Source organism: Phytobacter sp. V91 (assembly GCF_965644225.1).
GTDB lineage: Bacteria > Pseudomonadota > Gammaproteobacteria > Enterobacterales > Enterobacteriaceae > CBFFRJ01.
Genome location: NZ_CBFFRJ010000036.1, coordinates 1 through 41084 on the forward strand (window position 1 = coordinate 1; position 41084 = coordinate 41084).

Annotated in this window: 35 protein-coding genes and 1 pseudogene; 13 read left to right on the forward strand and 23 right to left on the reverse strand. The window is 52.6% G+C overall.

The window, feature by feature from the left end:
• Window positions 1-155: 155 nt before the first annotated feature.
• The 5 genes from ACSZO4_RS09500 to licT all read right to left on the reverse strand — a co-directional run bounded on the left by ACSZO4_RS09500 (window position 156) and on the right by licT (window position 6917).
• Window positions 156-1115 carry an alpha/beta hydrolase gene (locus ACSZO4_RS09500; protein ID WP_437888680.1) on the reverse strand — a complete coding sequence of 320 codons (960 nt, stop codon included), beginning with the start codon at window positions 1113-1115 and terminating at the stop codon, window positions 156-158.
• 64 nt (window positions 1116-1179) lie between these two features.
• Window positions 1180-2571, reverse strand: coding sequence for a glycoside hydrolase family 1 protein (locus ACSZO4_RS09505; protein ID WP_437888681.1), 1392 nt, complete (start codon window positions 2569-2571; stop codon window positions 1180-1182).
• Window positions 2572-2580: 9 nt separating this feature from the next.
• Window positions 2581-4053 carry a glycoside hydrolase family 1 protein gene (locus ACSZO4_RS09510; RefSeq protein WP_437888682.1) on the reverse strand — a complete coding sequence of 491 codons (1473 nt, stop codon included), beginning with the start codon at window positions 4051-4053 and terminating at the stop codon, window positions 2581-2583.
• Window positions 4054-4064: 11 nt separating this feature from the next.
• The gene (locus tag ACSZO4_RS09515) at window positions 4065-5906 is read right to left on the reverse strand and encodes a beta-glucoside-specific PTS transporter subunit IIABC (RefSeq protein ID WP_437888683.1); all 1842 of its coding nucleotides are present in this window, start codon (window positions 5904-5906) and stop codon (window positions 4065-4067) included.
• Between the two features lie 156 nt (window positions 5907-6062).
• Complete coding sequence (gene licT / locus ACSZO4_RS09520) at window positions 6063-6917, reverse strand: BglG family transcription antiterminator LicT (protein ID WP_437888684.1); 855 nt, start codon at window positions 6915-6917, stop codon at window positions 6063-6065.
• A gap of 298 nt (window positions 6918-7215) precedes the next feature.
• Between licT and ACSZO4_RS09525 the strand changes: the two genes are divergently transcribed.
• The 5 genes from ACSZO4_RS09525 (at window position 7216) to ybiB (ending at window position 14269) form a co-directional block, all read left to right on the forward strand.
• Complete coding sequence (locus ACSZO4_RS09525; protein ID WP_437888685.1) at window positions 7216-7950, forward strand: GntR family transcriptional regulator; 735 nt, start codon at window positions 7216-7218, stop codon at window positions 7948-7950.
• 123 nt (window positions 7951-8073) lie between these two features.
• Window positions 8074-9681 (forward strand): PTS transporter subunit EIIC, encoded by a 1608-nt coding sequence (locus tag ACSZO4_RS09530; protein ID WP_437888686.1) that lies wholly within the window; start codon window positions 8074-8076, stop codon window positions 9679-9681.
• A gap of 13 nt (window positions 9682-9694) precedes the next feature.
• Window positions 9695-11017, forward strand: coding sequence for a 6-phospho-alpha-glucosidase (locus tag ACSZO4_RS09535; protein ID WP_437888687.1), 1323 nt, complete (start codon window positions 9695-9697; stop codon window positions 11015-11017).
• Between the two features lie 123 nt (window positions 11018-11140).
• Complete coding sequence (dinG, locus tag ACSZO4_RS09540; protein ID WP_437888688.1) at window positions 11141-13282, forward strand: ATP-dependent DNA helicase DinG; 2142 nt, start codon at window positions 11141-11143, stop codon at window positions 13280-13282.
• A gap of 24 nt (window positions 13283-13306) precedes the next feature.
• Window positions 13307-14269: a DNA-binding protein YbiB gene (gene ybiB / locus ACSZO4_RS09545; protein ID WP_437888689.1), complete on the forward strand. Its 963-nt coding sequence runs from the start codon at window positions 13307-13309 to the stop codon at window positions 14267-14269.
• Between the two features lie 120 nt (window positions 14270-14389).
• On the opposite strand, the gene ybiJ is transcribed toward ybiB, so the two are convergent.
• Window positions 14390-14650 (reverse strand): DUF1471 family protein YbiJ, encoded by a 261-nt coding sequence (gene ybiJ, locus ACSZO4_RS09550; RefSeq protein ID WP_437888690.1) that lies wholly within the window; start codon window positions 14648-14650, stop codon window positions 14390-14392.
• Window positions 14651-15073: 423 nt separating this feature from the next.
• Window positions 15074-15688 carry a flavin reductase family protein gene (locus ACSZO4_RS09555; RefSeq protein WP_437888691.1) on the reverse strand — a complete coding sequence of 205 codons (615 nt, stop codon included), beginning with the start codon at window positions 15686-15688 and terminating at the stop codon, window positions 15074-15076.
• 95 nt (window positions 15689-15783) lie between these two features.
• On the opposite strand from ACSZO4_RS09555, the gene rlmF reads away from it, so the two are divergent.
• Window positions 15784-16719, forward strand: a complete 936-nt coding sequence (rlmF, locus tag ACSZO4_RS09560; protein ID WP_437888692.1) for a 23S rRNA (adenine(1618)-N(6))-methyltransferase RlmF — start codon at window positions 15784-15786, stop codon at window positions 16717-16719.
• A 3-nt stretch (window positions 16720-16722) separates the two neighbouring features.
• On the opposite strand, the pseudogene ybiO reads toward rlmF, so the two are convergent.
• The 6 genes and pseudogenes from ybiO to rhtA form a co-directional block, all read right to left on the reverse strand.
• Window positions 16723-18953: pseudogene (gene ybiO, locus ACSZO4_RS09565) on the reverse strand (mechanosensitive channel protein).
• A 135-nt stretch (window positions 18954-19088) separates the two neighbouring features.
• Window positions 19089-19811: a glutamine ABC transporter ATP-binding protein GlnQ gene (glnQ, locus tag ACSZO4_RS09570; protein ID WP_437888693.1), complete on the reverse strand. Its 723-nt coding sequence runs from the start codon at window positions 19809-19811 to the stop codon at window positions 19089-19091.
• Window positions 19808-20467 (reverse strand): glutamine ABC transporter permease GlnP, encoded by a 660-nt coding sequence (gene glnP / locus ACSZO4_RS09575; protein ID WP_437888694.1) that lies wholly within the window; start codon window positions 20465-20467, stop codon window positions 19808-19810. Before glnP ends, glnQ begins: the two co-directional genes overlap by 4 nt.
• 137 nt (window positions 20468-20604) lie before the next feature.
• Window positions 20605-21348: a glutamine ABC transporter substrate-binding protein GlnH gene (glnH, locus tag ACSZO4_RS09580; RefSeq protein WP_437888695.1), complete on the reverse strand. Its 744-nt coding sequence runs from the start codon at window positions 21346-21348 to the stop codon at window positions 20605-20607.
• Window positions 21349-21712: 364 nt separating this feature from the next.
• Window positions 21713-22216, reverse strand: coding sequence for a DNA starvation/stationary phase protection protein Dps (gene dps / locus ACSZO4_RS09585; protein WP_437888696.1), 504 nt, complete (start codon window positions 22214-22216; stop codon window positions 21713-21715).
• A 299-nt stretch (window positions 22217-22515) separates the two neighbouring features.
• The gene (gene rhtA, locus ACSZO4_RS09590) at window positions 22516-23403 is read right to left on the reverse strand and encodes a threonine/homoserine exporter RhtA (protein WP_437888697.1); all 888 of its coding nucleotides are present in this window, start codon (window positions 23401-23403) and stop codon (window positions 22516-22518) included.
• A 355-nt stretch (window positions 23404-23758) separates the two neighbouring features.
• On the opposite strand from rhtA, the gene ompX reads away from it, so the two are divergent.
• Window positions 23759-24271 carry an outer membrane protein OmpX gene (gene ompX, locus ACSZO4_RS09595; protein ID WP_437888698.1) on the forward strand — a complete coding sequence of 171 codons (513 nt, stop codon included), beginning with the start codon at window positions 23759-23761 and terminating at the stop codon, window positions 24269-24271.
• 103 nt (window positions 24272-24374) lie between these two features.
• Here ompX and ACSZO4_RS09600 read toward each other — a convergent pair whose 3' ends face one another.
• From ACSZO4_RS09600 to mntS, 4 genes are all read right to left on the reverse strand, one after another.
• A complete protein-coding gene (locus ACSZO4_RS09600) occupies window positions 24375-24896 on the reverse strand; it encodes a GNAT family N-acetyltransferase (RefSeq protein ID WP_437888699.1) in 522 nt (173 codons plus the stop codon).
• Window positions 24897-24899: 3 nt separating this feature from the next.
• Entirely contained in the window at window positions 24900-25169 is a 270-nt protein-coding gene (locus ACSZO4_RS09605) for a DUF1778 domain-containing protein (RefSeq protein ID WP_437888700.1), read from the reverse strand.
• 146 nt (window positions 25170-25315) lie between these two features.
• Window positions 25316-26899, reverse strand: coding sequence for a phosphoethanolamine transferase (locus ACSZO4_RS09610; protein ID WP_437888701.1), 1584 nt, complete (start codon window positions 26897-26899; stop codon window positions 25316-25318).
• 276 nt (window positions 26900-27175) lie between these two features.
• Window positions 27176-27304, reverse strand: coding sequence for a manganase accumulation protein MntS (gene mntS / locus ACSZO4_RS09615; RefSeq protein ID WP_437888702.1), 129 nt, complete (start codon window positions 27302-27304; stop codon window positions 27176-27178).
• 192 nt (window positions 27305-27496) lie between these two features.
• Here mntS and mntR point away from each other — a divergent pair, with 192 nt between their 5' ends.
• The 5 genes from mntR to ACSZO4_RS09640 all read left to right on the forward strand — a co-directional run bounded on the left by mntR (window position 27497) and on the right by ACSZO4_RS09640 (window position 32743).
• Window positions 27497-27967 carry a manganese-binding transcriptional regulator MntR gene (gene mntR, locus ACSZO4_RS09620; RefSeq protein WP_437888703.1) on the forward strand — a complete coding sequence of 157 codons (471 nt, stop codon included), beginning with the start codon at window positions 27497-27499 and terminating at the stop codon, window positions 27965-27967.
• On the forward strand, window positions 27964-29076 hold the full coding sequence (locus tag ACSZO4_RS09625) for an anion transporter (RefSeq protein ID WP_437888704.1): 1113 nt from the start codon (window positions 27964-27966) through the stop codon (window positions 29074-29076). The genes mntR and ACSZO4_RS09625 overlap by 4 nt, the downstream gene beginning before the upstream one ends.
• Before the next feature lie 198 nt (window positions 29077-29274).
• On the forward strand, window positions 29275-30651 hold the full coding sequence (locus tag ACSZO4_RS09630; RefSeq protein WP_437888705.1) for a glycoside hydrolase family 1 protein: 1377 nt from the start codon (window positions 29275-29277) through the stop codon (window positions 30649-30651).
• 37 nt (window positions 30652-30688) lie between these two features.
• Entirely contained in the window at window positions 30689-32011 is a 1323-nt protein-coding gene (locus ACSZO4_RS09635; protein WP_437888706.1) for a PTS sugar transporter subunit IIC, read from the forward strand.
• Between the two features lie 15 nt (window positions 32012-32026).
• Window positions 32027-32743: a GntR family transcriptional regulator gene (locus ACSZO4_RS09640; protein WP_437888707.1), complete on the forward strand. Its 717-nt coding sequence runs from the start codon at window positions 32027-32029 to the stop codon at window positions 32741-32743.
• 44 nt (window positions 32744-32787) lie between these two features.
• Here ACSZO4_RS09640 and ACSZO4_RS09645 read toward each other — a convergent pair whose 3' ends face one another.
• The 6 genes from ACSZO4_RS09645 to ACSZO4_RS09670 all read right to left on the reverse strand — a co-directional run bounded on the left by ACSZO4_RS09645 (window position 32788) and on the right by ACSZO4_RS09670 (window position 39062).
• Entirely contained in the window at window positions 32788-33744 is a 957-nt protein-coding gene (locus tag ACSZO4_RS09645) for a glycyl-radical enzyme activating protein (RefSeq protein ID WP_437888708.1), read from the reverse strand.
• Window positions 33707-36097 (reverse strand): choline trimethylamine-lyase, encoded by a 2391-nt coding sequence (gene cutC, locus ACSZO4_RS09650; RefSeq protein WP_437888709.1) that lies wholly within the window; start codon window positions 36095-36097, stop codon window positions 33707-33709. The genes ACSZO4_RS09645 and cutC overlap by 38 nt, the downstream gene beginning before the upstream one ends.
• Window positions 36094-36423 carry a DMT family transporter gene (locus tag ACSZO4_RS09655; RefSeq protein WP_437888710.1) on the reverse strand — a complete coding sequence of 110 codons (330 nt, stop codon included), beginning with the start codon at window positions 36421-36423 and terminating at the stop codon, window positions 36094-36096. The genes cutC and ACSZO4_RS09655 overlap by 4 nt, the downstream gene beginning before the upstream one ends.
• Window positions 36420-36791, reverse strand: coding sequence for a DMT family transporter (locus ACSZO4_RS09660; RefSeq protein WP_437888711.1), 372 nt, complete (start codon window positions 36789-36791; stop codon window positions 36420-36422). Before ACSZO4_RS09660 ends, ACSZO4_RS09655 begins: the two co-directional genes overlap by 4 nt.
• Before the next feature lie 367 nt (window positions 36792-37158).
• A complete protein-coding gene (gene ldtB, locus ACSZO4_RS09665) occupies window positions 37159-38079 on the reverse strand; it encodes a L,D-transpeptidase (RefSeq protein WP_437888712.1) in 921 nt (306 codons plus the stop codon).
• A 200-nt stretch (window positions 38080-38279) separates the two neighbouring features.
• Complete coding sequence (locus tag ACSZO4_RS09670) at window positions 38280-39062, reverse strand: tyrosine-protein phosphatase (RefSeq protein WP_437888713.1); 783 nt, start codon at window positions 39060-39062, stop codon at window positions 38280-38282.
• Window positions 39063-39216: 154 nt separating this feature from the next.
• On the opposite strand from ACSZO4_RS09670, the gene ACSZO4_RS09675 reads away from it, so the two are divergent.
• The gene (locus tag ACSZO4_RS09675) at window positions 39217-40812 is read left to right on the forward strand and encodes an ABC-F family ATPase (protein WP_437888714.1); all 1596 of its coding nucleotides are present in this window, start codon (window positions 39217-39219) and stop codon (window positions 40810-40812) included.
• The last annotated feature ends 272 nt before the right edge of the window (window positions 40813-41084 follow it).

Below are 41084 nucleotides of genomic sequence, written 5' to 3' on the forward strand. Positions count from 1 at the left end.
ACGGCTCCCTGTTGTGGAAGCCGTTATAGTGCCGCAGATTAAGGATCGGTCAACCGATCCTTAACTGATCGGCATTATGCCATCGTGCAGGGCTTTTTGCTGTGCGGGTCAGCGTTGAGCGGTCTGTTCCTCTCTCTGAAGGTGAGGGGAAAATGCTAACCCTGATTCGGTCTGAACCGGGCAATCCACGCCTGTCGCTGCTCACGCGCCTGCTTCGCCACTCGGGCCTCGGGATCGGAGCTGAATCCGTGGTATTCCCCTGGCCAGATAGCCATCTCAACCGCCACGCCTGCGCGCATTAACTGCCGGGCAAAGCGCATATTCTCATCCACAAACAGATTCAGCGTACCTACACCCAGCCAGGTGGGCGGCAGGCCGTGCAGATCCGTTGCTCTTGCGGGGGCGGCATAGGGTGAAATATCTTCTGCGCCGGGTTCACGCCCCAGCAATGCGTGCCAGCCGAAGTGGTTGTATTCACGCGTCCACATAAATTCTCCGGTCACCGGGTTGGGATCGGTCTCGGTGACCGTCCTGTCGTCAAGCATCGGGAACATCAGATTCTGGAAGGCAAGTTGCGGGCCTGCGCGATCTCTGGCCAGTAGCGCCAGCGACGCCGCCAGTCCTGCCCCTGTGCTGTCACCCATCAGGCCAATATGTTCCGGATGAATTCCGAGTGTTGCCGCCTGCTCCTGCATCCACACCAGTGCGGCATAGCAATCTTCCAGCGACCCTGGAAAGACCGTTTCGGGAGCCAGACGATAATCGACGGAGACAATGACGCAGTCGTGTTGCAGCGCCGTGACGCTGGTCAGGGAGAGCGATTGCTCAGGGCTACCGAAAAGGTGGCCGCCGCCGTGGATATGCAAAATCCCCATCCGTGGTGCGGCGGGGGCCGCGGGGGAGATGACACAGACTCTGACAGGCGGGTGCTCCGCGCAAGAGACAACCTGTTCTTCTACTGTTAACCCGATATCCCGGAAGGCCTGCACATTTTCCAGGGCCGCCTGCTGCCGCTGCTGGCGCAGGGTCACCAGCGCGTCCTGGGTCAGTGTGAGAGGGGAGCTGTTGCTTAGCGCGGGGCGTAATTCGGGGTCGACCAGATTCCATGTGTTCATGCATGCAGCCTTTGATGTCTCGGTAAAAGTCACGGAGCGGGAAATGTCCCGCTCCGTCATTACCTTACAGCGTTTCGCCGTTGCTGGCGATAACCTGTTTATACCAGTCAAAGCTGCGTTTCTTACTGCGTTTAAGGGTACCGTTACCGTCGTTGTCTTTATCGACATAGATAAAGCCGTAGCGTTTTTTCATTTCGCCGGTTCCGGCGCTGACGATATCAATCGGCCCCCACCAGGTGTAGCCCATGATGTCGCAGCCATCGGCCACCGCCTCAGCCATCTCACGGATATGCTGGCGGCCATAGTCGATACGGGCCGTGTCGTTTATCACCCCGTTTTCATCCGGTTCATCGACGCCGCCGTAGCCGTTTTCGACAATAAACAGCGGCTTGCGATAGCGATCCGCCAGCTCGTTACAGACGATGCGAAAACCTTTGGCGTCAATCGGCCAGCCCCAGGCGGTTTTCTCCAGGTATGGATTGTCCTGCCCGACGGTGCCGCCGGTGTCGACGCGGAATTCTCCGCCAGCCTGATGCAGTACGCTGCGGTAGTAGCTAAAGCCAAGGTAATCGGACGGATAGCGGGCTATCAGCTCCAGGTCGCCATCCTCTATCGCCAGTTCAATGTTTTGTTCGCGGAACAGGCGCGGCGTCCAGGCCGGGTATGCTCCCAGCATCATCACGTCGGAGTAGAACAGCGAGCGGCGGCGCAACTGCATGGTCGAGAAGATATCTTCCGGGTTACAGGTCGCCGGATAGACGGTGCTCAGCGACAACATGCAGCCGATTTTCGCCGCCGGGATAATCTCATGGCACAGCTTGTTCGCCAGCGCGTTGGCGACAAACTGGTGGTGATTGGCCTGGTACAGCTCCTGAGGCGTTGAATCGGGGGCGACCGCGCCGGTGGCAAAGGGCATGCGGTTCATATTGTTCAGTTCGTTAAAGGTCATCCAGTATTTGACCTTCTCGCGGTAGCGGGTAAACACCACCTCGCAGTAACGGGTAAAGAACTCCACCAGCCTGCGGTTCTTCCAGCCGCCATACTCCTGATACAACGCCAGCGGCGTCTCGTAGTGGGAGAGGGTAATCACCGGCTCGATGCCGTGTTTCAGCAGCTCATCAAACAGGTCGTCGTAGAATTTTAAGCCCGCTTCGTTGGGCGTGGTTTCATCCCCGCGCGGGAAGATACGCGTCCAGGCGATAGAGGTGCGAAAACAGGTGAAGCCCATTTCGGCAAACAGCGCCACGTCTTCTTTGTAGTGGTGATAGAAATCGACCGCTTCATGGCTGGCGTAATATTTGTTCGGGTCGATCGCCGCATCGTGTTTGCCAGACGCAATACCGCCGCGCACCACGTCGGAGATAGACGGCCCTTTGCCATCCAGGTTCCATGCACCTTCCGCCTGGTTGGCGGCAATGGCGCCGCCCCATAAGAAATCTTTCGGGAAAACAGACATGTTTACTCCTTAATCCGTTAAATCGTTACCGTTAGAGGCAATCACTTTTTTGCACCAGTGGTAGCTTTTTTTCAGCGAACGTTTCTGGGTGCCGTTGCCCATATCGTCCTGATCGACATAGATAAATCCGTAGCGTTTGGATATTTGCGCCGTGCCTGCGCTCACCACGTCAATCGGCCCCCACCAGGTGTAACCGAACAGATCCACCCCGTCGGCCAGCGCTTCCTGCATCTGTTCGATATGAAGGCGCAGGTACTCAATGCGGTAGTCGTCATCGATGGAGCCATCCGGGTTAACGGTGTCCACCGCGCCGAGGCCGTTTTCAGCAATAAACAGCGGCTTCTGGTAGCGGTCATAAAGCTGGTTAAGGGCCAGGCGCAGCCCTTTAGGATCAATCTGCCAGCCCCACTGGCTGGTGGGCAGGTGCGGGTTGCGAATGCCGCCGGTGATCAGGTTGCCTTCCGCCCCTTGCAGTTTTTCCGGGTGGGCGCTGACGGTGCTGGACATGTAATAACTGAAGGAGACGAAATCCACCGGATGCTGGCGCAGGATCTCATCGTCCCCCACCACTTTTTGCAACTGGACGCCTTTTTCCGCCAGCATACGGTCGGTGTAAGCCGGGTAGTAGCCGTGGGCCTGCACATCGCTGAAGAACAGGGACACGCGCTGCATCTCCTCGCAGGCCTGCAAATCGTCCGGGTGACAGGTGTGGGGGTAAAGCATCTGGTAGCTGATCATGCAGCCGACTTTTGAGCCGGGAATGATCGCATGGCAGGCTTTGGTCGCCAGGGCGCTGGCCACAAACTGGTGGTGTGCGCCCTGGTATTTGTCCTGCTCCAGATGCGGATTGTCCTCTTCAATCACTCCGACGCTGACGTAGGGATGGTGCTTCACGCAGTTTATTTCGTTGAAGGTCATCCAGTACTTCACTTTTTTGCGATAGCGGGTAAAGCAGGTGGTGGCGAAGCGCACGTAAAAATCCACCACTTTGCGGTTTGGCCAGCCGTCGTAATCGGTCACCAGCGCCAGCGGCATCTCGTAGTGGGAGAGTGAAACTATCGGCTCGATGCCGTGCGCAAGCAACGCATCAAACACCTCGTCATAGAATCTGAGCCCGGCTTCGTTAGGTTCGCTTTCGTCACCGCGCGGGAAGATGCGTGTCCAGGCAATCGACATGCGAAAACATTTAAAGCCCATCCCGGCGAACAGCGCTATGTCCTCTTTGAAATGGTGATAGAAGTCGTTCCCTTTGCGTTTAGGGTAATATTTGGTGCTGTTTGGATCCTGTGCTTCACGCACCTGGGCGTGGGTCATTCCCAGCCACTGGTCGAGCCAGCGCTCTTTCGGGGTGTTGATGTCAAAAGTATAGACATCAGAAACGGACAGCCCTTTGCCGTCGACGTTCCACGCCCCTTCAAGCTGATTTGCTGCCGTTGCGCCACCCCATAAAAATCCATCCGGAAATGATGTCGAAAAAGTCATGCGCTTACTCCTCATGCCGCGGTTGCGGTCAGTGTCAGAAATTCGTCGCGGCTGGCGACGTCGCCAGTCTCTTTTACCGGGCTGATATCGCCGTAACATTCGCTATTGGTCACCACCAGGATGACGCTCGGATCAATGTTTTCAGCCTTCAGTGCGGCGAGGTCGAAGGTAACCAGCAGGTCGCCCACCTCAACAAACTGCCCGGCGGCGATATGGCTGGTGAAGTGTTTGCCGCCCAGTTTTACGGTATCAATTCCGATGTGGATCAGGAGCTCCGCCCCGGTATCGCTTTGCAGCGCCAGCGCGTGGTGGGTCTCAAACACCGATTCCACCTTGCCGTTGACCGGTGAACGAAGTTCGCCAGTGGTCGGGTAAATCGCCAGCCCTTTGCCAAAAATCTCGTCGGCAAATACCGGGTCGCTCAGGGTATTCAGCGCTTTTAGTTCACCGCTTACCGGGGCAAACAGTTTTTCGGCTGACTTACCGATGGGCACCGGGCTGACGCCTGCCACTACCGGTTGGGTCGACTCTTCAAAGCCTAGAATGACCGTGAGAGCCGCGGCACAGACAAAGGAGATGGCGATGCTCACCACCGCCCACAGGAAGGTGGGGCCGACCAGCGCCGGAATACCCGGCAGGCCGCTCAGGGCGAAGGCGTAGGTTTTTACCCCCATGGTCATGGCGAACGCGCCGCCGCAGGCCCCGCCGATAAGCGCTGCCGCGAACGGGCGTTTATAACGAATATTCACCCCGTACATTGCCGGTTCCGTGATCCCCATTGCCGCACTGAAACTGGTGCTCAGGGCCAGGGTTTTCAGTTTTTTATCACGGGCGCGCAGGAAGACCCCAAAAGCGGCGCCGGCTTGCCCAAGGTTAGCGATGTAAAAGAGGAACTTGATAGGGTCGAAGCCCATGGTGCTGATGTTGTTGATCATGATAGGCACAATCACATAGTGCATGCCGGTAATGATGATCAGCGACAGCGTTCCGCCTACCACCACCCCGGCCACGATCCCCATATTCTCCACCATCCAGATAATGCCGCCCGAGAGCGCGTTACCGGCATAAATCCCCACCGGACCGATGGCGATAAGAGTGATGGGCGTGACAATCAGCAGGCACAGCAACGGCACAAACATGGTCTTCAGCGGGCCGGGCATAAAGCGGTCAACGATGCGCTCAACGTGGCCTAACAACCACACCGCCAGCAGGACAGGGATCACCGTCGACGCGTAGTTCACGGTCGGAACCGGTAAGCCGATAAAACTGACCGGCCCGCCTGCCTTGAATAACGTCTGAATGGCCGGGTGGAACAGCACAGCGGTCAGCGCCACCGCCACATAGGGATTGGCGCCGAACTTTTTCGCCGCACTAAAGGCCAGGGCGAAGGGAAGGAAGTAGAACACACCATCGCTTATCGCCAGCAGGATCTGGTAGCTCTGGTGAGACGTTTCCACCCACTTCATTGCCACCATCAGCGCCAGCAGGCCTTTGAGAATACCAGCTCCGGCAATGGCAGGGATGATGGGGGAGAAGATGTTTGACAGTCCTTCAAGTATGACCGAGATCGGGTTGCGTCTTTGAGTCGGCCGGAAAGCGCTATCGATACCCGGAAGCTGGCTGAGAAGGGCATTGCAGAGGGGATCGACATCGTTGCCGATAATCAACTGGAACTGGTCGCCGGAGATATTGACGCCAAAAACGCCCTCCAGAGCCTCAAGTGCAGCACGATCCGCTTTGTCGTTATCCTTGAGCTGAAAGCGCAGACGGGTAATACAGTGAAACAGTGAGAGTATGTTATTTTTGCCGCCGATAAGGGTGATTATCTGGCGCGCAGTATCCTGATAATGCATAAGATTTCCTCCAGACTGAAGCCAAAAGCCGGCTTCATCCACAATGACCGGTGTTAACCGGAGCCTTGTTTCCTCTGGGGTTTGCCTGATCTAACAGTAACAAGCCTGGATGGAATTGCTGCACTTCTTAATACAGAGTGTCTGTATATTAACGCGTTAAACCTTCCCCGCGTCGGGGGCTGTTCGCTGCACAATATTCTCGATGTGCACCGTCAGGTAGAGCTTTTCCGAGTTGCTCATGGTGTGGTGATAATTCTTGCTGACAAATTCGTTCATCGCTTCGACGCATTTTAATGTGGCCTGGTAACGCCTTTGTACAAGGGCGAAGAATTCGTCATCGTCGTTATTTAACACCACCCCATCAATCACCCGCTGGGCGAAAAATTTTAAATGGGTAATAAATCGCTGATAATTAAGACTGTGTTCATCGAGTGGTATATTAAAGAAATACTTAACAATGTTCTGTAACTGATAAATAAGCCGGGTGATTTGCGTGGTTTTTCCCATGGTGTCATTAAGCCCGGCATTGACAATATGCAGGGCAATGCTACAGGCTTCACCATCAGGTAATAATTTACCGGTACGGGCAACAACCATCCCCAGCGCCTGGCGACCAATGGCATACTCTTTGGTGTAAAAATGGCGAACTTCCCACTCAAGTGGATTAGGTAAAAGTTCATTGTTTTGTTGCCGTTGCAGGGCAAAATGCAGATGGTCGGCGAGGGTAACGTACAGGCCTTCACTGAGTTTGTGGGGGAGTACGCTGCGGGCATGGCTGATGATATCGGCGGTGATTTGCAAAATATCAACCGGTACTTCACTGACCAGATCTTTAAAACGGGCAGAAACCTGCGAGTCCTGCAGGCGGAATATTTTATCGATGGCATTTTGGTCGATACTGGCGCCGCTGTGGGTATTAAACCCCAGCCCACGCCCGGTTAAAATGACCTCCAGGCCATTTTCATCAACTGCGCTGACAACATTATTATTTAATATTTGTTTGACCAGCATCGCCAACTCCTGAAAACAAAAACGGGCAAGACATAAATACAGATACAGGCGAATTATGCCCCTCAGTCTGCATTTAGGTTTTGCCCGATAGTCGGTAACAAGCGTAATGCAGTTAAAACCTAGCACCGCGAAAAAAAATATTCAATGCAACAAAAGGCGTTAACTAAATTCGAATGCCAAATTGTGATCCGGGCTGCGAAAACCCGTCGGTTGCCTGAAAAACGCCGCCAGAAGGGTAAACGTTGTCACTTTGCATCACTGTCGCTACCATACCGGGATGAGAGAGGGAGTTGCGCTAATGATCGACAAATATTCCACCGTGCCAGTCTATTTACAGCTTGAACAGTACCTTACCGGGCAGATTGCCGCCGGTTCGTTAAAGCCTGGCGACGTTATCCCTTCAGAAAATGAGCTCTGCCAGCAGTTTGCCATTTCCCGGATGACGGCGCGTAAGGCGGTGGATTATCTGGTACGTCAGGGAAAAGTGGAGCGCCGTCGCGGGCAGGGAACCTTTGTTGTTCAGTCGGGCAAACAGGTCCGTATCTCTCTGCCTCTTGACCGACACCTCTCCTCCAGCGAAGCGACGCTGGGGCTGGATGAACCGGTGGTTAATCGCCTGATTTGTCTGTTTCGACAGACTGCTTCGCCAGAGGTTGCCGAAAGATTGCGCCTGCCGCCGGACGGCGAAGTGTGGTTTATGCAGCGTCTGCGTCTGGTGGGCGATATTCCGTTTGTGTATGAACAGTCATGGATGATCGCGCAGCCCTTTGCGGATCTCAGCGAAGACGATCTTAACCGCTCCAAATATGCCTATGTCAGCCGCAAAGGTTTTACCGTTGAACGATCTGAAAAAGAGATCCGCGCCGAACTTCCGTCACAGAATGTCCGTGATATGCTGGGGATCAACCGCGATGAGCCGGTCCTGCATGCCACATCGATCGCTTTCCTGCGCGAAGATATTCCGTTTGAGATCTCCGAGATTTACTACAACCAGCAGCACTATCGTTTCACCCTGACAGCAGCACGTCCTTAAGCGATCCAAAGGCTAACTTTGTGATCTTCGCCGCGTTTTAAATTTAGTGGGCTAGACAACTATACATTCATTCTGGCTATACTCTGTCCTATGTTCAGCCAGTACCCTAAAAGGAAAATAACAATGAGTCGGACGGGTGAGTTTCTACAGGATTTAGGCAAGGCGTTGATGATGCCGATCTCTGTTATCGCGGCAGCGGGGATATTCCTCGGTCTCGCGGCGGCATTACAGAATCCGGCAATCGTCGGCGAAAGCGTGATTCATGCCGAAGTGATGCAGCAGATTATTGGTTTTATCCGCAAAGTCGCCGGGGCGCTGTTTGCTAATCTGCCGCTGCTGTTTGCTATTGCCGCCGCCATTGGTCTTGCGCGTGATGAAAAGCCCACCGCGGCGCTTGCGGCAGTGATTGGCTTTATCACTTTTCACGTTGGGGTCAATTACAGCCTGCTGGCACAAGGATTAACCCCACAAACCACTTCTGTCGCCGCGCTGATTGAAAAAGGCTACAGCCAGACCGATGCGGTGATGTATTCAGCAGAGTTTGCCAGCACCTTAGGCATATTTTCTTATCAGATGAGTGTCCTCGGCGGGGTTATTTCCGGTCTGGTTACTGTGGCGCTGCATAACCGTTTTTATACGATTAAACTCCCGGCGGCCATCGCCTATTTTGGTGGTCGCCGCTTTGTTCCTATTATTACCGTGATTGTTCTGCCGATTGTCGGCGTATTAATGTCATTAGTCTGGCCGGTTATTGCCAGCGCGATCATCTCCCTCGGTCAATTTATTGGTGAATCCGGTCCTTTTGGCACCTTTATTTATGCCTTTACCGAGCGGATTTTAATTCCGACCGGGCTGCACCATATTCTTAATGAAACCGTGCGTTTCACTCCCGTTGGCGGGATGGTGCATGTGGATAACGAAAGCGTGATTGGCGCGCTGTCGATCTTCAATTATGCCCTGGCGCATCCCGGCGCGCTGGCGGATGACGTGGTGCGCGAGGCAACCCGTTTTCTGGCGCAGGGGAAAATCCCGGTGATGATGTTTGGTCTGCCTGCCGCTGCGCTTGCGATTTACCGCTGCGCAAAGCCTGAGCATAAACAGCGGGTTAAGGCGCTAATGATGGCGGGCGCGCTGGCGTCGTTCACCACCGGAATAACCGAACCGCTGGAGTTCAGCTTTATCTTTGTCTCCCCGTTACTGTTCTTATTTCATGCCGTTATGACCGGTCTCTCTTTTGCCTGCGCGCAATTATTGCAGGTGATGATCGGTAATATTCAGGGTGGACTGATCGACTTTATTGTCTTCGGTGTGCTGGGCGGGGCGAAAACCCAGTGGTGGTTTAATTTGTTGCTCGGCTGTATCTGGGCGCCGGTTTATTACTTCGCGTTTAAATGGATCATTCTGCGCACCAATGCCAGAACCCCCGGCCGGGAAGACGACAAACAGGTCAGCCATGCGGGTGGACAAATAATGGAAGGCGATGCTGCCACGGCGCAAATTATTGCCGGACTCGGCGGTCGCGAGAATATCCAGAACGTGGACTGCTGCTTTACCCGTCTGCGGGTAAAAATCAGCGATATGCATAAAGTGGATGAGAACAAGCTCAAACAAAGTGGTGCCAGCGGCTTTGTTCGCGCCACTGAGAACGATATTCAGGTTATTTACGGCCCACAGGTTGAAAGTATTGCCAGTGCCGTAAAACAACATTTACTTGTTCAACAGCCGCAATAAGAGAACAGATGATATGAAAAAATTTAATATTGTATTAGTCGGTGGCGGTTCCACATGGACACCGGGATTATTAAAAGCACTCTGCAAACTCAAAGAGCGTCTGCCATTAAACAAACTGGTGATGTTTGATGTGAATGAAGAACGCCAGGCGGTGATTGGTGAATATGCCAAAGTGCTCTTCCGCGAAGAATATCCCGGGCTGGAATTTGTCTACACCGGCGATGAAGACATCGCATTCAGCGATATGGACTTCATCTTCTGCCAGATGCGTACCGGCGGCTATGCGATGCGCGAGAAAGATGAAAAAATTCCGCTTAGTCTTGGGGTCATTGGTCAGGAAACCTGCGGCGCAGGTGGCTTTGCCTACGGTATGCGATCTATTCGCGACATGATTGCGTTGGTGGAAAAAGTACGAGCACGTTCACCGCGCGCGTGGATCCTCAACTACACCAACCCGGCGGCCATCGTGGCCGATGCGCTGAATAAACGTTTCCCGGACGATGACCGTATCCTCAATATCTGCGATCAACCGGTGAATTTGCTGCGCTCGTATGGCCGGTTATTAAAACGCGATCCGGCAACCTTCGACCCGGTTTATTTCGGTCTTAACCACTTCGGCTGGTTTACCCATCTGTATGATGAAAATGGCCATGATTTAGCGCCTGAGCTGAAAGCGTACATTGCGAAAAATGGCTTTATACCGGCGGATGCCGAGCAGCGCGACCAGTCCTGGCTTGATACATACGCGGCGGTCGCGGATATGCTGCGCGACTTCCCGGACTATTTGCCCAACACCTATCTGCAATATTATCTCTATCCGGAGTATAAGTTTTCCAAACTGGATCCGAACTTTACCCGCGCCAACGAAGTCATCAATGGTCGCGAAAAGCGGGTGTTTGATGAATGTCGTACGGCGGTTGCTGAAGGCACAACGCGCAATGTACACGTGGTGCACAACGATGCCCATGGCGACATGATTGTCGAGCTGGCGGAAGCCATCGCCTTCAATCTGAAAATGAAATTTATCGTCATGGTGCCGAACAATGGGCTGGTGGAAAACCTCGATGACGATGTGATGGTGGAGCTAACGGCGGAAGTCGGCAGCAACGGCCCACGTCCTTATGGCGTCGGTAAAATTCCCACCTTCTACAAAGGGATGATCGAGCAGCAGTTTGCCTATGAACGCCTGACGGTGGAAGCCTGGTTTGAAGGCTCTTACACCAAAGCGTTACAGGCGCTGACGCTCAACCGCACCATTATTGATGCGAAAAAGGCCCGCCGGGTGCTGGATGCGTTGATTGAGGCCAATAAAGAGTACTGGCCGCAGCTGAAGTAAAATGACCGGGAGCCTGCGGGCTCCATTTTTACGCGCCGCTTTCCATAATGGGAAAAAGCATTACCCCTGAAACGTGAAAAATGCCACAATGGTGGCTGTTTATACAGTATTTCAGGTTTGCCGATGGCCCTCACCGCTGCGCTCAGAGCGCAAATTGCCGCCTGGTATAAGGCGTTGCAACAACAGATCCCGGATTTTATTCCCCGCGCACCGCAACGGCAGATGATTGCCGATGTGGCGAAAACCCTTGCCGGGGATGAAGGGCGGCATCTGGCGATTGAAGCGCCTACCGGGGTCGGCAAAACTCTCTCTTATTTGATCCCCGGCATTGCCATTGCCCGTGAAGAGCAAAAAACGCTGGTGGTCAGTACCGCCAACGTGGCGCTCCAGGATCAGATCTTCAGCAAAGACCTGCCGCTGCTGCGCAAAATTATCCCCGACCTGCGCTTTACTGCCGCGTTTGGCCGGGGGCGCTATGTCTGTCCGCGTAATCTGACGGCGCTGTCGAGCTCAGATCCCACGCAGCAGGATCTGCTGGCATTTCTGGAAGATGAACTGACGGCAAACAATCAGGAAGAGCAGGCGCTGTGCACAAAGCTTAAAGGCGAGCTTGATAGCTACCGCTGGGATGGCCTGCGCGATCATAACAGCCACGCAATCAGCGATGACCTCTGGCGTCGCCTGAGCACGGATAAAGCCAGCTGCCTCAACCGCAACTGCCACTATTACCGGGAATGCCCGTTTTTTGTTGCCCGTCGCGAGATCCAGGAAGTGGAGGTGGTGGTGGCGAACCATGCGCTGGTGATGGCCGCCCTGGAAAGCGAATCCGTGCTGCCGGATCCAAAAAACCTCCTGCTGGTGCTGGACGAAGGCCATCACCTGCCGGATGTCGCGCGGGATGCGCTGGAGATGAGCGCTGAAATCAGCGCGCCCTGGTTTCGCCTGCAACTTGATTTGTTCAGCAAGCTGGTGGCGACCTGCCTTGAGCAGTTCCGGCCGAAAACCACGCCTCCTCTGGCAACGCCGGAGCGGTTTAACGCCCACAGTGAAGAGCTGTACGAACTTATCGCCTCGCTGAATAACATTCTTAATCTCTATCTGCCTGCGGCCCAGGAGGCGGAACATCGCTTTACGATGGGCGAGCTTCCGCAGGAGGTGATGGAGATCTGCCAGCGGCTGGCAAAGCTTACCGAGATGTTCCGCGGGCTGGCAGAGCTGTTTCTCAACGATCTTAGCGAGAAAACCGGCAGCCACGATATTGTGCGTCTGCATCGGGTACTGTTGCAGATGAACCGGGCGCTGGGGATGTTTGAGTCTCAGAGTAAGCTCTGGCGACTCGCCTCCATGGCCCAGGCTTCAGGCGCTCCGGTATCAAAATGGGCAACCCGTGAGTTTCGTGACGGGCAGATGCAGCTGTTTTTCCATTGCGTGGGGATCCGCGTCAGCGATCAACTGGAAAAACTGCTATGGCGTAGCGTACCGCACATTGTGGTGACCTCTGCCACCTTACGTTCCCTCAACAGCTTTTCGCGCCTGCAGGAGATGAGCGGCCTGAAAGAAAAAGCGGGCGATCGCTTTGTGGCGCTGGATTCGCCCTTTAATCACGTCGAACAGGGCAGAATTGTGATCCCCAAAATGCGCCATGCGCCGCTTATCGATAATGAAGCCGCCCATCTGGCGGAAATGGCGGCGTATTTCCGTGAGCAGGTGGAGAGCAAGGCGCATCCGGGAATGCTGGTGCTGTTTGCCAGCCAGCGTGCGATGCAACTCTTTCTGACTTATGTGACGGATTTACGGCTGTTGCTGCTGGTGCAAGGGGATCAGCCCCGTTACCAGCTTGTGGAGCTGCACCGCAAGCGCATCGATGGCGGTGAGCGCAGCGTACTGGTCGGTTTGCAGTCCTTTGCGGAAGGGCTGGATCTGAAAGGCGACTATCTGACCCAGGTGCATATTCATAAAATCGCGTTTCCGCCGATCGACAGCCCGGTGGTGGTCACCGAAGGCGAATGGCTTAAAAGCCTCAACCGTTACCCCTTTGAAGTGCAAAGTTTACCCAGCGCCTCCTTTACCCTTATTCAGCAGGTCGGCCGCCTGATCCGCAGCCACAGCTGCCACGGCGAAGTCGTCATTTATGACAATCGCTTACTGAGTAAAAGCTACGGCAAAAGGCTGCTCAATGCGCTACCCGTGTTTCCTATTTCCCAACCCGATGTGCCAGACGTTATAGTGAAGAAACCGAAGCAAAGCCGCCGTAAGCGCAGCTGAAAAGTCAGTCAGTGAGGAGTGTTAATGGATTACCGCAAAATCATAAAAGAGATTGGCCGGGGAAAGAACCATGCCCGGGATCTGGATTTTGACACCGCCCGGGGCTTGTATTCCCGTATGCTCGCGGGTGATGTCCCGGATCTTGAACTGGGCGGCATTTTGCTGGCCCTGCGTATCAAGGGGGAGGGTGAAGCCGAGATGCTCGGCTTCTACGAGGCTATGCAGCAGCAGACCATGCGTCTGACGCCGCCAGTGGCAAAGCCCATGCCGATTGTTATTCCTACCTACAACGGGGCGCGTAAACAGGCAAACCTCACGCCGCTGCTGGCTATTCTGCTCAATAAACTGGGCTTTCCGGTGGTGGTGCACGGGGTGAGCGTCGATCCGACCAGGGTGGTCAGCGAAACCATTTTCACCCTGCTCGGCATTGAGGCCACGCATCATGCGGGCCAGGCTCAGGCAAAGCTTGAAGGTCATCAGCCGGTGTTTATTCCCGTCAGTGCGCTTTGCCCGCCGCTGGAAAAACAGCTTTCGCTACGTTGGGTGATGGGGGTACGCAACAGCGCCCATACTCTGGCGAAGCTGGCGACCCCTTTTGAACAAGGGGCGGCGTTGTGCCTCTCCAGTGTTTCCCATCCTGAGTACCTTAGCCGTGTCGGCAAGTTTTTTGCTGATATCGCGGGGCGTGGTCTGCTGATGCATGGCACCGAAGGGGAAGTGTATGCGAACCCGCAGCGCTGCCCGCAGATTAACCTGATTGATGCCGGTGGTTCCCGGGTGCTGGTTGAACGTCAGCCTGAGCTGGCGGAGAGCGTGCTGCCCGCCGGCAAAGATGCCGAAATTACCGCGCGCTGGATTGAACGCTGTCTGGGCGGCAGTGAGCCGGTGCCTGAGTCATTGAAAATCCAGATGGCGTGCTGTCTGGTGGCAACCGGTGAGTGTGAAACGCTGGACGAAGGGCTTGCGCGTGTCAGACAAAGTTTCTGAATAACAGGCAAAAAAAAGCCCGTCTCATCACTGGACGGGCCAAAAAGGGTAACAACAACAGTGTCAATGAGGGGTGGAGCATCCGTCAGAGGGTAAGTCTACGGGGTGAATCAGTGTGGGTTATTTATAGATAACCGCAGTGCCGCTCAGTTTGTTATTACTGTTAGCGGAGGTAATGCTGTAGCCGGTTGCGCCTGCTGCTGCCGCTTTGTCAGCCAGCTGTGCTTCCAGACCGTCCAGCGTTGTTGCGCCTTCAGCAGAAACCACACCCACTTTATTCATGCTCTGTGCCTGGGCCGGGTTAACGGCCTGTGCAGCGAAAGCGCCAAAGGACAGGGTGGACAGGGCAATAGCAGCTACAGCATATTTGATGGTTTTCATAGTTAATTTCTCGCAGGTTATTCTGTCAGGGAGACGATGTTCCGTCGATGTGATAAGTATCACTGTTTTTTGCGAGTGAGAAAATCTAAGAGAATTGACGACCTCGTTTAAAAAAATTGAACAATAAATAACTCAATGAAATTATTGATATTTATTGGCAGAAATCGCTGAAGTGACCCTCAGGTCAGTTGCGTACGTTTTGCTGGGCACAGATTGCTACTTTTTATTGCCATAATTGTGCGCTGAAACGAAACCGCTTACGCTGGATTTTAAGGTAAAGAACAGTCAGTGAAACTGGAATGTTTGCTAATTACTGACGTTATATCCTGATTTTGTATTTTTGTGTAAGTTTTTCTACTGTGGTTTGTGAAGATGAAAAAGCCCGCAACCAGTGCGGGCGGGTGACAGTGGTTGAGGCCGGGATTAGCGGTCATCCGGGCGGCGCAAATCGAAACGCTGCGCTTCGCTGATGGTGTAATAGGCGGTGGGGCCGCCGGCCCGGAGCACCGGTTGCGCTTTTGCCGTCTGATAAATCCCGTTTTCCAGCAGAGACTCATCAATATGAACGGCAACAACTTCTCCCAGCACCAGCCAGCTATTAAGCGCTTCACCCCCGGCGCTGGTCAGTTGAATACACTGAGACAGGCGACATTCGAAGTGCACCGGGCTTTCAGCTACCCGTGGAGCCTGAACGATGCGGCTGGCAAGCGGCGTCAGGCCGCCAAAGGCGAACTCATCCTCACCGGGCTCCAGTGACGCCGAAGTTTCATTCATCCGCTCAGCAAGCGTGCGGGTCGTCAGATTCCAGACAAACTCTTTGGTCTCACAAATATTACGCACGCTATCTTTCCAGCCGCTGCTGGCAAAGCCAATAATCGGCGGGCGGTAATTAAAGCAGTTAAAAAAGCTATAAGGGGCAAGATTTTGCTGACCGTTGCCGTTTAATGATGAAATCCAGCCGATGGGGCGAGGGCCGATAATCGCGTTGAGAGGGTCATGCGGCAGGCCATGACCCTGGGTCGGTTGGTAAAAATACATGACGAGTCCATGGGGGAAGTGAGTTTCTTTAGCCTCACTTATTTACCCTGCCGCCGTCAACGGGTATCTTACGCCGCTGCCAACAGGAGAATGCCATGAATGCCCAAAAGCCGGGGTTGCACCCACGCAACCGCCACCACAGCCGCTACGATCTCGACGCCCTGTGCGCCAAAACCCCCTCGTTGCGTGAATTTATCACTACCAACCCGGCGGGTGACGCCACGGTAAACTTTGCCGATCCGCGTGCGGTCAAAGTGCTGAATAAAGCGCTGCTGGCGCATTTTTACGGTGTTACTGAATGGGATATTCCCGAAGGTTTTCTCTGCCCGCCGGTGCCGGGGCGCGCGGATTACGTGCATCATCTGGCAGACTTGCTGGCAGAAAGTAATGAAGGCAGGGTGCCAACCCAGGCCAGCGTGCTGGACGTCGGAACCGGTGCGAACTGTATCTATCCGCTGATTGGCGTGCATGAGTACGGCTGGCGCTTTACCGGCAGCGAAGTGAACAATGACGCACTGGCCAGCGCACTGGCGATTGTTAATGCTAATCCAGGGCTGACCCGCGCCATTCGCCTGCGTCGCCAGAAAGATGCGTCGCTGATTCTGCCGGGCATTATTCATAAGAATGAATTTTTTGACGCGACCCTGTGTAACCCACCGTTCCACAGTAGCGCGGAATCGGCAGCAGAAGGCGGGGAACGTAAACGCCGCAATCTGGGGCTGGGGAAAGACAGCGAGGCCAACTTTGGTGGTCAGCAGCAGGAGCTGTGGTGCGAAGGGGGCGAAGTGGCGTTTATCAGCAAAATGATTGATGAAAGCAAACAGTTTGCCCGCCAGGTTCTGTGGTTCAGTTCGCTGGTTTCCCGTGGAGATAATCTGCCGTTGCTCTACCGGGCCTTAACCGAGGCAGGAGCGGTGAAAGTAGTCAAAAAAGAGATGGCGCAAGGCCAGAAACAGAGCCGCTTTATTGCCTGGACCTTTATGGATGAAGCCCAGCGTAAACGTTGGGCGAACACGCGTTTCAAAGGCTAAGTTTCAAAGCGTTGGCTCAGCCGGAGGCGGCGGTAATGTTGCCCTGGCTGGGGTCGCGGGTGTGGGCAAAATCTGCCAGGTCTGCACCGGTGGGCGAACATCCGCCAGATCAAAGTGTTTTTTCACCATGCTGTCGAGAGCAAAGCGGACTGTCCATTGCTTAAGCGGCAGCGTGGTGAAGGTCACCCGAATGGTAAAAGCCGTATTGGTTAGCCCAACTATCCCGGCGAACGTCGGCTCGCCAATGACCAGCCCGCGAATATCTTCCATTTCCATCAGTTCCGCTACCGCATCCTCCAGCGCTTTTTTGGCTTTATCCGCATCTTCATGACGATCGATATCGTAATTGGCGACCACCGAGCCTATACCCCGCACAAAGTTTGCGAAGGTGGTTATCGAAGACCAGGGAATGATGTGATACGCCCCGGTGTCCTGGCGTACGCCCACTGAACGAATCGACATCCGCTCAACGGTGCCGGTTAACGGGCCGATGGTGACCAGGTCGCCGGTATTCATCCCATTTTCAAACTGAATGAAAACACCGGTGATAATATCTTTGACCAGGGTTTGTGAACCAAAAGAGATAGCCAGCCCCAGCGCACCGGCCCCCGCCAGCAGAGGCGCAATATTGACGCCAATTTCCGACAGTACAATCATGATGGTGATGGTACTGATAATGACCGCCAGCGCGTTACGGAACAGCGTAAGCAACGTGCGGGTTCGCGCACTGGGCAGCGGACGACCGTGAATATCCAGCGCCAGCCGGTTTTCTATAATGCTTGCCAGCACCGTCCAGCCGACCGCAGAGAAGAAGAGGATAAGCGCAATGCGGATCAGTATATCCACCGCTTTTTCTCCCGCGCCGTAGGTTAACCAGTACCAGAAATCAAACAGCCCCCAGGCATTGAGCAGCAGTAGCACGGTAGTACACACCACCAGGATCCGCGCCACCTTCAGTGAGGTGGAGAGCCAGCCGTTTAGCCGTTTTTGCAGCTCCGGATAGTTGCGCTGGGTTTCAGGCGACAGGGTAATGGTTTTATTGATCCAGCGTGACAACATACCGGAGAGGAAAGCGGCAATGCTCAGGATAGCCAGGCTGCTTACTGAGGCACCCATCATAAATTTGAGGCTGTTGCCGGGATCAAACAGGGAAAAGAAGAACAGAACGATAAAATACGCGCTGGCCAGCCAGTGCCATACCAGAGCGAAGGCGCGAATAAAAAGACTAAAGAACGCCAGCGAACGATCGGCGAGGGTCGTCAGATTTTGCTGGATAACCTTCTTATTATGGAAGATCAGGTACAGCGCCCAGACGGTGATGCACAGCATAATGGCCACATTCGACAGCGCGCCAACCTGCACATTCACCTGGTTGGAAATAATCGGCACTGCGACCAGCAGCCCGTAGCCAATCAGGCTGCTTAACGCGCTCAGGCGCGTGTGCCAGTAACGGGCAGTGTCGTCCTGAATACGAAACGGACGCAAATCGGGGATGCGGGGGCAAAACACCAGCCGGAGGATAGCTTTGAAAATTCGATCAGGGCAAAGGCATTGAGAAACAGGCTTTGCTGAAAAGCGATGGTGCGATTCGAGGCGTTAAGATTCGCACTGAGTAGCTGGCCGACGAAGAGGGTCAGCGTAAGCAACAGCAGATCAATAATAAACGCGCCGATGATCATCGAGGGAAGCTGAAGCCAGTTGCTGCGATCGCGATTTTTATGCCGTCCCCAGTTCCCCATTTTCCGGTACAGCGGGAATACGCTCAGGCGAACCAGCATCCAGAATGCAAACACCAGCGCCGCCAGCAGTAAAAAGTACGTCGCCGCCGTGGAGAAGGTTTGTGGGTTAAAGGTCTTATGCGGCGAGCCGGTGATATTGCGATAAAGCTGAGCAAAGCGTGAGGAAAAGGCCTCGCCGTATCTGGCGCTGACTTCGGTGACGTTCTCCAGAACCGTTTTCTGTTCGACAATGGCAGGCGGGGTCAGTACCGGAGCGGGTTCCTGAGGAGGCGTGGTGGCCGCGCTTCGTAGCTGGTCAATCAGTTCCTGACGGGACTGCTCATTCTCAAGTACATCGGCCAGCGCCGCATAAGCCGCTTTCTTTTGCTCGACGTTCGGTTCAGGGGTGGCAGCGGGTGTTGTTGAACTCGCAGTACCCGTAGTCACACCCGGAATGGCGACAGCCTGTACGGGGGCGCAAAAGAGCGTAACAAGCAGCAGCAGGATCCACGGCACAGCGTCCTCCGATGAAAAACAGTAGCAAAATGATAAGTATAGATGGCAAGCGGAGGAGGGGAGAATTTGGGAACATTCTGGCGTAAGAAAGCCGGGCGGACCCGGCTTGCAGACTACTTTTCGCCATACTGAAAATCAGGAGACGTGTTGCAGGAACTCTTGCAGACGCTGGCTCGGCGGATTTTCAATCAGGGTTTGCGGATTGCCGTCTTCAGCAATGCGGCCTTTGTCGATAAAGATCAGACGGGAAGCGACCTTCTCGGCAAAACCAATTTCATGAGTAACGATGACCATGGTCATCCCTTCTTCGGCCAGATCCTGCATCACTTTCAGTACTTCATGGCGCAGTTCCGGGTCGAGCGCCGAGGTCGGCTCATCGAACAGCATCATTTTCGGCTTCACTGCCAGCGCACGGGCAATCGCCACGCGCTGTTGCTGTCCACCAGAGAGCTCCGACGGATAGTGGTGAGCACGTTCGGCAAGGCCGACTTTCGCCAGCAAATCTTTCGCCAGCTTCTCAGCCTCATTTTTCTTCGTTCCACGCACCCGCAGCGGGCCGAACATCACGTTCTCAAGGGCTGTCAGGTGTGGGAACAGATAGAATTGCTGGAACACCATACCGGCTTCCTGGCGGATAAGTCGCTCGTCTACCTTTGGATCGTTGACCTTCAGTCCATCAACGATAAGCTCGCCGCTGGTAATCTCTTCCAGCTTATTGATGCAGCGCAGCAATGTGGACTTACCGGAGCCAGAGGGGCCGATAATTACCACGACTTCACCCTGAGTAATGTTCAGGTCGATATTGTGCAGCACCTGGGTTTGCCCGAAGTGCTTGGAAACGTTTTTAAATTCAATCACAGGATTTTCATCCTTCTTTCAAGGCGGCGCAGAACAAAGCTCAGTACCAACGTAATGATCAGATAGACAACGGCGACGGCGCTCCAGATTTCCAGGGCGCGGAAGTTGCCTGCGATGATCTCCTGGCCCTGTCGGGTCAGTTCAGCCACGCCGATAACGATAAACAGTGAGGTGTCTTTGATGCTGATGATCCACTGATTTCCCAGTGGCGGCAGCATACGACGCAGCGCCAGCGGCAGGATCACGTGGCGAATGGTCTCGCCTTTTGACAGCCCCAGAGCAAGACCCGCTTCGCGGAAACCTTTGTGAATGGAGAGAACCGCACCGCGGGTAATTTCCGCGATATAGGCGCCGGAGTTGATCATAATCGTGACCACTGCGGCGCTAAAGGGATCGATACGTAAGTCGTTGAACGCCATCGGCAGGGCAAAGTAAATAAACATGACCTGCACAACAATCGGGGTACCGCGAATCACTTCGATAAAAACGAGCGCGATGTGGTTGGCGATCCAACCGCCAAAGGTGCGGGCGAAACCTGCCGCTAAACCAATAATCAGGCCGCCAATTAAGCCAAGGACCGAGATCCATAGCGTCATTTTGGCACCTTCAATCAGAAGCGGAATGGCGGGCCAGATGGCACTCCAGTCAAACTGCATGATGAATTCCTGTAAACCGTGGTGGAGATATACAAACACCCATAGTGCCGGATTCCCGGCCTACGGGTGATAAATCTGCTTATATCTGCCCGGTAAGCATAGCCTTGCCGGGCAAAAAAACAGCTAAGAAAATGTTCTTATTTAGGCTCGGTACCGAACCATTTTTTATAGATTTCGTTGTAAGTGCCGTTTTCACGCAGTGTTTTCAGCGCGCCGTTCACTTTATTACGCAGTTCATCGCTACCTTTCGGGAAAGCAATACCGTACTGCTGGGCTTCCAGAGACTCGCCAACAGCTTTGTACTGACCTTTACCCGCAGTCTGGATGAAATACAGGATGTTCGGGGTGTCATGGAGTACGGCGTCAGCACGGTTAGTGCCCAGTTCCATGTAAGCGTTGTCGATGTTCGGGAACTGACGCAGATCTTTGGTTTTGATATTGGCTTTCGCGTAATCAACAGAGCCAGTGCCGCTCTTCACTGCAACCACTTTACCGTCAAGATCTTTGACGCTTTTCACGTCGTTGTTGTTGGCTTTCACCATCACCAGCAGACCGCTTTTGTAGTAGCCATTAGAGAAGTCGATCGCTTTTTTGCGTTCGTCAGTAATGGTGATACCTGCTAAGGCCAGGTCAACGTTTTTGGTTTGCAGCGCCGGGATAATGCCGCTGAAATCCATCGGTTTCAGGTCATAATCCAGTTTCAGTTCTTTGGCTACCGCAGCCCACAGGTCAACGTCGAAACCGACGTACTTGTCGCCTTGTTTGAATTCGAAAGGAACGAATGCGGTGTCAGTCGCGACAACTAATTTTTCTGCGGCCTGGGAAGAAACAGCGAAAGCGAGAGCGAGTGTAGCCAGGGAAAGTTTGAATACAGACTTCATAGTTTTTCCTTTTATATCCACGGGGCAATCCCCTGCGAGAACGTACGCAGTATGAAAAAATCGTGCCAGGTTTACAACCCGTTGTTTTGTAAAGAGGTCAGTTTCTGGACTTGCACAATAATAGTAACTTATCTGCTGATCTGCACCAAAATGGGGCTTTGTGTTGGTGCGGATTGATTGATTGCACAGAATGACGGCAATTTAGCGCTGAAAATCACTATTTAACAATCTTTCTATAACAATTTTGTGAAGTGATTATAACATGAAGGGCAATTAATGCCGTATGGAAGAAAAACTACGCGCACCATAAAAGTGCAAACCCCTCTACGCAGAACGTAGAGGGGTCATTGTGACTGCTTATGGATTATTCGATGTTAGATTCAATGAACCACAGGAATTTATCCAGATCACGAGAGGCGGCGGTTAAAATATCCGCAGTATCCTCATCTTTGGCTTCGCCAATCGCTTTGCGCACATCGTTGGCGACAATCGCGTAACGGTCTGCCAGTTCTTTCAGATGGTCCTGCACGCTGTGAATGTCCAGCGGGTAGCTTTTCAGCGGTGTCTTGCTGTTGATGACCTGCGTTGTGCCCAGGGCCACGCCCCCAAGCTGAATGGCGCGCTCTGCCATGGTATCGAGGTGATCGACCAGCGCGGTACGGAACCCGTCAAGCATTTCGTGGACGGCGATGAAGTTAGCGCCGCGCATATTCCAGTGGGCCTGTTTAGTAATCAATGACAGATCAATGAACTGGACCACCTGGCGATTGAGCAACTCAATCGTTGCTTTTTTGTCGCTGTCCGATACATCGTTGCGGGTATACAGCAGATTAGACGCTTTCGTTTTAACCAGTTTAGCGGTACTCATAATCTCATATCCTCTTGATGTTTGTGTCCCAGGTAATGACTGAGACTAAGTATAGCAGCTGATATCTGAGTGATAATTTGAATATACCTATCAGTTCAATAGCAATGATATAACGGAAAAAGATCGTTACAGGAAATATTATTTATTAGCAACTGGAAGATTATCAATTAATTTAATAGTGAAGGTGTTCTTGTGACGGGGGAATTATGTAAAAGTGTACGTTTTTGTAATATTTAAGCGTATTATTGATATTGATTGTTATTCAGCATGGAGGAGGGTTCCATGCTGAATAATCAATATTATCCGATATCAACTTTGGCGATTTTACTCTCTTTACGTAATGTCATTGTTGAACCTATTGAAGCCACCACAATACACATCAGCGCAATAATTTGTTTAAAATTCAGAGTCTCACCGAGGAAAATCATCCCTGACATCGCCGCCAGCGCAGGCTCCATACTCATCAGGGTGCCAAAGGTACGTGTCGGGATACGGGTTAAGGCAATCATTTCCAGTGAATACGGCAGCGCAGTAGACAATATGGCAACAGCAAGACCTAAAGGCAGGATTGACCAGTGCCATAACAACTCTCCAGCCTGTAATGTTCCTAAAGGAACAAAAACAATGGCCGCAATTAACGACCCCATTGCCACTGTCGCGGGGCCATGTTCCTCTCCCGCTTTTTGCCCGCTAATAATATAAATCGCCCAGCATGCTCCCGCCGCTAATGCAAAGGCGGCACCGGTTAAATCAATATGGGAAACATTGTCCCCGAGTGGTAATAAATACCACAGGCCGATCACCGCCAGAATAACCCAGACAAAATCAATGGGCCGACGGGAGCCAAAAAGCGCGACGGATAAAGGGCCAACGAATTCCAGTGCCACCGCAATCCCCAGAGGAACGGTCTGAATAGAGAGATAAAACATGTAGTTCATCGCGCCCAGCGACAGGCCATACATTAGCAAGGGCAGGCGTTGTTCGGGGGTAAAGCGTAATCGCCAGGGTTTAAAAATCACCACCAGAATGACGGTGCCAAGGGCAATTCGTAGCGCGGTCACGCCTGGCGCGCCTACCAGAGGAAACAGCGATTTTGCCAGTGAAGCACCACCCTGGATAGAAAACATTGCTACCAGTAGCACGATAATTGGCAGCCATACCGGCATTTTGCGCGACGCTCCTGGCATCCTTTCTCCTGTCAATTCATGTCAATAGAAGTAAAGCAGTTAGTCTACTTGAAATTAGACCCGACTGGTTGAGGCTTTGTTGAAAAACTGCGTCATAAACCAGGTAGAATACGCACCATCTGATGGTTAATTAACCTATCTGATTAGGAATAATCTGGATGAACGTGCCAGCATTTAATCTTATTGGCGGCATGTTATATGGTAAAAAGATTGTTTAATGAAAGAGTTAGCGGGCAGATGAAATGTTCTGTTACAGGAAATGGCTCTTTAGACATCTTTTGGTCCAAAGAGTTTCTCGACCAGATTTGATATATTAAATACTTAGGATTTACTTGAAGCACATTTGAGGTGGTTTATGAAAAAAATTGCATGTCTTTCAGCAGTAGCAGCTGTTCTGGCTCTCTCCGTAGGTACCGCTTCTGCGGCAACGTCCACTGTATCCGGTGGCTATGCACAGAGCGACGCGCAGGGCGTACAGAACAAAATGAACGGTTTTAACCTGAAATACCGTTTTGAAGATGACAGCAGCCCGCTGGGTGTAATCGGTTCCTTCACCTATACTGAAAAAGACCGTTTCGAATACGGCACTTACAATAAATCCCAGTACTACGGTGTAACCGCAGGTCCTGCTTACCGTCTGAACGACTGGGCAAGCATCTACGGTGTTGTGGGTGTTGGCTACGGTAAATTCCAGCAGTCTCAGGACGCAGTGAAAACCGCAAGCAACAGCGACTACGGTTTCTCCTACGGCGCTGGTATGCAGTTTAACCCGATTGAAAACGTTGCCCTGGACTTCTCCTACGAGCAGTCCCGTATTCGTAACGTTGACGTTGGTACCTGGATCGCAGGTGTTGGCTACCGTTTCTAATTCGGTCAGCAATAAAAAATCCGCCATCACGGCGGATTTTTTTGTCTGAAAATGTTTAAAACCTAACGATTACGTGGCTCGAAGATATTTGTGTTTATTGATTTTATTCTTCAAATAGCTTTTCAATGGACTTCGTTGGAAAGAAGAGGGCATTTTCATGCTCGCCCATGAGCTGGACGAATCCCAGCGCAAGATAAAAATCCCGCGCTTTTCCATTCAACGCCTCAACAAACATGCCGTATATACCGACTGCCTGTGAAGCGAGGTAAATCACTTTCATTGCGTGGGTAACAAGTAACTCTCCCCATCCCTGACGCTGAATACTTTTATCTATCGCTAAACGCCCGAGAGTGACACTGGGTACATTGCTATAGGGGATGCGCTTTTGCTGGTGTTTACTGGGGAAGGCGGCTCTTTCGAAGCAGCTACCAGACAACGTGTAGTACCCTAATACCCGCGGTTTTTCTTGCTGAGTTATAAGTACATAACCCCGTAAAATTTTGCCATTGTGCTGACGTTGCAGATGCTCTTTAAGAAAAGTATTTAAATACTCTTCTCCGCAATCAAAATGGCTTACATCATAATCAACATCCTCAGAAATAATTACTATTTTTAAATCGTCCACGAGTTACTCCATATCTTGTAGACGTTTAGCCGCTTGTTTTAACCGGCTGTTCGGCGCAGGTGGCTTACTGAGAGCGTCCATGACCCGGTTCCATGACTCCTCATTAAGGGTCAGACGGCGATGCTGTTCAATAATTTCCGCAGCACGTTCAGAAGCAGTACTTACCATAAACTGAGTAATCGTTTGATTACTCATTGCCGCCGCTTCTTCGATCATGCTTTTATCTTCGTCATTTAATCTCAGATCGATGCGCTGTTTCTTTAGTGCTGGCATGTTCTTTCTCCTCTGTCGCCCGTGATGGCGCGAATGACTCATGATGTACGGTTATTAACCGTACATCATGATAGAGTCGTACCTGCAAGAATTCAACGTTAAGTTGAGGGAGGGAGGTTGGGGCGGTGCGGGTTGCCCCTCAGAACCTAACGATTACGTGGCTCGAAGATATCCGTCGCCAGCTTGTTATAGTCAATTTTCTGTAACTTAAAGTTGGTAACGTAGACTGGCCCGGCTTTTTTCTCTGACATAAAGGGGTACGCATTTTTAATCTCTTTAGCGCTAATCCCTGTCCACTGTGAGAAGAAACTCAGGAAATCGTTGGCAGAACGGCGAGCTTTAATCACCCGATGGGTTTTATCGTCGCTGGAGATCACCATAAACGGCACCTGGAAATTCTGCTGGAACTTGTCGTCATGGGCCAGGTACTGCACCTCTTTACCACGCTCCCTGAAGGTCAGACCGTGATCGGAGAAATAGCTAATCGAGAAACTTTCCCCGCCGCTCACTAACTGCGAATAGAGCTTACCGAGCAGCTCATCGGTTGCAGTAATAGAGTAGAGGTAGCAGGAGGTCTCTTTTGACTGCACAAACTCATTGTATTTATCGCCGGAACGCTCACAGGTTGACGGGTGCGACCCCATCAGATGCAGCACGATAAGCTGGGGCTGGGTGCGATGTGTGGAAAGCACCTGGGAGGTCATTTTCAGCAGATCTTCATCGCGGGTGTTTTTATCCGCTTCGAAATCACCATTTTTAAGAAACTGCACTTCGTCCGCGCGTTTGGCGATGCTGGCGATTGCCGTATCGTATTCACCAATCTGGCCCTGATTGGAAAACCACCAGGTCTGGAAGCCCGCACGGTTAGCCAGGGTGACAAAGTTATCCTGGTATTGCGGCTTATCGTCAACCACCCGATTAAGGGTTAGCCCCAACGACTTCTGCGTTGAGCCGCTGGCGGAAATATAATCCATAAAGAAAGTCCCATTTGCCTGACTGGCAAACGGGGTATTGTTCCAGTGACCGCCAAAGGCGCCGCTGGCATCCCGGCGTACGCTCTCACCAATCACTACCACATAAGTATGGTATTTCGGTTTGACCGAGATGATGTTCCAGGTATCTTTCATGCCTGCCAGCTGTGCCATGCTGGCCTGTTCATCGATCACGACCTGATTATTGACCACCACATCGCGGACAAAGCGCAGTACCGGAATACCGGTATCGCGCAGATGCACGTCATAGCCACGAAAATAGTTTTGCACCGGGCCAACAAAGTAACAGGCAAAGCAGAACAGTGCCCCGAGCGTATCCCATTTCGTCCAGGCGACTTTTTGTGTGGTTTTGCGGCGTACAGAAACCACTCCCAGGCCCAGGATAGCCAGGCCAGTGGCGTAGTGATACCACGGGAAAATGGTCAGAATTTCGCTGGACTCTTCCATATTGGTCGAGTGCAGCGCCAGCAGGGTATTAAAGTTGGGCGCGCCGTAAGCCTGACCAAACGGATAGTAAGAGGCGGCGACGAGCGAAATTATCCCGACCAGCACTTTCTGGGTACGCGGAGCGTGACGCCACATCACCCACAGGAAGCAGGTTAAGACGACCGCATACAACAGGCTGAATTCATAGCCCAGAGCATGATTAATCAGGATTGATTGTAAAAAGTAGAAGCCTGTCCACGGGCTTAACGCTTGCCCACGGGAGACAAGAGGTTCTTTGATTATTAGGCTCATAGTCACTATCACGAAAACGCCATGTGAACACCCTGGCGTAAGGGTCAATACCTGCCGGACAGTGCGTGGAGAGGGGAGTGGTCCACTTCTGCGAGCCGCAATTTGTGCAGGGCTGCGCAAAGATAAAGTGAGCGACGTTGAAGGTCAACACCCGCTAAGGGATTGTTTTGCGAGGGAGACAGCAATTTCGGAAAATAAGCAGAAATTATAGTCGGTAAGGCCAAGTATAACGGGGGATTGTGACGGAAAAATGAAGCGGCGTACCGCGACGCCGCATTAATGAGTCGGTTTATCGTCTGGCTTAGACTTGCCGTTAATGATGTCGCACAACATATTGAGCAGCATCAAACGTACTTTAAAGGGAGAGTGAGTGAACACGCTTAAGCACCTCTTAAATTCATTCATGATGACCTCCTTACTTACCCGTCCCGGCCTGCCAGTCCCTGAGGCAGTGAACGTTATGCATACAGATATAGCATAGGCTATATTTTATAGCTATGGCTAATGCGTTAATTTTTTGTGCTGCTTCACGTTTGGTTTACAATAAGCGCTCTCTTATATGGCGCGGCTATTGCGTCACACCTCAGAGGAAGCACAATGAATCGTCGCGCAGGTAAGCAAACAATAAAAAAAGTGACGCTGGTTAATGTTGAAGAGCATGTCGAAGGGTTTCGTCAGGTCCGGGAAGCGCATCGTCGCGAGCTGATTGATGATTATGTTGAACTGATTTCTGATTTGATTGGCGAGGTGGGTGAAGCTCGTCAGGTTGATATGGCCGCACGTCTGGGCGTATCTCAGCCTACGGTGGCTAAAATGTTAAAACGACTGGCGACAGTCGGGTTGATTGAGCAAATTCCCTGGCGCGGCGTATTTCTGACGCCGGAAGGTGAAAAGCTCGCTCAGGCCAGTCGCGAGCGCCATCAGATAGTCGAAAGCTTTCTGCTGGTTCTGGGCGTCAGCCCGGAGATTGCCCGTCGTGATGCGGAAGGTATGGAGCACCATGTCAGCCAGGAGACGCTGGACCGCTTTCGTCAATTTACGCTGCAACAAGGGTTGCCACCTGAATGAGTCTGCCGTTTGTCCGCGCCCTGATGCAGGATCGTTTTTTACAGCTTTTACTCCTTATTGGTTTTGGTCTTTGTTTCGCCGTCCCCTTTGCGCCCGCAAGGTGGCCTGCCGTCATTGACTGGCACACCATTATTACCCTCAGCGGCCTGATGTTACTGACCAAAGGGGTCGAGTTAAGCGGCTATTTTGATGTGCTGGGCCGACGCATGGTGCGTCGGTTTCGCAGCGAACGGCAGCTCTCGATGTTTATGGTGCTGGCAGCGGCGCTGCTCTCCACCTTCCTGACCAATGATGTGGCGCTGTTTATTATTGTGCCTCTGACCATCACGCTGAAAAAGCTGTGTGAAATTCCGGTTAACCGGCTGATTATTTTCGAAGCACTGGCGGTTAACGCAGGCTCTCTCCTGACGCCAATAGGTAATCCACAAAATATTCTGATCTGGGGCCGCTCCGGCATCTCTTTTTTCGCCTTTATCGGGCAGATGATGCCGTTGGCGCTGGCGATGATGGCATCACTGCTGGTGCTCTGTTGGTTCTGTTTTCCCAATAACGCGCTGCGTTACCATAGCGGGGCCAAAAGCCCGGACTGGCAGCCGCGACTGGTCTGGGCATCACTGGTTTTATATCTGGTTTTTATTGCCGCCCTTGAGTTAAAACTTGAGATATGGGGACTGGCGCTGGTTGCGGCGGGCTTTTTGCTGCTGGCCCGTCGCGTGGTCTGGAGCGTGGACTGGACGTTATTGCTGGTCTTTATGGCGATGTTTATTGATGTGCATCTGCTGATTCAGCTGCCGTTCCTGCATAACATTCTGAGCACGACCAGCCAGCTCTCTTCTCCGGGCCTGTGGGTGACCGCTATTGGCTTATCGCAGTTTATCAGCAACGTACCCGCGACGATTTTGCTGCTGAATTATCTTCCTCCGGATACGCTGCTCGCCTGGGCGGTGAACGTGGGAGGTTTTGGCTTATTGCCAGGATCGCTGGCCAACTTAATTGCCTTACGTATGGCAAATGATCGCCGCATCTGGTGGCGTTTTCATCTCTACTCCCTGCCAGTGTTGCTCTGGGCTGCCCTGCTCGGCTACGGACTTTTGCAGCTTATCCGTTGATTTCTGCTCCATCTCATTGATCAACAAACAGACAGTCCCGGTGGCCATTTTCTCGCCGGGGTTGTCATCTCCTCCCTGGCTAATTTTCCCACCTGCCTCACAAAAAACGATCCTCTCAATGGTCTGACTTTGCACCTGAGACTATATGACTAGTCATTACAATTAAATGACTTTACATATAGACGCGGAGAAAACGAGATGAGCAAAACGCTACCACCAGGCTTTTTATGGGGAAATTCGGTGTCCAGCATGCAGACCGAGGGAGCATGGAACGAAGGCGGCAAAGGCCCGTCAGTGTACGATATCCGGGAGGCCAGCGAATTTGCCTCCGACTGGAAAGTGGCCACCGACTCTTACCATCGCTATACGGAAGATTTTGATTGTATGCAGGATCTTGGCATGAACTGTTATCGCTTCCAGATAGCCTGGAGCAGGGTCTGCCCGGACGGTGACGGGGCATTTAATGCCGAAGGGATCGCCTTCTACGAACGCTTTATTGATGACCTTATCGCCCGTGGCATTGCCCCAATGATTTGTCTGTATCACTTCGATATGCCGCTGGCGCTGGCCGAAAAATACAACGGCTTTACCGATCGCCGGGTCCTAGATGCCTTCGTTCGTTACGGCCAGAAGATGATCGACTGTTTTGGCGACCGCGTGACCTGGTGGCTGACCTTCAATGAGCAAAATATCTATCACATGCCGGAAGCCTTCAAAGTCGGGGGCTATCTGCAAGGGGATAAAACCCTGCGCGAGCTGTATCAAATTCAACACCACGTGATGATGGCCCATGTGCAGCTCACGCACTATCTGCACCAGACCAGACCTGACGCGCTTATGGGCGGCATGCTGGCGCATCAGCTGGTTTACCCCGCGACCAGCAAACCGCGTGACATCTTTTGCGCCCAGCAATATGACGAATTTCTTAACCAGAATTTGTTGCGGGTGTTTGCCGGCCAGGGCTATAGCCCTGCGGTGATGGCCGTGGTTGAGCGCGAGGGCTTTGGCGACATTTACCGGGCCGAGGATTTAACGCTGATAAGCCAGGTGAAAAACGACTATATGGCCTTTAGCTACTATGCCAGCAAGGTGCTGAACAGTGAGGCTATCTCCCCGGATGCGCCAGTGAACTATTACCTGCAACAGGGCGATGTACCTAACCCCTATTTACAGGCGACAGAGTGGAACTGGCAGATTGACCCCCTCGGTTTTCGGACCATCATCACCCGTTACTACAACGACTGGCGGCTGCCAGTGTTCCCGATCGAGAACGGTATTGGGGTCATCGAACACTGGGATGGCGTCAACCCGATTGCGGATGACTACCGCGTGGCCTATCACCGGGATCATCTCCAGGCAATGAAGGGCGCCATCTTTGAAGACGGGGCGCAGGTTATCGGTTATCTCGGCTGGGGGCTTATCGACATTCTCAGCTCTCAGGGCGATATGCGTAAGCGCTACGGCGTGGTGTATGTCAACCGGGAAAACCACGACCTGAAAGATATGAAACGGATACCGAAACAGAGCTACGCCTGGCTCAAACAGGTTATTCACACCAACGGACGCGAGATGTAAAGCCTGAGGCAGCAAACGCCATTAACGGGAGACCACTATGTCTGACACTAAACAGACCGAAAGTATGCCGTCATTTGTCGATAAATTTGTCGATTTCTCCGCCCGCCTCGCCGGACAGGTGCACCTGCGCTCGCTAAGGGATGCCTTTGCCGCCGTGATGCCGATTTTTATTCTGGCCGGGCTGGCGGTGCTGGTGAACAACGTGGTCTTTCCCTGGATCCTGGAGGGTGAGACGCTGGCGCGTTTCAAAGTCTGGGGAGAGGTGATAATCAACGGCACGCTGAATATTGCCGCGCTGTTGATTGCGCCGATGACGGCCTGGTCGCTGGCGCGCAATCGCAATTTCGATAATCCGGTTTCGGCGGTGGTCATCGCGCTTTCCAGCTATATCATGATGATGCCGATGACGCTGGAAGTGGTTCCCCAGGGAGGCAAAACGGCGGTTACCGTGAGTCAGATGCTCTCATTTGGCAATATTGGCTCAACGGGGATTTTCGCCGGGGTGATTATTGGCCTGCTGTCGACGGAACTGTTTATCCGTATTGCGCGAATCAAAAAACTCACGATTTCACTGGGGGAAAATGTGCCGCCCGCGGTAGGGAAGTCCTTCTCGGCGCTGATCCCGACGATTATCACCCTGTCGACATTTGCGATCATCGCCGCCCTGCTGGCCAACGTGTTGCATACGGATTTGATCCACCTGATCACCACGCTGATTCAGCAGCCCTTACGGCTGATCAACACCAGCCTGCCGGGCACGCTTTTTATCTACAGCTTTGGCAATTTTCTGTTCACCCTGGGGATCCACCAGTCGGTGGTCAACGGTGTGATCCTCGAACCTTTCCTGTTGATCAACACCAATGAAAACATGCTGGCCTTTGCCAGCGGGCTGCCGATCCCGCATATCATCAACAGCATCTTTGTGCCCACCTTTGGCATGATTGGCGGCACCGGCAGTACTCTGTCGCTGCTGATCGCCATCTTTATTTTCTCGAAGCAAAAGTCTGCTAACCAGGTGGCACGCCATTCCGTCTCTCCCGGCCTGTTTAACATTAACGAACCGGTGATTTTCGGCCTGCCAATAGTCTTTAACCTGCCGCTGATGATCCCCTTTGTGCTGCTTCCGGCCATCGGCATTTACTTTGCCTGGCTGTGTACAACGCTTGGCTGGATGTCGAAATGTGTGGTGATGATCCCCTGGACCACGCCACCGGTTTTAAGCGCTTGGCTGGCGACGGCGGGGGACTGGCGAGCGGTGGTGGTTCAGTTGATAATCATCATCTTTGGTGTATTCTTCTACCTGCCTTTCCTCAAAATAGCCGAGAGAGTGGCCTTAAAAAACAATGGCATAACTGAATAATAAAAAGGAAAGGCAATGGCGGCGAAATACATTCTGATTGCGCGGGAAATCAAACAGCGGATCCTCAGCCAGCAGTACAGCGCGAGTGAGCCTTTGCCGGATCAGTTTGCCCTCGCCGCCGAATTCAGCACCAGCCGGATGACCATTCAACAAGCGATGCGCCAGCTGATTGTTGAGGGACTGGTCTACACCCGCCAGGGGCAGGGCACCTTTATCCGCAAAAACTTTATGCAGCTTACCCGCTGGGACCTGCCCGGCAGCGACTATTATGGCGCGACCAAAACCTGGGAGAATGTTGGCCAGGTCACCAGTAAAATCATCAGGTTTGAACTGCGTTTCCCCAACGAAAAGGAGCAGGCGTCGCTGCTGCTTGGCCCTGATGACCCGGTGTATGATTTTATCCGTCTGCGCCTGCTGGAAGGTGAACCCATGTCGCTGGAGTTTACACTGATGCCGGTCAATCTGGTGCCAGGACTTAACCGTTCCCATCTCGAAAGCTCGGTATTCAGCTATGTTCAGGAGTCACTGGCCTTAAAAATCATGGGCTCGTATCGGGTGGTGCGCGCGCTTAAGCCTGGTGAAGAGGATCAAACATATCTTAACTGCGAACCGACCGATCCGGTGCTGGAAGTGGAGCAGGTGATTTATCTGGAGGACGGCACGCCGCTGGAGTATGCCCATTGCCACTATCGTTACGATCACGGCGGCGTGATCGTGGTGAATAACGGATAAAAAGCGGCGCTCCTGACAACCAACAACAAGGGTTCTCTTATTATTCAGCCAATACAGTGAGACAGGATGCTCGCCTGCAAACCGTATTTTCGGGCAAAAGCGGCCAGCGTCTCGGCCTGAGGCTTCCCATGATCGGGATGCATCTCTTCATAGCGGCAACGCTTTGCGGATAAGTAATATTTGCGATTGCCGAAGTTATGATAGGGCAACAAATCAATGCCCTGAAAGCTTTTATGCCCGCGTACCAGCTGTTCTATTCGCGCCATAATATTCTCCGCCTCCTCCTCGCCATCGTTGACCTCAGGTATCACCGGGATGCGGATACGTATCGGAATATGTTCCTGTAGCAGTTTTTTAAGGTTATTAAGAATGCTGCGATTACTCACTCCCGTATAGCGTTGATGGAGAGTGTCATTGGCCAGTTTAATATCAAATAAAATCAGCTGGCTGGATCCACAGGCCAGTTGCAAATCAGACCAGGACGCAAAACCTGAGGTTTCCACCGCTGTATGGATACCTTCCTGTCTGGCACGCAGCAGCAATGCCTGTGAAAACGCGGGCTGCATGGCCATTTCCCCGCCGCTAAGCGTCATGCCACCGCCGGAGGTCCGGTAATAAAGCTCATCGGCAAGCACGGTTTCCATCACCTCCTCGACGCTGAGAAGACGACCTGTCTGCCGCAACGCTGCTGCGGGACATGCGTCATCCGCTACCCAGCCTGCGCTAAGGCTCAGATCAGGGAGGATGGCCGTCTTCTTGCCTGGACATTCATGCCAGCAATTGACGCTGTCGCAGCGTGAACCGTCGAATAAAACCTCAGGCTCCATCGCCAGACTTTCCGGATTCGCGCACCAGGCACAGTTCATCTGGCACCCCTTTAAAAAGACCACGGTACGAACACCGGGGCCATCATGCAGGGAAAAACGCTGAATGTTAAACACCGTGCCGGTGCGGGCATCTGCCTCAGAACTGGCTGAGTTGAGTACGGCTGATGATTTCATCCTGTACCTCGCGGCTGAGTTCAACAAAGAAGGCGCTGTACCCTGCAACCCGAATCATCAAATTGCGATACTGGTCAGGATTTTTCTGCGCTAAACGCAGCGTTTCATCATCAACATAGCTGAACTGCATCTGCGCATTACCCTGCATGCTGGCGCTTCGCAGCAGAGTGATAAGCCCCTGTTCACCTTCTGTCGTGTCCAGAATGCCATGCAATAATTTGAAGTTATGCACCATGCCGATTTCCATCTCTTCGACATTAATCCTGCCCACGGAATTCACAATGGCGGTCGGGCCGGCGAAGTCCGTCTGCTGGGAAGGGCTGATGCCATCAGCTAACGGCATCCCCGCCAGACGCCCACTGGGCAGCGCCCCCGTGGCCATGCCGCAAGGCGTATTATTAGAAATTGATAATGTGCCATGAGTGAAAGGCCCGTAGAGCATGCGGTACTGACGGTGTTCATGCTCAATGAAGCGGATCAAATCGCGGGCAATCAGGTCCACTTCTTCAATATCATTGCCAAATTTGGCCGTGTTCATACAGGCTAAATGCAGCGCTTCATGTCCATCAAAATTATCGCGTAATGCCTGTACCATTTGTTCCGGAGTGACCCTCTGCTGCCGGTAGACCACTTCACGCATCGCCATCATCGCATTGGCATAATCCGCCATGCCGGTCCAGATAAGGCCGGGACCATTATTGATCATGGCCCCGCCGTGCATCACATCCTTCCCCTGTTCCATACAGCCTTCCACAAAACAGGAGATAAAAGGTTTCGGCGCCAGGCGCTTGTGAAGCTTTTGTACGATAAGCGTCGCTCTGGCGGCTTGCCGGACAACGTAGCTCAGTTGTTGTTTCACCGCGGATTCAAAAGCGTTGTAGGTTGTCAGGCTTTGCGGTTCGCCGCTTTGCGGGCCAACCTGAGAACCGTTGGCGGTTTTGCCATTGTTCAGCGCCAGCTCTATCGCACAGGTGAAAGTGGTATACCCAACGGATGTCCATTGATATATGCGTCCTGAACGTTGCGGCTCCACGCAGCCCATCAGGCAATAATCGCGGGCATCTTCGTAATCAAACCCTTTACGCAGCATCATTTTGATGTGGGCATCATCGAAATGGCAGGCAGGGAAACCAATCCCGGCGCGGATCACCTCAACAATTTTACGCATGAAAAGCTGAGGCGACTGATTGTGGATACGCACCGCCAGGCTGGGCTGATAAATTTTCAGCTTACGTGAGCAATCCATTATTAATAACGACAGCGGATTGGTCGCATCTCCGCCCTCGCGTTTTTGCCCGCCGACCACCAAATTAACGAAAGGCTGGTAACCCGCAAAGTACATCGCCGAAGAGGCGCTGCAAATCCACAGGCATTCGGACATCTTAATCATCCAGCAGCACAGCAGCTCTTCTGCCTGTTCCAGGGTAAGACGACCGGCCTCGAGATCGGCGTTCAGCAAGGGCCACAGGTATTGATCTACCCGGCCAAGAGAGATGCCGGTCTGGTTTTCTTCCAGAATAAACAGCGACTGGGCAAACCAGATGGCCTGCAACGCTTCATAGAAGTTTTCCGGCGGATGTTCAGGCACCCGACGGCAGATGGCCGACAACCTTTCCAGCTCCGCTTTACGCTGCGCGCAAGGAGCCTGTTGAGCCTGCTGCTGCGCGTAGTCTGCGTAGCGATGCGCATAGTCAATGACCCCCTCGCAGCTTTCAATAATAGCCTGATAGAAGTACTGTTTTTCCTGATCTTCCGGACAGGTTGATGACAGATGGCTTAGCGCCTCACGCGCCTCATCACGTATGCCGCCCACCCCTTTTTTCAGCAAAATAATGTCGTAGCCCGGGCAGGTATCGCCACCGCCATTCTGGGTTTTGATGCTTAAATCGCAAATGCCGTCACTGGTGCTCCATTCCCACAGTCCCGCATGACGCAGTTGTGTTTCAGCCATCTCATCGAGCGACCGTCCCTGCCAGAAAGGAAAGATGTCTTCGCGCAGTTCACGTTTGACCTCTTCGCTGATGACGTAAGGATCCTGGGCACGAGTTGACATCGTATCGAGCTCATCGTTAACCCAACGCCAGGCAATTTCCGGCGAAATTTCTCCACCACGGGCCGCGCCTGCCGGATGGCTGACGATCAGCTCAACTTCTGCAATCACCAGCGGCGCAATCTGGCAGGCGCGGCGGAACGCCATCGCCCGCAGCAGCAGCGTCGGCATGCCGGGATACTTGCGATAAATTTCGGTCACCGCCCGTGCCCGAGTGGCGGAAATAAAAGGTTTAGCCTGTAAATAACGCTCACGCAGGCTGGTAATTCTTGGAAGAAGAGAAACGTCTTGAATAGCAGTCATTGAAATATTCCCATAGCCACACAACCAATAACGATAAGCGTAATGCCGAGCATGGCGTACTTATCCATTTTTTGGCGAAATACCGTCACGCCAATTAAATTAATCAGAACGATGCCCATCCCAGACCATAATGCGTAACTCAGACCAACCGATAACGCCAGCATGGCTTTTGACAGTGCAAGGAAGCAGAGAAAATAAAGTACCATTACGCCAATAGTCACGCCGATACGACGAAAATCATTTGTTTTTGGCAGTAAACTGGTTGCGAGGACTTCCAGCACTATCGCTAATGACAACCACAGAGAACCGGCAAGAGTTATATTCATCCTTGATTCCCCACCGCCGGAGAAGCCTCGATATCTTCACTTTTGGACATGAGGTTAATCACTAAGACACCGGCGATGATCAGTACCATGCCAGCGATGCATCCAGTGCTTAATGCCGTATCAAACAGGTATCGATTGATCAATGAACTGGCCATAATCCCAATTCCGGCCCATAGCGCATAAGCCGTACCAATCGGGATTTTTTTCAGTGAGAGTGTTAATAAATAATAAGAACAAATATAAGCGGCAAGCGCACCTGTTGTGGGTAACAATTTTGCCATGCCACTGGATAATCCAAGTAATGTGGTTGCGGCTATTTCTGTTATGATGGCGAAAGCCAAAAACCAGGAGTATTTATCATTTTTCATATTTTATTTAACCAGGAACTGTATACCTTATTAACATTAGGCGAAGAACTACCTTCATTAAATTCAGTGCGATTATATATTCGCTTTCGTCAATCAATGTTAAACAGTACAAATTATCTGGTCGCTGAAATTCAGGAACAATCAAGCCAGTGCAAATAAAAACTGAAATGTGATGAATGTATTAACTTCGTTTAAGAATGGTTGAACGGTTATTCAGGATGGCTAATGACATAACAACATTTATATTCATATATGGATAAACGTATCCGACAGGGAGAGACGACGGACGGCGGGGCGATAGCGGTAAATAACGGATAAAAAAAGAGCAGGTTTTAACACCCGCTCTTTTTTGTGTGTGGTCTGTCTGTTAGTTCAGACGTACCGGCATACCAGAACGGTTCTGGATAGCCTGGTCAACAATGCTCTGATCGACATCAGACTGACCGGTCACGCTCTGAACGCTTTTGGTCAGAGAGATTGGCACGATTTCACCTTCAGTGAACTGCGCTTCGGTGGTGGACAGCGGGTTATGTACTTCGACATAACGGGAACCATCCGGCTCAGTGGTCGCTTTTACTGGCTCATCAATAAACTGCACGCGGGTGCCAACCGGCACGTTTTCGAATAGGAACTTGATGTCATCGTTACGCAGACGCACACAGCCATGGCTTACGCGCAGGCCGATACCGAAGTTGGCGTTAGTACCGTGGATAGCATACAGACGGCCGATGTACAGAGCGTACAGACCCATCGGGTTATCCGGGCCAGCGGGAACAACAGCCGGCAGCGGCTCGCCAGCAGCGATGTATTCTGCGTGCATTTTGGCGGTTGGGGTCCAGGTCGGGCCGGCTTTTTTACGCTCGACTTTGGTGGTCCAGTTAATCGGGGTGTCTTTACCTAACTGGCCGATACCGATCGGCAGAACGATAACGGTTTTGGTACCTGCCGGGTAGTAGTACAGACGCATTTCGGCGCTGTTGATAACGATACCTTCGTGTACGGTATCTGGCAGGATCAACTGCTGAGGAATATTCATCACGGTACCGCCTTTCGGCAGGTAGGCGTCGATGCCCGGGTTCGCTTCCGTCATGTTGGAAAGACCCATCTGATACTCTGCTGCAAAGTATTCCAGCGGCTGGGTATTGCCCTCAGGGATGGTCACGACCTGGTTCTGGCCGATAAGACGGCTGCCATCGGTTGGCAGAGGATATGTTACCGCTGATGCAGTATTGCAAAAGCCAACGACGGCAAACGCCGCCGCTAAAAGCGTTTTTAAGTTCATATTCATGTTGTGCGAGATTCGTGCCACAGGCCGTTGGGTTAATAATGCTTGCCATAGATGGGAGCGCATTATATGTGCATTCCCCCGCTCAGGGAATTCAGTTGTGCATTAAATCACACTTTTTAACTGTTATTTTTTAGTGTAGCGCCCCGTTGCGGCGGTGAAATAAATTCAGACGACCGGAAACAGGGCGGGTAGCGAGGGGGTTACTCTGCCAGCTGGCGGGCCTGAATGGTGCGGCAAACGGCAGGCGTGAGTTGATACTCCTGCTCCAGCCAGGCGTTCACGTTCGGATAACGCTGATGAATGGCGTCCAGCGCCGAGGCCAGATATGACTCACGCACCGTCAGTAAATCCGTCAGTGTCTTGCGCGCCCTGTCGCTGAGGCTATCGCCGAGCCAGCTTGTGACCTCGTTTTCTACCTGCGTCAGCATCCCGTGGGTTAACAAATACTCTTCCATGACCGTATTGCTGTTGCAGCCCAGGGCAAACAGGGTCAGCGCGCAGCCGACGCCGGTGCGATCTTTCCCGACGGCGCAATGCTGGAGCAGGGCGCCATCAAAGGGATGCGCCAGCAGTTGTGCCAGTTGCTGGTAGGCCGGGTTATTGAAGGGCAACTGGCGGTAGAGTTCCAGCATGTACTGTTCGCCATCGACCTCTTCCAGTTTGCTGACTGAAAAGTCGGTGATTTTGGCACTGGCATCGCTGGTCAACGGGTTAGCGGGCGCGTTGATATAGCGTGCGTTAGCGCTAAGACGATCGGGGCTGCGGCTGACTTCGGACGGGTCACGATAATCGAGCACCACACCCAGCGGCAGCGTGCTCAGATACGCCAGATCCTCCGTGGTCACCTGGTGCAGCGCACCGGAGCGAAGCAACTTTCCCCGGCGAATTTCACGCCCGTCAGCCGCGCGCTGGCCGCCCATATCACGAAAGTTAATCCCGCCGTGAAGCGGTAAAAATGAGGGATGTCGTGTGTCGTTAACCATAAATTCCTTTCCGGTTGAGTGCGATACGTGCGTTATTTGTCCAGTATGCCCCAGTGGCTGACAACAATATCAACGCCGATTGTGCTCTGTTCGTGAAAAACGCGCCATCTAATGGCATAATGCCGGGTTCATCACACTTTTTCAGGATATGACCGTGTTAGTAAGCAGCAACGTCACCATGCAGTTCGGCAGTAAGCCGCTGTTCGAAAATATTTCCGTCAAGTTTGGCGGCGGCAACCGCTATGGTTTGATCGGCGCCAACGGCAGCGGTAAATCCACCTTTATGAAAATCCTCGGCGGCGATCTTGAGCCGACGCTGGGCAACGTTTCCCTCGATCCGAATGAGCGCATTGGTAAGCTGCGCCAGGATCAGTTCGCCTTCGAAGCTTTCACCGTTCTCGATACCGTGATCATGGGCCATGGCGAGCTGTGGGAAGTGAAACAGGAGCGTGATCGCATCTACGGTCTGGCCGAAATGAGCGAAGAGGACGGTTACAAAGTCGCTGACCTCGAAGTGCTGTATGGCGAGATGGATGGTTACTCTGCCGAATCCCGCGCAGGTGAACTGTTGCTGGGCGTGGGGATCCCGGTCGAGCAGCATTACGGCCTGATGAGCGAAGTGGCTCCGGGCTGGAAACTGCGTGTTCTGCTGGCCCAGGCGCTGTTCTCTAACCCGGACATCCTGCTGCTCGATGAACCAACGAACAACCTTGATATCGACACCATTCGCTGGCTGGAGCAGACGCTGAACGAGCGTGAAAGCACCATGATCATCATTTCGCACGACCGTCACTTCCTTAACATGGTTTGTACGCACATGGCGGATCTCGATTACGGTGAGCTGCGTGTCTATCCTGGTAACTATGACGAGTATATGACCGCAGCCACGCAGGCTCGTGAACGTCTGCTGGCCGATAACGCCAAGAAAAAAGCGCAGATTGCGGATCTGCAATCCTTCGTCAGCCGCTTTAGCGCCAACGCATCCAAGTCTCGTCAGGCGACTTCCCGCGCCCGTCAGATTGATAAAATCAAGCTCGATGAAGTGAAAGCCTCCAGCCGTCAGAACCCGTTCATTCGTTTCGAGCAGGACAAAAAACTGTTCCGTAATGCCCTGGAAGTTGAAGCCCTGACCAAAGGGTTTGAAGACGGTCCGCTGTTTAAAAACGTTAATATGCTGCTGGAAGTGGGCGAGAAGCTTGCCATTCTGGGGGCTAACGGCGTGGGTAAATCCACCATGCTTAAAGCGCTGGTTGGTGAACTTGCCGCCGACAAAGGCACGGTAAAATGGTCTGAGAATGCGCAGATTGGTTACTACGCGCAGGATCATGAGTACGAGTTCGAAAACGATCTGACGGTGTTCGACTGGATGAGCCAGTGGAAACAAGAGGGTGATGACGAGCAGGCGGTGCGCAGCATCCTGGGACGCTTACTCTTCAGCCAGGACGACATCAAAAAGCCAGCGAAAGTCCTTTCCGGTGGTGAGAAAGGCCGCATGCTGTTTGGCAAGCTGATGATGGAAAAACCCAATATCCTGGTGATGGATGAACCCACCAACCACCTGGATATGGAATCCATTGAATCCCTGAACATGGCGCTGGAAATGTATCAGGGCACCCTGATTTTCGTTTCTCATGACCGTGAGTTTGTCAGTTCGCTGGCGACCCGCGTACTGGAAATTACGCCAGAGAAGGTGATTGATTTCACCGGCAACTACGAAGATTACCTGCGCAGCAAAGGGATTGATAATTAATTTCCCGTCGTCTTTCACGCTGCAGATGCGTTGGCTTCACCTGTTCACCCCGGTCACTTACTTATGTAAGTGACCGGGGATTCGCTGGTTTGCCGCCTTCCTGCAACGCGGAATACTTAGGGAAAGAAGTGTCGCTCCTGTTCCCTTGTATGTTTAAAGTCACTTCAGTTACCCGCCACCAGGCGGGTACACTATTACCGTGTTTGACCTGATGCCACAGCCCGTTAACCCTCTGGGTTTTCAAGCCCGCGGGAGAGCTTATGGCGTGGCAT

Coding starts and splice junctions, on each gene's coding strand:
- ACSZO4_RS09500 (WP_437888680.1), bottom strand. CDS start 1,115: ATGAACACATGGAATCTGGTCGACCCCGAATTACGCCCCGCGCTAAGC.
- ACSZO4_RS09505 (WP_437888681.1), bottom strand. CDS start 2,571: ATGTCTGTTTTCCCGAAAGATTTCTTATGGGGCGGCGCCATTGCCGCC.
- ACSZO4_RS09510 (WP_437888682.1), bottom strand. CDS start 4,053: ATGACTTTTTCGACATCATTTCCGGATGGATTTTTATGGGGTGGCGCA.
- ACSZO4_RS09515 (WP_437888683.1), bottom strand. CDS start 5,906: ATGCATTATCAGGATACTGCGCGCCAGATAATCACCCTTATCGGCGGC.
- licT (WP_437888684.1), bottom strand. CDS start 6,917: ATGCTGGTCAAACAAATATTAAATAATAATGTTGTCAGCGCAGTTGAT.
- ACSZO4_RS09525 (WP_437888685.1), top strand. CDS start 7,216: ATGATCGACAAATATTCCACCGTGCCAGTCTATTTACAGCTTGAACAG.
- ACSZO4_RS09530 (WP_437888686.1), top strand. CDS start 8,074: ATGAGTCGGACGGGTGAGTTTCTACAGGATTTAGGCAAGGCGTTGATG.
- ACSZO4_RS09535 (WP_437888687.1), top strand. CDS start 9,695: ATGAAAAAATTTAATATTGTATTAGTCGGTGGCGGTTCCACATGGACA.
- dinG (WP_437888688.1), top strand. CDS start 11,141: ATGGCCCTCACCGCTGCGCTCAGAGCGCAAATTGCCGCCTGGTATAAG.
- ybiB (WP_437888689.1), top strand. CDS start 13,307: ATGGATTACCGCAAAATCATAAAAGAGATTGGCCGGGGAAAGAACCAT.
- ybiJ (WP_437888690.1), bottom strand. CDS start 14,650: ATGAAAACCATCAAATATGCTGTAGCTGCTATTGCCCTGTCCACCCTG.
- ACSZO4_RS09555 (WP_437888691.1), bottom strand. CDS start 15,688: ATGTATTTTTACCAACCGACCCAGGGTCATGGCCTGCCGCATGACCCT.
- rlmF (WP_437888692.1), top strand. CDS start 15,784: ATGAATGCCCAAAAGCCGGGGTTGCACCCACGCAACCGCCACCACAGC.
- glnP (WP_437888694.1), bottom strand. CDS start 20,467: ATGCAGTTTGACTGGAGTGCCATCTGGCCCGCCATTCCGCTTCTGATT.
- glnH (WP_437888695.1), bottom strand. CDS start 21,348: ATGAAGTCTGTATTCAAACTTTCCCTGGCTACACTCGCTCTCGCTTTC.
- dps (WP_437888696.1), bottom strand. CDS start 22,216: ATGAGTACCGCTAAACTGGTTAAAACGAAAGCGTCTAATCTGCTGTAT.
- rhtA (WP_437888697.1), bottom strand. CDS start 23,403: ATGCCAGGAGCGTCGCGCAAAATGCCGGTATGGCTGCCAATTATCGTG.
- ompX (WP_437888698.1), top strand. CDS start 23,759: ATGAAAAAAATTGCATGTCTTTCAGCAGTAGCAGCTGTTCTGGCTCTC.
- ACSZO4_RS09605 (WP_437888700.1), bottom strand. CDS start 25,169: ATGCCAGCACTAAAGAAACAGCGCATCGATCTGAGATTAAATGACGAA.
- ACSZO4_RS09610 (WP_437888701.1), bottom strand. CDS start 26,899: ATGAGCCTAATAATCAAAGAACCTCTTGTCTCCCGTGGGCAAGCGTTA.
- mntS (WP_437888702.1), bottom strand. CDS start 27,304: ATGAATGAATTTAAGAGGTGCTTAAGCGTGTTCACTCACTCTCCCTTT.
- mntR (WP_437888703.1), top strand. CDS start 27,497: ATGAATCGTCGCGCAGGTAAGCAAACAATAAAAAAAGTGACGCTGGTT.
- ACSZO4_RS09625 (WP_437888704.1), top strand. CDS start 27,964: ATGAGTCTGCCGTTTGTCCGCGCCCTGATGCAGGATCGTTTTTTACAG.
- ACSZO4_RS09630 (WP_437888705.1), top strand. CDS start 29,275: ATGAGCAAAACGCTACCACCAGGCTTTTTATGGGGAAATTCGGTGTCC.
- ACSZO4_RS09635 (WP_437888706.1), top strand. CDS start 30,689: ATGTCTGACACTAAACAGACCGAAAGTATGCCGTCATTTGTCGATAAA.
- ACSZO4_RS09640 (WP_437888707.1), top strand. CDS start 32,027: ATGGCGGCGAAATACATTCTGATTGCGCGGGAAATCAAACAGCGGATC.
- ACSZO4_RS09645 (WP_437888708.1), bottom strand. CDS start 33,744: ATGAAATCATCAGCCGTACTCAACTCAGCCAGTTCTGAGGCAGATGCC.
- cutC (WP_437888709.1), bottom strand. CDS start 36,097: ATGACTGCTATTCAAGACGTTTCTCTTCTTCCAAGAATTACCAGCCTG.
- ACSZO4_RS09655 (WP_437888710.1), bottom strand. CDS start 36,423: ATGAATATAACTCTTGCCGGTTCTCTGTGGTTGTCATTAGCGATAGTG.
- ACSZO4_RS09660 (WP_437888711.1), bottom strand. CDS start 36,791: ATGAAAAATGATAAATACTCCTGGTTTTTGGCTTTCGCCATCATAACA.
- ldtB (WP_437888712.1), bottom strand. CDS start 38,079: ATGAATATGAACTTAAAAACGCTTTTAGCGGCGGCGTTTGCCGTCGTT.
- ACSZO4_RS09670 (WP_437888713.1), bottom strand. CDS start 39,062: ATGGTTAACGACACACGACATCCCTCATTTTTACCGCTTCACGGCGGG.